Annotated in this window: 63 protein-coding genes, 1 pseudogene and 1 riboswitch (2 of these 65 only partly in view); of the genes and pseudogenes, 57 read left to right on the top strand and 7 right to left on the bottom strand. The window is 33.2% G+C overall.

The genetic code is table 11. The features are described 5' to 3' along the window. The 3 genes in view from V6C74_RS03730 to V6C74_RS03740 are tightly spaced (at most 12 nt apart) and all read left to right on the top strand, a layout consistent with a single transcriptional unit that may run on beyond the window. Positions 1-756, top strand: partial view of a pyrimidine-nucleoside phosphorylase gene (locus tag V6C74_RS03730; protein WP_049388847.1) — the 3' portion only. 546 nt of this gene lie to the left of the window's left edge; only the last 756 of its 1,302 coding nucleotides appear in the window; its start codon lies off the left edge, out of view; its stop codon occupies positions 754-756. A gap of 12 nt (positions 757-768) precedes the next feature. Then, positions 769-1,959: a phosphopentomutase gene (gene deoB / locus V6C74_RS03735; RefSeq protein WP_002453732.1), complete on the top strand. Its 1,191-nt coding sequence runs from the start codon at positions 769-771 to the stop codon at positions 1,957-1,959. Further along, entirely contained in the window at positions 1,956-2,306 is a 351-nt protein-coding gene (locus tag V6C74_RS03740) for a membrane protein (protein WP_016898657.1), read from the top strand. The genes deoB and V6C74_RS03740 overlap by 4 nt, the downstream gene beginning before the upstream one ends. A 209-nt stretch (positions 2,307-2,515) precedes the next feature. Here the strand turns inward: V6C74_RS03740 and V6C74_RS03745 are convergent, their stop codons facing one another. Further along, positions 2,516-2,986, bottom strand: coding sequence for an S-ribosylhomocysteine lyase (locus V6C74_RS03745; protein ID WP_002453730.1), 471 nt, complete (start codon positions 2,984-2,986; stop codon positions 2,516-2,518). Positions 2,987-3,336: 350 nt separating this feature from the next. Here V6C74_RS03745 and V6C74_RS03750 point away from each other — a divergent pair, with 350 nt between their 5' ends. The 3 genes from V6C74_RS03750 to V6C74_RS03760 all read left to right on the top strand — a co-directional run bounded on the left by V6C74_RS03750 (position 3,337) and on the right by V6C74_RS03760 (position 6,556). Next, entirely contained in the window at positions 3,337-4,521 is a 1,185-nt protein-coding gene (locus V6C74_RS03750) for a M20 family metallopeptidase (RefSeq protein ID WP_016898658.1), read from the top strand. Beyond that, positions 4,521-5,711 carry a hypothetical protein gene (locus V6C74_RS03755; RefSeq protein ID WP_002453728.1) on the top strand — a complete coding sequence of 397 codons (1,191 nt, stop codon included), beginning with the start codon at positions 4,521-4,523 and terminating at the stop codon, positions 5,709-5,711. The genes V6C74_RS03750 and V6C74_RS03755 overlap by 1 nt, the downstream gene beginning before the upstream one ends. 179 nt (positions 5,712-5,890) lie before the next feature. Next, complete coding sequence (locus tag V6C74_RS03760) at positions 5,891-6,556, top strand: DUF2750 domain-containing protein (protein WP_002453727.1); 666 nt, start codon at positions 5,891-5,893, stop codon at positions 6,554-6,556. 85 nt (positions 6,557-6,641) lie between these two features. Here the strand turns inward: V6C74_RS03760 and coaW are convergent, their stop codons facing one another. Then, entirely contained in the window at positions 6,642-7,439 is a 798-nt protein-coding gene (gene coaW / locus V6C74_RS03765) for a type II pantothenate kinase (RefSeq protein WP_002453726.1), read from the bottom strand. Between the two features lie 224 nt (positions 7,440-7,663). Between coaW and V6C74_RS03770 the strand changes: the two genes are divergently transcribed. From V6C74_RS03770 to V6C74_RS03780, 3 genes are all read left to right on the top strand, one after another. Further along, entirely contained in the window at positions 7,664-8,524 is an 861-nt protein-coding gene (locus V6C74_RS03770) for a GNAT family N-acetyltransferase (RefSeq protein ID WP_002453725.1), read from the top strand. A gap of 148 nt (positions 8,525-8,672) precedes the next feature. Continuing rightward, positions 8,673-9,209, top strand: a complete 537-nt coding sequence (gene rpoE, locus V6C74_RS03775) for a DNA-directed RNA polymerase subunit delta (RefSeq protein ID WP_016898659.1) — start codon at positions 8,673-8,675, stop codon at positions 9,207-9,209. Positions 9,210-9,505: 296 nt separating this feature from the next. Beyond that, positions 9,506-11,113, top strand: coding sequence for a CTP synthase (locus V6C74_RS03780; protein WP_002453723.1), 1,608 nt, complete (start codon positions 9,506-9,508; stop codon positions 11,111-11,113). A gap of 344 nt (positions 11,114-11,457) precedes the next feature. Here V6C74_RS03780 and V6C74_RS03785 read toward each other — a convergent pair whose 3' ends face one another. Further along, on the bottom strand, positions 11,458-11,979 hold the full coding sequence (locus V6C74_RS03785; protein ID WP_002453722.1) for a DUF2529 domain-containing protein: 522 nt from the start codon (positions 11,977-11,979) through the stop codon (positions 11,458-11,460). Between the two features lie 220 nt (positions 11,980-12,199). Between V6C74_RS03785 and fdaB the strand changes: the two genes are divergently transcribed. The 27 genes from fdaB to fabZ all read left to right on the top strand — a co-directional run bounded on the left by fdaB (position 12,200) and on the right by fabZ (position 36,215). Beyond that, the gene (gene fdaB, locus V6C74_RS03790) at positions 12,200-13,060 is read left to right on the top strand and encodes a class IIb fructose-bisphosphate aldolase FdaB (protein ID WP_002453721.1); all 861 of its coding nucleotides are present in this window, start codon (positions 12,200-12,202) and stop codon (positions 13,058-13,060) included. A gap of 546 nt (positions 13,061-13,606) precedes the next feature. Next, positions 13,607-14,866 carry a UDP-N-acetylglucosamine 1-carboxyvinyltransferase gene (locus V6C74_RS03795; RefSeq protein WP_002453720.1) on the top strand — a complete coding sequence of 420 codons (1,260 nt, stop codon included), beginning with the start codon at positions 13,607-13,609 and terminating at the stop codon, positions 14,864-14,866. An 88-nt stretch (positions 14,867-14,954) separates the two neighbouring features. Beyond that, on the top strand, positions 14,955-15,287 hold the full coding sequence (locus V6C74_RS03800) for a helix-turn-helix domain-containing protein (RefSeq protein WP_002435794.1): 333 nt from the start codon (positions 14,955-14,957) through the stop codon (positions 15,285-15,287). A gap of 191 nt (positions 15,288-15,478) precedes the next feature. Then, the gene (locus tag V6C74_RS03805; RefSeq protein ID WP_002453719.1) at positions 15,479-16,906 is read left to right on the top strand and encodes an aldehyde dehydrogenase family protein; all 1,428 of its coding nucleotides are present in this window, start codon (positions 15,479-15,481) and stop codon (positions 16,904-16,906) included. Between the two features lie 302 nt (positions 16,907-17,208). Beyond that, positions 17,209-18,525, top strand: a complete 1,317-nt coding sequence (gene rho / locus V6C74_RS03810; RefSeq protein WP_002435787.1) for a transcription termination factor Rho — start codon at positions 17,209-17,211, stop codon at positions 18,523-18,525. 118 nt (positions 18,526-18,643) lie between these two features. Further along, complete coding sequence (locus tag V6C74_RS03815) at positions 18,644-18,901, top strand: type B 50S ribosomal protein L31 (protein WP_002435494.1); 258 nt, start codon at positions 18,644-18,646, stop codon at positions 18,899-18,901. 219 nt (positions 18,902-19,120) lie between these two features. Next, positions 19,121-19,720 (top strand): thymidine kinase, encoded by a 600-nt coding sequence (locus V6C74_RS03820; protein WP_002435782.1) that lies wholly within the window; start codon positions 19,121-19,123, stop codon positions 19,718-19,720. Further along, the gene (prfA, locus tag V6C74_RS03825; protein ID WP_002453718.1) at positions 19,720-20,796 is read left to right on the top strand and encodes a peptide chain release factor 1; all 1,077 of its coding nucleotides are present in this window, start codon (positions 19,720-19,722) and stop codon (positions 20,794-20,796) included. The genes V6C74_RS03820 and prfA overlap by 1 nt, the downstream gene beginning before the upstream one ends. Beyond that, a complete protein-coding gene (gene prmC / locus V6C74_RS03830) occupies positions 20,783-21,619 on the top strand; it encodes a peptide chain release factor N(5)-glutamine methyltransferase (protein WP_002453717.1) in 837 nt (278 codons plus the stop codon). The genes prfA and prmC overlap by 14 nt, the downstream gene beginning before the upstream one ends. A 176-nt stretch (positions 21,620-21,795) precedes the next feature. After that, positions 21,796-22,839 carry an L-threonylcarbamoyladenylate synthase gene (locus V6C74_RS03835; protein WP_002453716.1) on the top strand — a complete coding sequence of 348 codons (1,044 nt, stop codon included), beginning with the start codon at positions 21,796-21,798 and terminating at the stop codon, positions 22,837-22,839. Next, positions 22,836-23,252, top strand: a complete 417-nt coding sequence (locus tag V6C74_RS03840) for a low molecular weight protein arginine phosphatase (RefSeq protein WP_002453715.1) — start codon at positions 22,836-22,838, stop codon at positions 23,250-23,252. The genes V6C74_RS03835 and V6C74_RS03840 overlap by 4 nt, the downstream gene beginning before the upstream one ends. A 111-nt stretch (positions 23,253-23,363) precedes the next feature. After that, positions 23,364-23,888: a TIGR01440 family protein gene (locus V6C74_RS03845; RefSeq protein ID WP_002453714.1), complete on the top strand. Its 525-nt coding sequence runs from the start codon at positions 23,364-23,366 to the stop codon at positions 23,886-23,888. A 25-nt stretch (positions 23,889-23,913) separates the two neighbouring features. Then, positions 23,914-25,152, top strand: coding sequence for a serine hydroxymethyltransferase (gene glyA, locus V6C74_RS03850; protein WP_029625760.1), 1,239 nt, complete (start codon positions 23,914-23,916; stop codon positions 25,150-25,152). Between the two features lie 28 nt (positions 25,153-25,180). Then, positions 25,181-25,810 carry a uracil phosphoribosyltransferase gene (upp, locus tag V6C74_RS03855; RefSeq protein ID WP_002435776.1) on the top strand — a complete coding sequence of 210 codons (630 nt, stop codon included), beginning with the start codon at positions 25,181-25,183 and terminating at the stop codon, positions 25,808-25,810. 23 nt (positions 25,811-25,833) lie between these two features. After that, positions 25,834-26,967, top strand: coding sequence for a non-hydrolyzing UDP-N-acetylglucosamine 2-epimerase (wecB, locus tag V6C74_RS03860; protein ID WP_016898664.1), 1,134 nt, complete (start codon positions 25,834-25,836; stop codon positions 26,965-26,967). A 165-nt stretch (positions 26,968-27,132) separates the two neighbouring features. After that, on the top strand, positions 27,133-27,483 hold the full coding sequence (locus V6C74_RS03865; RefSeq protein WP_002453711.1) for an ATP synthase subunit I: 351 nt from the start codon (positions 27,133-27,135) through the stop codon (positions 27,481-27,483). Positions 27,484-27,509: 26 nt separating this feature from the next. Next, entirely contained in the window at positions 27,510-28,238 is a 729-nt protein-coding gene (gene atpB, locus V6C74_RS03870; RefSeq protein WP_002453710.1) for a F0F1 ATP synthase subunit A, read from the top strand. Positions 28,239-28,282: 44 nt separating this feature from the next. Further along, entirely contained in the window at positions 28,283-28,495 is a 213-nt protein-coding gene (gene atpE, locus V6C74_RS03875; RefSeq protein WP_001048816.1) for a F0F1 ATP synthase subunit C, read from the top strand. A gap of 94 nt (positions 28,496-28,589) precedes the next feature. After that, a complete protein-coding gene (locus tag V6C74_RS03880) occupies positions 28,590-29,105 on the top strand; it encodes a F0F1 ATP synthase subunit B (RefSeq protein ID WP_002453709.1) in 516 nt (171 codons plus the stop codon). Continuing rightward, positions 29,105-29,644, top strand: a complete 540-nt coding sequence (locus tag V6C74_RS03885) for a F0F1 ATP synthase subunit delta (protein ID WP_002453708.1) — start codon at positions 29,105-29,107, stop codon at positions 29,642-29,644. Before V6C74_RS03880 ends, V6C74_RS03885 begins: the two co-directional genes overlap by 1 nt. A 22-nt stretch (positions 29,645-29,666) precedes the next feature. After that, positions 29,667-31,178, top strand: coding sequence for a F0F1 ATP synthase subunit alpha (gene atpA, locus V6C74_RS03890; protein WP_002453707.1), 1,512 nt, complete (start codon positions 29,667-29,669; stop codon positions 31,176-31,178). 81 nt (positions 31,179-31,259) lie between these two features. Further along, positions 31,260-32,126, top strand: coding sequence for an ATP synthase F1 subunit gamma (gene atpG / locus V6C74_RS03895; protein ID WP_002435866.1), 867 nt, complete (start codon positions 31,260-31,262; stop codon positions 32,124-32,126). Positions 32,127-32,147: 21 nt separating this feature from the next. Continuing rightward, positions 32,148-33,560: a F0F1 ATP synthase subunit beta gene (gene atpD, locus V6C74_RS03900; RefSeq protein ID WP_002435865.1), complete on the top strand. Its 1,413-nt coding sequence runs from the start codon at positions 32,148-32,150 to the stop codon at positions 33,558-33,560. Positions 33,561-33,579: 19 nt separating this feature from the next. Beyond that, positions 33,580-33,984 (top strand): F0F1 ATP synthase subunit epsilon, encoded by a 405-nt coding sequence (locus tag V6C74_RS03905; RefSeq protein WP_002453706.1) that lies wholly within the window; start codon positions 33,580-33,582, stop codon positions 33,982-33,984. Positions 33,985-34,124: 140 nt separating this feature from the next. Continuing rightward, positions 34,125-34,358 carry a DUF1146 family protein gene (locus V6C74_RS03910; RefSeq protein ID WP_002453705.1) on the top strand — a complete coding sequence of 78 codons (234 nt, stop codon included), beginning with the start codon at positions 34,125-34,127 and terminating at the stop codon, positions 34,356-34,358. 109 nt (positions 34,359-34,467) lie between these two features. Further along, a complete protein-coding gene (gene murA / locus V6C74_RS03915; RefSeq protein ID WP_002453704.1) occupies positions 34,468-35,733 on the top strand; it encodes a UDP-N-acetylglucosamine 1-carboxyvinyltransferase in 1,266 nt (421 codons plus the stop codon). A 44-nt stretch (positions 35,734-35,777) separates the two neighbouring features. Then, positions 35,778-36,215, top strand: coding sequence for a 3-hydroxyacyl-ACP dehydratase FabZ (fabZ, locus tag V6C74_RS03920; protein ID WP_002435844.1), 438 nt, complete (start codon positions 35,778-35,780; stop codon positions 36,213-36,215). Positions 36,216-36,295: 80 nt separating this feature from the next. Here the strand turns inward: fabZ and V6C74_RS03925 are convergent, their stop codons facing one another. Further along, complete coding sequence (locus V6C74_RS03925) at positions 36,296-36,739, bottom strand: YwpF-like family protein (RefSeq protein WP_002453703.1); 444 nt, start codon at positions 36,737-36,739, stop codon at positions 36,296-36,298. A gap of 190 nt (positions 36,740-36,929) precedes the next feature. On the opposite strand from V6C74_RS03925, the gene V6C74_RS03930 reads away from it, so the two are divergent. From V6C74_RS03930 to yidC, 7 genes are all read left to right on the top strand, one after another. Then, positions 36,930-37,325, top strand: coding sequence for a single-stranded DNA-binding protein (locus V6C74_RS03930; protein WP_016898665.1), 396 nt, complete (start codon positions 36,930-36,932; stop codon positions 37,323-37,325). A gap of 394 nt (positions 37,326-37,719) precedes the next feature. Beyond that, positions 37,720-38,445, top strand: a complete 726-nt coding sequence (locus tag V6C74_RS03935; RefSeq protein WP_002453702.1) for a transglycosylase family protein — start codon at positions 37,720-37,722, stop codon at positions 38,443-38,445. Between the two features lie 119 nt (positions 38,446-38,564). Beyond that, a riboswitch (TPP riboswitch) is annotated at positions 38,565-38,663 on the top strand. A 77-nt stretch (positions 38,664-38,740) separates the two neighbouring features. Continuing rightward, positions 38,741-39,436 carry a thiaminase II gene (gene tenA / locus V6C74_RS03940; RefSeq protein WP_002453701.1) on the top strand — a complete coding sequence of 232 codons (696 nt, stop codon included), beginning with the start codon at positions 38,741-38,743 and terminating at the stop codon, positions 39,434-39,436. Then, complete coding sequence (gene thiD / locus V6C74_RS03945) at positions 39,423-40,244, top strand: bifunctional hydroxymethylpyrimidine kinase/phosphomethylpyrimidine kinase (protein ID WP_016898666.1); 822 nt, start codon at positions 39,423-39,425, stop codon at positions 40,242-40,244. Before tenA ends, thiD begins: the two co-directional genes overlap by 14 nt. Next, positions 40,237-41,025 carry a hydroxyethylthiazole kinase gene (thiM, locus tag V6C74_RS03950; RefSeq protein ID WP_002435520.1) on the top strand — a complete coding sequence of 263 codons (789 nt, stop codon included), beginning with the start codon at positions 40,237-40,239 and terminating at the stop codon, positions 41,023-41,025. Before thiD ends, thiM begins: the two co-directional genes overlap by 8 nt. A gap of 6 nt (positions 41,026-41,031) precedes the next feature. Continuing rightward, positions 41,032-41,670 carry a thiamine phosphate synthase gene (gene thiE, locus V6C74_RS03955; RefSeq protein WP_002453698.1) on the top strand — a complete coding sequence of 213 codons (639 nt, stop codon included), beginning with the start codon at positions 41,032-41,034 and terminating at the stop codon, positions 41,668-41,670. A gap of 88 nt (positions 41,671-41,758) precedes the next feature. Then, on the top strand, positions 41,759-42,631 hold the full coding sequence (gene yidC / locus V6C74_RS03960; protein WP_002453697.1) for a membrane protein insertase YidC: 873 nt from the start codon (positions 41,759-41,761) through the stop codon (positions 42,629-42,631). A 58-nt stretch (positions 42,632-42,689) separates the two neighbouring features. Here yidC and V6C74_RS03965 read toward each other — a convergent pair whose 3' ends face one another. Together V6C74_RS03965 and cls are read right to left on the bottom strand one after the other, a co-directional pair. Further along, complete coding sequence (locus V6C74_RS03965) at positions 42,690-43,352, bottom strand: HD domain-containing protein (protein ID WP_002453696.1); 663 nt, start codon at positions 43,350-43,352, stop codon at positions 42,690-42,692. A gap of 54 nt (positions 43,353-43,406) precedes the next feature. Next, positions 43,407-44,891, bottom strand: coding sequence for a cardiolipin synthase (gene cls / locus V6C74_RS03970; protein ID WP_002453695.1), 1,485 nt, complete (start codon positions 44,889-44,891; stop codon positions 43,407-43,409). A gap of 185 nt (positions 44,892-45,076) precedes the next feature. On the opposite strand from cls, the gene csoR reads away from it, so the two are divergent. The 3 genes from csoR (at position 45,077) to V6C74_RS03985 (ending at position 45,865) form a co-directional block, all read left to right on the top strand. Beyond that, complete coding sequence (csoR, locus tag V6C74_RS03975; protein WP_002435858.1) at positions 45,077-45,370, top strand: copper-sensing transcriptional repressor CsoR; 294 nt, start codon at positions 45,077-45,079, stop codon at positions 45,368-45,370. A 14-nt stretch (positions 45,371-45,384) separates the two neighbouring features. Then, complete coding sequence (locus tag V6C74_RS03980) at positions 45,385-45,591, top strand: hypothetical protein (RefSeq protein ID WP_002453694.1); 207 nt, start codon at positions 45,385-45,387, stop codon at positions 45,589-45,591. A 136-nt stretch (positions 45,592-45,727) separates the two neighbouring features. Further along, positions 45,728-45,865: an Lmo0850 family protein gene (locus V6C74_RS03985; RefSeq protein ID WP_002435861.1), complete on the top strand. Its 138-nt coding sequence runs from the start codon at positions 45,728-45,730 to the stop codon at positions 45,863-45,865. A 56-nt stretch (positions 45,866-45,921) separates the two neighbouring features. Here V6C74_RS03985 and V6C74_RS03990 read toward each other — a convergent pair whose 3' ends face one another. Next, positions 45,922-47,133 carry an FtsW/RodA/SpoVE family cell cycle protein gene (locus V6C74_RS03990; RefSeq protein ID WP_002453693.1) on the bottom strand — a complete coding sequence of 404 codons (1,212 nt, stop codon included), beginning with the start codon at positions 47,131-47,133 and terminating at the stop codon, positions 45,922-45,924. Positions 47,134-47,537: 404 nt separating this feature from the next. Between V6C74_RS03990 and V6C74_RS03995 the strand changes: the two genes are divergently transcribed. The 11 genes and pseudogenes from V6C74_RS03995 to V6C74_RS04045 all read left to right on the top strand — a co-directional run. After that, positions 47,538-48,608: a D-alanine--D-alanine ligase gene (locus tag V6C74_RS03995; RefSeq protein WP_002435813.1), complete on the top strand. Its 1,071-nt coding sequence runs from the start codon at positions 47,538-47,540 to the stop codon at positions 48,606-48,608. Positions 48,609-48,623: 15 nt separating this feature from the next. Next, the gene (gene murF, locus V6C74_RS04000) at positions 48,624-49,979 is read left to right on the top strand and encodes a UDP-N-acetylmuramoyl-tripeptide--D-alanyl-D-alanine ligase (protein WP_016898669.1); all 1,356 of its coding nucleotides are present in this window, start codon (positions 48,624-48,626) and stop codon (positions 49,977-49,979) included. 303 nt (positions 49,980-50,282) lie between these two features. Further along, positions 50,283-51,818, top strand: a complete 1,536-nt coding sequence (locus V6C74_RS04005) for a DEAD/DEAH box helicase (protein WP_002435499.1) — start codon at positions 50,283-50,285, stop codon at positions 51,816-51,818. Between the two features lie 121 nt (positions 51,819-51,939). Then, a complete protein-coding gene (locus V6C74_RS04010; RefSeq protein ID WP_002453690.1) occupies positions 51,940-52,419 on the top strand; it encodes a PH domain-containing protein in 480 nt (159 codons plus the stop codon). Next, positions 52,412-53,911, top strand: coding sequence for a PH domain-containing protein (locus V6C74_RS04015; protein WP_002453689.1), 1,500 nt, complete (start codon positions 52,412-52,414; stop codon positions 53,909-53,911). The genes V6C74_RS04010 and V6C74_RS04015 overlap by 8 nt, the downstream gene beginning before the upstream one ends. Then, entirely contained in the window at positions 53,904-54,404 is a 501-nt protein-coding gene (locus tag V6C74_RS04020) for a PH domain-containing protein (protein ID WP_002453688.1), read from the top strand. The genes V6C74_RS04015 and V6C74_RS04020 overlap by 8 nt, the downstream gene beginning before the upstream one ends. Positions 54,405-54,452: 48 nt before the next feature. After that, complete coding sequence (acpS, locus tag V6C74_RS04025; RefSeq protein WP_002453687.1) at positions 54,453-54,809, top strand: holo-ACP synthase; 357 nt, start codon at positions 54,453-54,455, stop codon at positions 54,807-54,809. Between the two features lie 66 nt (positions 54,810-54,875). Continuing rightward, a complete protein-coding gene (gene alr, locus V6C74_RS04030; RefSeq protein WP_002453686.1) occupies positions 54,876-56,024 on the top strand; it encodes an alanine racemase in 1,149 nt (382 codons plus the stop codon). An 88-nt stretch (positions 56,025-56,112) separates the two neighbouring features. Continuing rightward, entirely contained in the window at positions 56,113-56,283 is a 171-nt protein-coding gene (gene mazE / locus V6C74_RS04035) for a type II toxin-antitoxin system antitoxin MazE (protein ID WP_002435513.1), read from the top strand. Then, positions 56,280-56,636: a type II toxin-antitoxin system PemK/MazF family toxin gene (locus V6C74_RS04040; protein ID WP_002435799.1), complete on the top strand. Its 357-nt coding sequence runs from the start codon at positions 56,280-56,282 to the stop codon at positions 56,634-56,636. Before mazE ends, V6C74_RS04040 begins: the two co-directional genes overlap by 4 nt. A 378-nt stretch (positions 56,637-57,014) precedes the next feature. Next, positions 57,015-57,671 (top strand): annotated as a pseudogene (locus V6C74_RS04045) (SpoIIE family protein phosphatase) (it continues 345 nt past the right edge of the window).

Here is a 57,671-nt window from a genome sequence, read left to right on the forward strand (position 1 = left end):
TCAATTATGAGTAAAAAAATCGCAGCTGGTGCAGATGCAATTGTTCTTGATGTTAAAACCGGGAGCGGTGCTTTCATGAAAACGTTAGAGGAAGCAGAAGCATTAGCACATGCAATGGTAAGTATAGGTAATAATGTAGGTAGAAATACTATGGCGATTATTTCTGATATGAGCCAACCATTGGGTCGTGCAATTGGTAATGCTTTAGAATTAAAAGAAGCGATTGAGACACTAAAAGGCCAAGGGCCAAAAGATTTAACGGAACTTGTATTAACATTAGGCTCACAAATGGTAGTGTTAGCTCAAAAAGCGCAATCATTAGAAGAAGCACGTCAAATGCTTGAGGAAGCTATTCAATCAGGTAAAGCTTTAGAGAAATTTAAAACCTTTATTAGTCACCAAGGTGGTGATTCGTCTATTGTTGATGACCCAGATAAGTTGCCTCATGCGAAGTATCAAATTCATTTTCAAGCGAAAAAGGATGGCGTGATTACCAAGATGGTTGCAAATGAAATCGGTGTTGCTTCAATGATGCTTGGTGCAGGACGTCAAACGAAAGAAGATAAAATTGATTTAGGTGTAGGGATTGTTCTAAATAAAAAAGTTGGGGATTCTGTCAAACAAGGAGACAATATTCTCACTATTCATAGCAATAAAGAAAATGTTAATGAAATATTAGACAAATTAGACGAGAGTATTACAATTGAAGAAAAAGGTGAAACACCAACCTTAATTCACAAAATTATAACCGAGTAGGAGATGTAAAGAATGACTACAGCGTTTAATCGAATCCATCTTATCGTTATGGACTCAGTAGGTATTGGTGAGGGTCCAGATGCGGCTGCATTTAAAGATGAGGGTTCTCATACACTCAAACACACTTTAGAAGGATTTAATCAAGAACTTCCAAATTTACAACGACTTGGATTAGGAAATATTGATTCTTTACCAGTAGTTTCTAAGGTTGAAAAACCAGGTGCATTTTATACAAAATTGAGCGAAGCTTCAGTTGGTAAAGATACAATGACTGGGCATTGGGAAATTATGGGTTTAAATATTATGCAACCATTTAAAGTATATCCTAATGGTTTCCCAGATGAACTTGTTAAGGAAATTGAAGAGATGACAGGACGTAAAGTTGTTGCGAATCGTCCCGCTTCAGGTACTCAAATCATCGATGAGTGGGGCGAACATCAAATGAAGACAGGCGACTTAATTGTTTACACAAGTGCTGACCCTGTACTTCAAATTGCTGCTCATGAAGATATCATTCCACTTGATGAATTATATGATATATGTGAAAAAGTTCGTGAATTAACTAAAGACCCTAAGTATTTAATTGGACGTATTATTGCAAGACCATATGTAGGTGAACCTGGCAACTTTACACGTACATCAAATCGCCATGATTATGCATTGAAACCTTTTGGTAAAACAGTGATGAATACGTTACAAGATAATGATTACGATGTCATTGCTATTGGTAAAATTAATGATATTTATGATGGTGAAGGTGTGACAGAAGCCATTCGTACCAAAAATAATATGGATGGTATGGACAAACTCATTGAAGTAGTACAAAAAGACTTTAAAGGGATTAGTTTCTTAAATTTAGTAGACTTTGATGCGCTTTATGGTCACCGACGAGATAAAGAAGGCTATGCTCAAGCTATTAAAGACTTTGATAATCGTTTACCGGAATTAATTGAACACTTACAAGAAGACGATTTAGTGATTATTACAGCTGATCACGGAAATGACCCAATAGCCGATGGTACGGATCATACACGCGAATATATACCAGTATTAATGTTTAGTCCTAAAATTAATCAGTATCATGAACTATCTCAAGACACGACATTTAGTTCAATCGGTGCTACAATTGCAGATAACTTCAACGTAGAATTACCAGAATACGGTAAAAGTTATTTAAAAGAAATGGGAGTTGAACACAAATGAAATTCTTAAGATTTCTATTAGGAATCGCATTTGGAACAGCTGGCGTATTACATTTTACGAATGAACGTCAATTTAGAAATATTGTTCCAGATTATTTACCTTTACAAAAAACAGCTGTATTAGTTACAGGTGTTTTCGAAATCTTCTTTGGAATCATGCTATTAATTCAAAGACCAGCAAGTTGGTTGAAGAAAGGAATTAATTTATTCCTATTAGCAGTATTCCCAGCAAATATTTATATGGCACGTAAACAATTACCATTGGGAGACAAAGAAGTTCCAAAATGGGCACTTTATTTAAGATTGCCATTACAATTTGTTTTAATGGGACTAGTTAAGAAACTATAATATAATTTTTGAACTACAACTGCTATTGAGTGGTTGTAGGTTTTATTTTTAAAATGGGAAAATCCTTACATCATTTCATAATGAAAAAGATAAAAGGGAGTTTATGTTAATGATAGTTATTACAGGGGCAATAAGTACATAAAAGAAAGACTCTAGATCATCTTGTGAAAAGCAAGTGAATCTAGAGTCTTATTTAATCTTAAATTAATTTATTCTCCCGCATCGTAAATATCATTCCATTGATTACGTTTATCTAGGAAAGATTGAGCGATTTCTTTTGCACCTTCTAATGAATGACTTGCTGCCCATCCACATTGAACCTCGTTACATGCCGGTACTTCAGTAGCGTTTAATACATCGTTTAAAGTCTTTTCAACAATATTTAAAACATCATCATAATCGTCATGATTAATGAATGATACATAGAAACCAGTCTGGCAACCCATTGGGCTTAAATCAACAACTTTATCAGTGTGATTTCTAATATTTTCAGCCATTAAGTGTTCTAAAGAGTGTAAGCCTGGCATTTCCATATGTTCTTTATTAGGTTGCTTGAAACGAATATCATATTTGTGAATAATATCTCCATTTAAACCTTCCATCGTTCCAGCTAAACGAATAAATGGTGCAACAACTTTAGTATGATCTAAATTGAAACTTTCAACGTTCATTTTAGGCATTATTGTATCCTCCTTATTGCAGTTAAGTGATTTATTGTGTATTTCAATAATATGATTGTAACAATCCTCGATGTGAATGACAATTTTTGAAAATGAGTAGCAAAACAATTAGCGTTTAAATTGTAAGAAAATTGTGTATATATGATAAAAAGTAATGACAACAATTATTAAATCCGATAGAATAAGTAATAATTCTATTGAGGGAAGTTAAAAACTAGAAAATGATAGGAAAAAGTTAATTAGCTCCACACATTTTTAGGAGTAATTATAAGTGATACTCGTCAATTAACAAGTATTAAATACGTATAAATTGAATTAAGCTAGTAAGGTTTCAAAGGGAGTTAGGTACAATGAGTGCAAAACAAGAGATATTAGATTTTATTGAAAATAAAAAATATGATTATGTTGAAATCAGTCATCGTATACATGAGCGCCCTGAACTAGGAAATGAAGAAATATTTGCTTCAAGAACGCTAATCGATATTTTAAAATTGCATGGTTTTGAAATAGAAACAGATATTGCTGGGCATGCTACAGGTTTTATTGCATCATACGAGTCAGATAAACCTGGTCCTACAATTGGTTTCTTAGCAGAATATGATGCGCTACCTGGGCTGGGACACGCATGTGGTCATAATATTATTGGAACGGCAAGTGTTTTAGGGGGTACAGCTTTAAAACAAGTCATAGACAAAATAGGTGGCAAAGTTATTGTGCTAGGATGTCCAGCTGAAGAAGGTGGAGAAAATGGTTCGGCTAAAGCTTCGTATGTTAAAGCTGGCATTATTGAAGATTTAGATGTTGCACTTATGGTTCACCCTGGTAATGAAACATATCGTACGATTAACACTCTAGCAGTGGATGTATTAGATATTAAATTTTATGGTCGCAGTGTGCATTCTTCTGAAAATGCAGATGAAGCACTTAATGCCCTTGATGCTATGATTTCTTATTTCAATGGTGTCGCGCAGTTAAGACAACATATTAAAAAAGGGCAACGTGTACATGGCGTTATATTAGATGGTGGTAAAGCTGCCAATATTATTCCAGATTATACACATGCTCGTTTCTATACTAGGGCAACATCTCGCAAAGAACTAGACGTGTTAACAGAGAAAGTAAACCAAATTGCACGTGGTGCAGCCATTCAAACAGGATGCGATTATGAATTTGGACCTATTCAGAATGGTGTAAATGAATTTATTAAATCACCTAAATTAGATGATTTATTTGAAAAATATGCTGAAGAAATGGGAGAGGAAGTCATTGATGATGACTTTGGTTATGGTTCAACAGATACGGGTAATGTGAGCCACATCGTTCCAACAATTCATCCTCATATTAAAATTGGTTCACGTAATCTTGTAGGGCATACACATCGTTTCAGAGAAGCGGCTGCAAGTATTCATGGTGATCAAGCTTTAATAAGAGGAGCTAAAATATTAGCCTTAATGGGCTTAGAATTAATTGAAAATGAGGAGTTATTCAATGAAATTATTGAAGAACATACTCATATAAAGGGGCATGTTAAATAATGAATGAAAAAGTAAATGGTCCAATGTTGACGTTAAGTGATTTATACAATGATGATGTAGTTTATACATCAAGACCTTCATATATTTCTAACCCATGGTTAAAACCTGATGAACATCAATCCAATTTTTTAACTGGTAGAGAATTACTTATTGGTAATCGCTTTCCAGTTATTGTGCATGAAGCAAGTGTTACTGAAAAATTAGCATATTTGTTTGACTTAGTAGGAAAGCAAATTCCTACACACATCTATAAGTTTAATAATAAAGAGACATATGAGGAATTATTACAAACTTTAGCGCATAAAGATGGTAAGAAAATTTATTTTCAATATATACATGATGAAGATATTTTAGAAAAAGAATATTACGCACTTAATAAGGATACATTTGTTGCTTTAAATAATAAATCGAGGATACCTGAGTGGACGAACAACAAATATTTACCTGATAGAGAAATTGTACCTATAGAGGAATTTGAAACACGAATTCAGTCTTGGGCTTATCCATTTGTAATTAAACCCGGAGATGATTTACCTACAGCAGGTGGCTACGGTGTAATGATTTGTTACAATAACAAAGATTTAGAACAAGCCAAACAGCGTATTAAAGAAGCTACGGAAGCTACAGATTATTTAATTATTGAACAAAAAATTGAAGCTGTGAGTAACTACTGTGTGCAATACGCTTATGCTCCGGATTTAGGAATTAAATATTTAGGTACAGCGCAACAGCTAACGAATGAATACGGTTTTTACAATGGAAATGAAAATGTAAATGATGTACCTCAGCATGTTATTGATGCTGGCAAGGAAATTATGGAAATAGGTGTAAGTAAAGGGTTCTTTGGCGTTGCTGGATTTGATTTATTAGTTGATAAAAATAATGATGTCTTTGCAATTGATTTGAATTTTAGACAAAACGGTTCAACAAGTATGTTATTACTCGCAAAGGATTTAGCAAAAGGATACCATAAATTTTATAGTTATTTCTCTAACGGTGATAATACACATTTTTATAATACAATTGTTAAATATATTAAAAAGGGTGTTCTTTATCCACTTTCATATTATGATGGTGATTGGTATGGAAAGGATAAAGTGAATTCGCGATTCGGATGTATATGGCATGGATCAAGCAAAGAAGAAATTATCCAGTATGAAAATGAGTTTATAAGAGAATTAGATTTATAAGTAATATTCAATGAACATTAATAAATAGTAAGTAAACTTATTATTTTCGAAACTTTCAGAAATGAAAAGAAATATAATGAAATTATATTATTAATTGTACACGATTGACTATCGGTTCTTAGTCATTTAACATTTAAGTTAACACACTATACGAATAACTAATGAATTGAGGGTTTGACATGTCGTACAAATATGAAGCATTTTTCAAGGATATTTTGATAAACGAATATATTTATTTTGCTTCAAAAAACAAGAAGTTAGTAAGGTTAAATCAAAAAGAGCAATCTTATATTGCTATGTGGACAGATGAAGCTATGGCAGAATCGTATTTATCTCAACATTCAGTAGATTATGATAAGGTTGTTCGAGCTGATATTGACAGATTCGTCACATATGAATTGGATGATTTATTTGATGAAGGCGATGAAATCTTAGTTAACGTTAACAATGAGGAAGATGGACAGTTAGTGGATGTTATTCAAATGACAGATGAGTTGATGTCAGAACTTGATGACATTAGAATCAAAGAATTTGTTAAAGATGTAGCTAAATACGATGAAGTTTATGGTTTAACTAATAAAGATGAGAAAAACTTTGTCATGATTAGTGATGATGATCACCACAAACCTCATATTATGCCTGTTTGGAGTATTAAAAACCGTGCAATTAAGGTACGAGATGAAGATTTTGAGGAATGTGAAATTATCGAAATTGAAGGTAAAGTTTTCGGAGAGTGGTTAGATAAGTTACGTGATGATGATGAGGCGGTAGCTATCGATTTAAAACCTGGAGTTGTAGGTACAGTCGTTTCAGCACAAAAGTTATCTAACGAAATTACTTTTTAGCATATTAAAATTGACAACGGTAGTGAATGGGAAATTTAATTTATAATAAATGATTTCCTTTAATTCACTACCGTAGTTTTATTATTTATAAATATAAAGCGCCCAATGCACCTGAAAACGCACCATTTTCAATATAATAGGGTCTAAAACCTCTTAATACTGTATAATCTTCAATTACTTCACGTAGTAAATGATTATTATTAAATGATGAACCTATATATACTACATTTTCAGTTTGGTATTCACGTGCTAGTGTGATAGCCATTGTTGTAATGACTTCACCAACTACACCGATGACAGAAGAAAGCTTATCTGCAGGTGAGAAGTTGTTATCAAGGTGATGTAAAACGTTCCCAAAATTAGCAGCAGTCAAATCACCTGAAATGGGTGGTTCGCTATCTTTGTAAATATGTTTGACTTTCAAATCAATAGAATCACGATCACCTTTTTGCGCTAAATTAGTAAGCTCTGTATAGTTAGTAATATTAGATAACAAATAACCTAATCCTTGTATCATACCACCACCAGTGCCTACACCACCCACACGTTGTTGATCCTGTCCATCAAAATAGTGCAATGAAGTCCCTGTACCTACATTAGCAAATATGTAAGTATCAATATGATGTCCTTGTTCTTCTAGCAATATACTCAAGCCTCTAGAAGAAGCATCAAACTCAACATAGCTTTGCGCTGATATATTAATATGATCAGCAATGACACCAGCATTACCACCAGTTAAATTTAGTGATTCAATATTTTCATTATTAAGCCAGTCTATGACTTTATCTATATTAGTTGTAAGTTCTGTCCGATAAAAACGTTCATTACCTTGCTCTTGAACTATCTTTATTAATGTACCTCCGGCATCAATACCTACCTTCATCTGACTCTCACTCCACATCAAAAATATGTCACTCACTATAGTATAATAAAATCTCTGAAAAACAAGTATTATTTAAATAAATTCATATTTACGGTTGTTTAATTTCTTAATAGGGTAATGCTATTGTGAGATAAATTTTCAAAAAAGAAATTTAAGCTAAATAGTAATCAATATTTATTTCATATATAATAGAGGTTGTAATTAACGAATAGGGGATTTAAGAAATGTTTATCAAAAAGGAATTTGAAGATATTACAGTCCAAGTGTTTGAAGAAAAGTATCGTGAAGCAGTAAATGAATTTAAATTGAGTGAGAGACAGCAGATTTATTCTTCATTACCTAAATCAGTTTTGGATGATGCGTTAAATGATGAGAATAGAGTAGCCAATATTGCAATGAATCAAGAAGGGCAAGTAGTGGGATTCTTCGTCTTACATCAATATTATCAACATGAAGGATACGATACACCAGAAAATGTCGTTTATGTTCGATCTCTATCAGTAAATGAAAAATATCAAGGTCATGGATACGGAACTAAGATGATGATGTTCTTACCTCAATATGTACAGGAATTATTCCCAGATTTTAATCATTTGTATCTTGTAGTTGATGCTGAGAATAAAGGAGCGTGGAATGTATATGAACGCGCTGGCTTTATGCATACTGCGACTAAAGAGGAAGGCCCTATTGGTAAAGAACGACTTTATTATTTGGACTTAGACTCTAAGCATGTTTCTTCACTTCGCTTGGTTGAAAGCGAAACTTCAAATGAGGCAAATATTCATGTGATTAATTTACTTAAAGATAATGATAAAGTTGGATTTATTGCTATTGAACAGATTGAAGATAGAATGAGAATTTCAGCAATTGAAGTCAATAAAGCGCACCGTAACGAAGGTATAGCGGAAAGTGCTTTAAGACAATTAGCAACGTATATTCGTAAAAACTTTGATGGTATAAAGGTTCTAGCTATAACGTTATATGGAGAGAATAATGAATTAAAACCGTTGTGTGATAATAGTAATTTTGTAGTGATTGAAGAAGCTGAAGACTATGTTTTATTTGAAAAGTATATCAACTACTAGTTCTATGAACTGAGAGTTAACAATAATTAAACTAGAAGTAGTGATTGCGAAATCAGTAGTTGTCATTTATAATTTATTTTTGTTACTATTAGTTAATGAAAATTTGACGTTTAGATAAGAGAAAAATCCTTTGAAAGGAAGTATTTTAATGAAAATTCAAGATTACACAAAAGAAATGGTTGATGAGAAGTCATTTATCGATATGGCTTACACTTTATTAAATGATAAACAAACAACAATGAATTTATATGATATTATCGACGAGTTCAAATCTCTAGGTGGTTATGAATACGATGATATCGAGAATCGTGTTGTTCAATTCTATACTGACCTTAATACAGATGGTCGTTTCTTAAATGTGGGAGAAAATCAATGGGGTCTTCGTGATTGGTACTCTGTTGATGATATTGAAGAAAAAATTGCTCCTACAATCCAAAAATTTGATATTCTTGATGACGAAGATGAAGAAGATAAAAACCTCAAATTATTAGGTGAAGATGACATCGATGATGACGATGATATTCCTGCTGAGACAGATGATCAAGAAACCCTAAATGACCCTGAAGATGAAGAAGTAGAAGAAGAAATTAATGATTCAGATATCGTGATTGAAGAAGATGAAGATGACGATATTGCTGAAGAGGAAGAAGAAGAATTTGAAGATGAGGAAGACTTCAACGACTAATTCTTATTTTCTGAACATTAAAGTGGGACTTTTATTTTTAATTAAAAGATGATAGAATTTTATTCGGGCTCCTTTAATTAGGACACGTGTATTAAATAGATACGCTCCCCCTTACAATTGTTGTGAGAGGGAGCGTTTTTTTATTTTTCAAATGACTAAATAATTTAAAGTGAACAGAATTGTAGAGTAATTTAAAATCTATTAACATGCTATACCATGGTCGTTATGTTACTCACAATTTTAATTAATATAATAACAACGAGGTAGCAACCCTAAATTATACAGGAGGTCAGACAATGACAAAATTTATTTTTGTAACAGGCGGAGTAGTGTCATCGTTAGGAAAAGGAATCACAGCCGCTTCTCTAGGAAGATTACTTAAAGATAGAGGTCTTAAAGTTACAATTCAAAAATTTGATCCATATTTAAACGTGGATCCAGGTACAATGAGTCCATATCAACATGGTGAGGTATTTGTTACTGATGATGGTGCAGAAACAGACTTAGATTTAGGTCACTATGAGCGTTTTATCGATATTAACCTAAATAAATATTCTAATGTGACTGCTGGTAAAGTATATTCTCATGTATTAAAGAAAGAACGTCGTGGTGATTACTTGGGTGGTACAGTACAAGTTATTCCACATATTACAAATGAAATTAAAGAGAGATTATTATTAGCTGGAGAAAGTACAAACGCTGATGTTGTTATTACTGAAATCGGTGGTACGACAGGTGATATCGAATCACTTCCATTCTTAGAGGCTATTCGTCAAATAAGAAGTGATTTAGGCCGCGATAATGTAATGTATGTACATTGTACTTTATTACCTTACATTAAAGCAGCAGGTGAAATGAAGACGAAACCCACTCAACACAGTGTAAAAGAATTACGTGGATTAGGAATTCAACCTGATTTAATTGTGGTTAGAACAGAATATGAAATGACTCAAGATTTAAAAGATAAAATTGCATTATTCTGTGATATCAATAAAGAAAGCGTAATCGAATGTCGTGATGCTGAATCTCTTTACGAAATTCCACTTCAATTAAGTAACCAAGATATGGACGATATCGTCATTAAACGTCTTCAATTAAATGCTAAATACGAAACGCAACTTGATGAATGGGAACACTTATTAGATACGGTTAACAATCTTGATGGCAAGATTACAATAGGATTAGTAGGTAAGTATGTTAGCTTACAAGACGCATATTTATCAGTTGTTGAATCCTTAAAACACGCTGGCTATCCATTCAAAAAAGATATTGTTGTTAAATGGATAGATTCAAGCGAAGTGACTGATAGTAACGTTGAAAGTTATTTATCTGACGTTGATGGTATTTTAGTGCCAGGTGGGTTCGGTTTCCGTGCAAGTGAAGGTAAAATTTCAGCTATTAAGTACGCACGCGAAAATAACATTCCTTTCTTTGGAATTTGTTTAGGTATGCAACTCGCTACTGTTGAATATGCACGTAACGTTTTAGGTTTAGAGGGTGCACATTCAGCTGAATTATATCCAAGCACGCCATACCCAATTATTGATTTACTACCTGAACAGAAAGATATTGAAGATTTAGGTGGTACACTTCGACTTGGTTTATATCCTTGTCATATTAAAGAAGGTACCCTTGCAGAATCTATTTATTCTAAAAATGACATCGAAGAACGTCATCGTCATCGTTATGAATTTAACAATGAATTTAGAGAGCAATTAGAAGATAATGGAATGGTATTCTCAGGTACAAGCCCTGATGGACGTTTAGTAGAGATTGTTGAAATTCCGGAAAATGACTTCTTCATTGCATGTCAATTCCACCCTGAATTCTTATCAAGACCAAACCGTCCTCAACCAATCTTTAGATCATTTATTGAGGCTTCACTTAAATATCAACAACAATAATCGTTAATTGATTATATTTAAAATTTAGATAAATAAGTATTAAAACCAAAGCAGTAAGAAGATTGATAACAATCTTTTTACTGTTTTTTTATCTGTATATTGTGTTGTATGCTTTCACATTCTTAAGAGGCTACCTTTACAAATAAACAGACTATATAAATAAAGTACTTTTAAAATATAAAAAAAGAGATTGCTAATTTTTTGTATAGCAATCTCAATTATTTTTTAAGTGTATCTTGAGTTAATGTTTAAAATAATGAAGTGTATAAATTTATGAAAATTTAATATGAATAGAGATAAGTTTGATACCTGTTATATAGTTTGCGCAAATGTAGAAACTTAAGTTATAGATTTAAATCTCGTGTCATCTCTATCATTTGAGTGTAAATTTCATAATATACATAATTAAATGTCATCGCATGAGGTTGAACAATCTTATCATAATCTTCAGTATAAACAATGGGTCTAGGTGTTGAAAGGTTAACGTAATGCATTAAGTGTTGTGGAAAATCATCACGTTTTGGATTGTTACAAACTAATACAAAATCGACATCTAATTCAATTAAACGTTGAACGTCTTGCTCTACATCCTCATTGTAAAAAGGTGAGAATAAAAACACTCTGTCTGTAGAATCAATTTCACTCATAGATTTTAAGTCATCTAGTGAACGGCTTGATTCGAGCTTTTCTTTACTATTCAAGACAAAAGCTTCATAAAATTTTAAATCTTCATATCCTTTAACATAAACATAACCCTCACCGCCAATAGCTTGTATTAAACATTGTGCTGCCATTTGTATATCTAATGCTTGCTTTTCAAGCCTATTAAAGATACCAGTCAATTGTGTATTTAGAATTTTTGACATGATTTTCCTCCATTCTTTTCAATAAAACATTTTAAATAATACACTAGAGTAATGCAATATTTGAAAAATTGATAAAATGAATGCGGTTGCAACAGTTTAAAATCTAAGGATTGTGAAAATTATTAATATTATATAAAGTATTCGAATGCATTAACTATGTATTTTTGATATAATGATTTTTGAAAAATACGTGCACTTATGCACTCAAGGAGGAACTTTCATGCCTTTAGTTTCAATGAAAGAAATGTTAATTGATGCGAAAGAAAACGGTTATGCAGTTGGTCAATACAACTTAAATAACCTTGAGTTTACACAAGCTATTTTAGAAGCTTCACAAGAAGAGAATGCACCAGTTATTTTAGGTGTATCTGAAGGTGCTGCTCGTTATATGAGTGGTTTCTACACTGTAGTAAAAATGGTTGAAGGTTTAATTCACGATTTAAACATTACAATTCCAGTTGCAATTCACTTAGACCATGGTTCAAGCTTCGAAAAATGTAAAGAAGCGATTGATGCTGGATTCACTTCAGTAATGATTGACGCTTCACATAGTCCATTCGAAGAAAATATTGAAATTACTTCTAAAGTAGTTGAATATGCACATGAAAGAGGCGTTTCTGTAGAAGCTGAATTAGGTACGGTAGGCGGACAAGAAGACGACGTAGTAGCTGACGGCGTTATCTACGCTGATCCTAAAGAATGCCAAGAATTAGTTGAAAAGACTGGCATCGATACTTTAGCACCTGCATTAGGTTCAGTTCATGGTCCTTACAAAGGTGAACCAAAATTAGGATTTAAAGAAATGGAAGAAATTGGCGCTTCTACTGGATTACCATTAGTATTACATGGTGGAACTGGTATCCCAACTAAAGACATTCAAAAAGCAATTCCTTATGGTACTGCTAAAATCAATGTAAATACTAAAAACCAAATTGCTTCAGCTAAAGCTGTTCGTGATGTATTAAATAACGATAAAGATGTTTACGATCCTCGTAAATATTTAGGACCAGCTCGTGAAGCAATTAAAGAAACAGTAAAAGGTAAAATTAGAGAATTCGGAACTTCTAACCGAGCTAAATAATTTGATAAATCATTATCATAGACCATTGAACAAAGGTTTCAATGGTCTTTTTTATGGAATATTTTAGAAGATGAAAACTGATAGAATTCCCTTTTAATCAAGGTTTTAAAATGCATAACGACGGGAGTTTGCATTAGTAAATGAGCTAGGCATGCATGAAATGACAATGAGTGAAAGGGTTTGTCTACAGTCTGAGCCCATTGAACAAAGGTTTCAATAGTCTTATTTATGCTATACTTGAATCAGAATGAAATTCATTTAAATGAATTTCCTCAAATTAATCAGATGTTACATAAAAATAAAAGATATATAAATCATAAATAAACAAAAATTTAACGATTAAGAAGTTGTATATGAGGTAATAGTCTTATATTAATTATTAGAGTATTATTATTTAGCGAGAAACTTTGACACTATTTATGTGTAAAGCTGCTAAAATAACTTAACATTGATTAGATTTGAACTATTTTACAAACAAAGTAAAATTATTTTATAATGCTAATAATGTGAAATTTTAAAACGAAGGAAACAAAGGAGATAAATCATATGGTTCAAGAGGTAATAAAAATAAGAGGTGGACAAACACTAAAAGGAGAAGTAGAAATTAGTGGAGCGAAAAATAGTGCAGTAGCTATTATCCCCGCAACTTTATTAGCTCAAGGACATGTAAAGTTGGAAGGTCTTCCCCAAATCTCTGATGTAAAAACTTTAGTAAGTTTGTTAGAAGATTTAAATATTAAAACGACTTTAAAAGGAAAAGAATTGGATGTAGATACAACTGAAATTGAAAATGCGCCGTTACCTAATAATAAGGTTGAATCATTGCGTGCATCTTATTATATGATGGGAGCGATGCTAGGACGTTTTAAAAAATGTGTCATTGGGCTACCAGGTGGATGTCCATTAGGACCACGTCCTATTGATCAACATATAAAAGGTTTCAAAGCATTAGGGGCAGAAATTGATGAATCAAGCGATACTTCTATGAAAATTGAAGCTAAAGAATTAAAAGGTGCAAATATCTTTTTAGATATGGTTAGTGTTGGTGCTACAATAAATATTATGCTTGCTGCTGTACATGCTAAAGGTCAGACTGTCATTGAAAATGCAGCTAAAGAACCTGAAGTTGTAGATGTCGCTAACTTTTTAATGAGTATGGGAGCTAATATTAAAGGCGCAGGAACAACTACCATCAAAATTAATGGCGTGGAAGAGTTGCACGGTTCAGAATATCAAATTATTCCTGATAGAATTGAAGCTGGTTCTTATATGTGTATGGCTGCTGCTATGGGTGAAGAAGTTGTATTAAATAATATTGTACCTAAACATGTAGAAGCGTTAACTGTTAAATTGAGAGAGCTTGGTGTTGATATCCAAATAGATGATGAGAAAGCAATTATTCGTAAACAATCACCATATAAAAATGTTGATATCAAAACTTTAGTTTATCCTGGCTTTGCTACGGATCTTCAACAACCTATTACACCATTATTATTTATGACTAATGGGCCATCATTTGTTACAGATACAATTTATCCAGCTAGATTTAAACACGTTGATGAACTACAACGTATGGGCGCAAATATTTATGCTGATGAAGGTACAGCAACTATTAAACCTTCGCGTCTTGAAGGAACGGAAGTATATGCAAGTGATTTACGTGCCGGTGCATGTTTAATTACTGCGGGATTAATCGCTGAAGGTGTAACAACAATATTCAATGTAAAACATATATACAGAGGTTATACAAATATTGTTGAACATTTAAAATCACTCGGAGCAGATATTTGGACTGAAGAAATTTAAGGTTTGTGGTATAATATTTATATTAATAATTGGAAGACAATAGAGAAATGCCTACAATTATAAGCATATTAAATGTGAGGTGAGGCAAATGGAAATCTGTCCATATCTTGAAGAAACCTTCAAAATTGTTGGTCGTAGTTGGAATGGGCTAATTATTAATTATTTATCAAGATGTGAAAGTCAATCAGCTCACTTTTCCGATATGAAAAGAGATCTAAAGACGATCACTCCTAGAGCTTTAAGCTTAAAATTAACCGACCTAGGAGAATGGAAACTAGTAGAGAAGCAAATTATTTCATCTAGCCCATTAGAAATTGTTTATCAATTGACTGATAAAGGACAAGCTTTAGCCGAAGCATTAAAGCCTATGGAAGCTTGGGCACAAAAATACGTTGAGTTAGAAGCAAATTCTTCAAAATAAATAAGACATGATGAACTGTTTATAAAATAAAAAACTTTATAAGCAGTTTTTTATGTTGATGCAAAATGATGCTTTATAATTTCCAATATAAAATGAATTGAGCGTAATTCATTTTAGTGTTTCATATGTTTAAAGTAACGCTTTAAAGGATAGAATACACATATAACTTTTCTAAGGAGTGAAGATTTAATATGAGAAATTTCACTAAACAATATATTAATGGCGAATGGGTTGATAGTGCGAGTGGCGAAACAATTGACGTAATCAATCCTGCAACTGAAGAAGTGATGGGATCTGTAGCTAACGGGAATGAAGAAGATGTTAACAAAGCTGTTGAAGCGGCTGACAAAGTTTATTTAGAATTTCGTCATAGTTCAGTTGAAGAACGTAGAGACTTGTTAGATAAAATTGTAAAAGAATATGAAAATAGAAAAGACGATATTATCCAAGCGATTACAGATGAATTAGGTTCTCCATTATCTGTTTCTGAAAATGTTCACTATCAAATGGGACTAAATCACTTTACGGCAGCAAGAGATGCTTTAGATAATTTTGAATTTGAAGAGCAACGTGGAGATGATTTAGTAGTTAAAGAAGCTATTGGTGTCTCAGGATTAGTTACACCTTGGAATTTCCCTACTAATCAAACATCATTAAAATTAGCTGCTGCATTTGCTGCAGGTAGTCCAGTAGTTCTTAAACCTTCTGAAGAAACACCATTTGCAGCTATTATCTTAGCAGAAATCTTTGATAAAGTTGGCGTACCTAAAGGTGTATTCAATTTAGTTAATGGCGATGGTGAAGGTGTAGGAAATCCATTAAGTGAACACCCTAAAGTGAGAATGATGTCATTTACTGGTTCTGGCCCAACAGGATCTAAAATCATGGAAAAAGCTGCAAAAGACTTCAAAAAAGTGTCTCTAGAACTAGGAGGAAAATCTCCTTATATCGTTCTTGACGATGCTGATATCAAGGAAGCAGCTAAAGCTACAACTGGCAAAGTTGTTAATAACACTGGCCAAGTATGTACTGCAGGTACACGTGTACTTATACCTGAAAGCATTAAAGAAGATTTCTTAACAGCAGTTAAAGAAGAATTTAGCCAAGTTAAAGTAGGAGATCCTCGTGAAGATGGTACACAGGTCGGACCAATTATCAGCAAAAAACAATTCGATCAAGTTCAAGACTATATTGATAAAGGCGTAAATGAAGGTGCTGAATTATTCTACGGTGGCCCTGGTAAACCAGAAGGCCTTGATAAAGGTTATTTCGCACGTCCAACTATTTTCATCAATGTGGATAACCATATGACAATTGCTCAAGAAGAAATCTTCGGTCCAGTTATGTCAGTGATCACTTATAATGATTTAGATGAAGCAATTGAAATTGCTAATGATACTAAATATGGTCTTGCTGGCTACGTTATTGGTAAAGATCAAGAGACTTTACGTAAAGTAGCACGTTCAGTTGAGGCAGGAACTATTGAAATCAATGAAGCTGGCAGAAAACCTGACTTACCATTCGGAGGTTATAAACAATCAGGTTTAGGTCGTGAATGGGGCGACTATGGTATAGAAGAATTCTTAGAAGTTAAATCAATTGCTGGTTATTTTAAATAATTGAACAAATTAATTAAAACTTGCAATTAAACGATGCACGGAACTATATTAGTTCCGTGTTTTGTTTTTATTGTTATATTTTCTAAATTCATTTTGTAATTAAATTGAAAATTTGCTATAGTTATTCTAGTAATTAGAAGGTCATGACACATTTGAATATAAAATAAAGACGATAAGGCTTACTGAAATTCTTAAATTTTACTCGCACATCTTAAAATTTAAAAATTTCATTTAACGTCTAAATTTAATATTTATATGTCAAAGTCTCGCAATATAAAAAATAATGAAATGGGTGCAAGTCTATGCCTGAAAGAGAACGAACATCTCCTCAGTATGAATCTTTCCACGAATTATACAAAAACAACACTACTAAAGAGCTCACTCAAAAAGCCAAATCTTTAAAATTAACAAATTATAGTAAATTAAATAAGAAAGAGTTAGTTTTAGCTATCATGGAAGCTCAAATGGAGAAAGATGGCAATTACTACATGGAAGGTATCCTTGATGATATCCAACAGGATGGGTATGGTTTCCTTAGAACCGTTAACTATTCTAAAGGTGAAAAGGATATATATATTTCTGCAAGTCAAATCCGACGTTTTGAGATCAAACGTGGAGACAAAGTAACTGGTAAAGTACGTAAACCGAAAGATAATGAAAAATATTATGGGTTACTTCAAGTCGATTTTGTGAATGATCAAAATGCAGAAGAAGTTAAAAAACGCCCTCATTTCCAAGCGTTAACGCCACTCTATCCGGAAGAAAGAATTTTATTAGAAACGCTTCCGACTAATTATTCAACTCGAATTATGGATTTAGTGACGCCGATTGGTTTAGGGCAACGTGGTTTAATTGTAGCGCCACCTAAAGCAGGTAAAACAAGTTTATTAAAAGAGATTGCTAATGCGATTGCTACAAATAAACCTGAAGCTCAACTTTTTATTTTACTAGTAGGTGAACGACCTGAAGAGGTAACTGATATTGAACGTTCAGTTGAATCTGCGGAAGTAGTGCACTCCACTTTTGATGAGCCGCCAGAACATCATGTCAAAGTAGCAGAATTATTATTAGAACGTGCTAAAAGATTAGTTGAAATAGGTGAAGATGTTATCATCTTAATGGATTCTATTACACGTTTAGCACGTGCTTATAACCTTGTAATCCCACCGAGTGGACGTACGCTATCTGGTGGTTTAGACCCTGCTTCACTGCATAAACCTAAAGCATTTTTCGGTGCAGCAAGGAACATTGAAGCAGGTGGTAGTTTAACCATATTAGCTACTGCACTTGTTGAAACTGGTTCAAGAATGGATGATATGATTTACGAGGAATTTAAAGGTACAGGTAACATGGAATTACATCTTGATCGTAAATTATCAGAACGCCGTATCTTCCCAGCAATTGACATTGGTCGTAGTTCAACACGTAAAGAAGAATTACTTATCTCGAAAGCTGAACTTGACTCATTATGGCAATTACGTAACTTGTTCACAGACTCTACAGACTTTACTGAACGTTTTATTCGCAAGTTAAAACGCTCTAAAAATAATAAAGACTTCTTTTCACAATTACAAAAGTCAGCAGAAGAAAGTACAAAGACAGGTAAACCAATTATCTAAGTTATCTTTGATAAAGGGTTGCGTTTTGATTTGATAACTATTATAATTACACAGTATTGGGTAAAAAACTCACAAATAACTCTGTTCCAGATGGTTCAGGGCAAAGGAGCTGAAAGAAATGAAACAAGGAATTCATCCTGAATACCACAAAGTTATCTTTTTAGATACTACTACAAACTTTAAATTCTTAAGTGGTTCTACTAAAACATCTTCAGAAACTATGGAATGGGAAGATGGAAATGAATACCCAGTTATTCGTTTAGACGTATCATCTGATTCACATCCATTCTATACTGGCCGTCAAAAATTCGCCGCTGCGGATGGTCGTGTGGAACGCTTCAACAAAAAGTTTGGTTTCAAATCAAACAACAACTAAATTTGAATTTCAACTGTCTACGTATCCATATAGGGAATGTAGACAGTTTTTTTATTTTTTAACCCTTTATTATGTGAGTAGATTTTGTTTTTACTCAATTTGTTTGTAAAATGAGAGTATCGTCGTTTAATTTAGAATAATACTTTGAAAATGCATTTAACTACTCATAAAATATGATATAATTAAGCGATTATGTTTTGAAAAAAGGTGGAACTCTCAATGTATGAAACGTACCATTCCGGATGGATTGAAACAATTACTGGAAGTATGTTTAGTGGTAAATCAGAAGAGTTGATTCGTCGTTTAAGACGAGGGATTTACGCGAAACAGAAAGTCATTGTTTTTAAGCCAGCTATTGATGATCGTTACCATAAAGAAAAGGTCGTCTCACACGATGGTAATGAAATTGAAGCGATAAATATTTCTACGTCAAGAGAAATTTTAAACCAAGATTTAGACGATGTAGACGTTATCGGAATAGATGAAGTGCAGTTTTTTGATGGTGAAATAGTAAATATTGTAGAACAACTGGCTAAAAATGGTCACAGAGTTGTTGTTGCAGGTTTAGATATGGATTTTAGGGGAGAACCTTTTGAACCTATGCCAAAATTATTAGCTGTTAGTGAACAAGTGACTAAATTACAGGCAGTTTGTGCTGTTTGTGGGTCACCTTCTAGCCGTACACAAAGATTAATCAATGGAGAACCAGCTAAAATAGATGACCCAATTATATTAGTTGGTGCGAATGAAAGTTACGAACCACGTTGTAGAGCACATCATATTGTGGCTCCAAGTGAAAATGAGAAGGAGGAAATGTAGTGTTTGATCAATTAGATATAGTAGAGGAACGATATGAACAATTAAATGAGATGTTAAGTGACCCTGATGTCGTGAATGATTCAGATAAACTTAGAAAATATTCAAAAGAACAAGCTGATTTACAAAAAACTGTTGAAGTTTATCGTAGTTATAAATCTAAAAAAGAAGAACTTGAAGATATTGAAGAAATGTTAAAAGAAACTTCAGATAAAGAAGAAGTGGATATGCTTAAAGAAGAGAGTGCGTCTTTAAAAGCTGAATTACCTGAAATGGAAGAAGAACTTAAAATCTTATTAATTCCTAAAGACCCAAATGATGAAAAAGACGTTATCGTTGAAATCCGAGCAGCTGCAGGTGGTGACGAAGCGGCCATATTTGCTGGGGACTTGATGAGAATGTATTCTAAATATGCCGAAGCATATGGTTTTAAAACTGAAATTGTTGAAGCTTCTGAAAGTGACCATGGTGGTTATAAGGAAATTAGTTTTTCAGTATCAGGTAGTGGAGCCTATAGTAAATTAAAATTTGAAAACGGTGCTCACCGAGTTCAACGTGTACCAGAAACTGAATCAGGTGGTCGTATACATACTTCTACGGCAACAGTAGCTGTATTGCCAGAAGTAGAAGATGTTGAGATTGAAATTCGTAACGAAGATCTAAAAATTGACACGTATCGTTCAAGTGGTGCGGGTGGTCAGCACGTTAACACAACTGACTCAGCAGTACGTATTACCCACTTACCTACTGGTGTTATTGCAACGTCATCAGAAAAATCACAAATTCAAAACCGTGAGAAAGCGATGAAAGTCTTAAAAGCACGTTTATACGATATGAAGTTACAAGAAGAACAACAAAAATATGCGTCACAAAGAAAATCTGCTGTAGGTACAGGTGACCGTTCAGAACGTGTCAGAACATATAACTATCCACAAAGTCGTGTGACTGATCATAGAATTGGCTTAACGCTACAGAAACTTGGTCAGATTATGGAAGGTAATTTAGATGAAATCATAGACGCACTTACTCTATCTGAACAAACTGAGAAATTGAAAGAACTTAATAATGGTGAACTATAAAGATAAACTTCAAGAGGCTATTCAATTAACATTAGATAAAGGGTATGAGCAGACTAGGGCAGAATGGCTACTGTTGGACCTTTTTAAATGGTCACGAACAGACTATCTTATCCATCGTGAAGAACAGATGTCACAAGCTGATTTAGCAAAATTTGACCTAGCTCTACATAGAATGTTGAGCGGTGAACCTATTCAATATATCGTAGGCTTTCAATCTTTTTACGGCTATACCTTCGAGGTAGATAATAATTGTCTAATCCCTCGTCCTGAAACTGAAGAAGTGATGCTTCATTTTCTAAATCAATGTCATCATCAAGATACAGTTGCCGATATTGGTACAGGAAGCGGTGCGATTGCTATTACACTTAAGTTGCTTAAGCCAGATTTAAACGTTCTCGCTACAGATTTATATGAAGATACACTGAATGTTGCACGCAATAATGCAACATTACATCAGCAAGAAATTCAATTTCTTCAAGGAGACGCATTGAAACCTCTAATTGATAATAATATTAAAGTTGACGGATTAATTTCTAATCCACCTTATATTGATGAATGTGAAGCAAGAGATATGGATGATACTGTACTTAAATATGAGCCTCACCATGCTCTGTTTGCTGAAAATGAAGGCTACGCCATTTATGAGGGTATTTTAAAAGATTTACCACAAGTAATGAAAGAGCAAGGGCATGTCGTGTTTGAAATTGGATATAATCAAGGCAACCAACTAAAAGCATTAATTAATTCTATGTATCCTGACAAGTTAGTTAAAGTTATTAGAGATATTAATGGTAATGAACGCATCGTGTCATTCAAATGGTAAAGAATTCATGAGATTATAATGCGTTTTTTTGTGAAATTAAATGTATCTTTAAATGCGGATAAAGTTTTAAACAAAATTAAAAATGAATGGGTGGAACTTCAACTTCAACAATAATGAACTGAATTGAGTTCCACTCTTTTTAAATTCATAATATAGATAAGAAAGAGGTGAAAATGGTGAATACTCAAATATGGGATCTTAGAAAATATGAAGAGGATGTAGTTAAATATCCTAAGTTAAACGAGATTAAAGAGACATTATTGAATGGTGGATTAGTAGCGATTCCAACAGAGACAGTTTATGGGCTTGGTGCGAACGCAAGAAATGAACATGCGGTAAGAAAAATATATGAAGCTAAAGGACGTCCTTCTGATAATCCTTTAATCGTTCATATACATCAAAGGGAGCAACTTGAAGAGTTTGTAGATGGAATTGATGAACGTGTTTCAAAATTAATGGATGCCTTTTGGCCTGGACCAATTTCATTTATTTTACCTCTTAAAACAGGTTATTTATGTGAAAAAGTTACAGGCGGATTAAACTCTATTGCAGTTCGTATGCCAAGTCATAAAATAGGGCGGGCGTTACTTCAATATATTGACGAACCTATAGCTGCACCAAGTGCCAATTTAAGTGGTAGACCTTCACCTACAAAGTTTGATCATGTTTTTCAGGATTTAAACGGAAAAGTGGACGGAATTGTTAATGGAGATCAAAGTGAAGAAGGTCTTGAGAGTACAGTGTTAGATTGTACTCAATATCCTTTTAGAATAGCACGCCCAGGTTCTATAACCACTTCAATGATAGAACAAGTTTTACCGGGGAGTATTCAAAAGGCTAATTATTTTGAAAAGGACAAACCTATTGCTCCTGGGATGAAATATAAACATTATTCGCCAGATACGCCACTAACAATTGTTGAAAATTTAACTCACAAAATTGATAATAATGAAAAATGGAATGATGTAGTATTTATTTTTCCTATTAGTATGAAATATTTATTGCCTGAGAATGCTCAATTTATTCCACTATGTGATGATGAGCAAGATATTAAAGGGGCAAACCATAATTTATATAGTGTATTGCACTCTATAGATAGCTCTAATGATATTAAACACGCTTATATTTATAGTTTTGAAAAAAAGGATCAGTCTGAAGCGATTATGAATAGAATGTTGAAAGCAGCAGGTAATGAAGTGATAGAAGGTGACGAATTATGAAATTAATATTTGTTTGTACAGGTAATACGTGTAGAAGTCCGTTAGCTGAAAGTATTGCTAAGAAATTGATGCCAAACGATGACATTCAATCACGTGGTTTATTTGCTATGGAAGGACAAAAAATCTCTAAAGAATCATTACAATTGATTCATAGTCATCATCTACCTAAGCCTTCAAATGCTCAACAATTTACTTTGGAAGATTTAGAAGCAGATTTAATTCTCACAATGTCTCCTTCACATAAAGATTTAATTAAGTCTCAATACGGTCAATATTCAAATGTGTACACGATAAATGAGTATGCAGGTATTGAGGGGCATATAGAAGACCCATTTGGATGTTCTTTTGAAGTATATGAAAAAACTTTTCAAAATATCTACGATTTATTGAAAAAAATTGAAATGAATCGATAACAGAGTAAATTATATATAATTAGTATATGTTAAGCTTTAAATAAGTTATAATAAAGGGGTATAGCAAGTTTGCTATGTTCCTTTTTATTATATTCAAGGGGGTGGGTTTCATTGCGTGATTTACAAAAGCTACTTATTGAATTAAAAGATATGTCATTCTTTAAGAAAGGCGAATTGTGTATTGTCGGTTGTTCAACATCTGAGGTCATTGGCGAACGAATTGGTTCAGTTGGATCATTAGAGATAGCTAAAGAGATTTTTGATGCTTTGAAACAAATTGAAGAGGATACAGGTGTGTCATTTGTCTTTCAAGGATGTGAACATATTAATAGAGCAATCACGATTGAAAGAGCAGATTTTAACTCACTGTCTATGGAAGAGGTAAATGTAGTTCCAGATGTACATGCAGGTGGTAGTTTATCAACGTATGCCTACCAACATATGGATGATCCAATGGTTGTAGAACATATCAGTGTACCTAAAGGTATTGACATTGGCCAAACATTAATTGGTATGCATATCAAGCATGTATGTGTTCCAGTCAGAACAAGCGTTAAACAAGTTGGAGAAGCTATCGTTACCATAGCGACATCACGACCTAAGAAAATTGGTGGCGAACGTGCTAAATATCAATAATTTAATGAAAGAAGGGGAATTATTTATGTCTTACATTGAAAAACAGGATAAAGTGATTTTTGAAGCAATTCAAAAGGAGTATGACCGTCAAAATAGTAATATCGAATTAATTGCATCTGAGAATTTTGTGTCTGAAGCTGTTATGGAAGCTCAAGGTTCAGTATTGACTAATAAGTATGCCGAAGGTTATCCAGGCCGTCGTTATTATGGTGGTTGTGAATATGTTGATGTTTCTGAAACAGTAGCAATTGATCGTGCTAAAGCACTTTTTGGCGCTGAACATGTTAATGTACAACCTCACTCTGGTTCACAAGCCAACATGGCTGTTTATTTAGTTGCTCTTGAGATGGGAGATACTGTTCTAGGTATGAACTTAAGTCATGGGGGACATTTAACTCATGGATCTCCAGTTAATTTTAGTGGTAAGTTTTATAATTTCGTTGAATACGGAGTTGATAAAGAAACGGAATTAATTAACTATGATGAAGTACGTAAACTTGCACTAGAACATAAACCTAAATTAATTGTAGCGGGTGCCTCTGCTTATTCTAGAACTATTGATTTTAAAAAGTTCAAAGAAATTGCAGATGAAGTAGGTGCTAAATTAATGGTGGATATGGCTCACATTGCTGGATTAGTTGCAGCTGGTTTACATCCAAATCCTGTTGAATATGCTGATTTTGTCACTACTACTACACATAAAACTTTACGTGGCCCTCGTGGAGGCATGATTTTATGTAAAGAAGAATATAAAAAAGAAATTGATAAGACAATTTTCCCTGGAATTCAAGGTGGCCCACTAGAACACGTAATTGCAGCGAAAGCAGTAGCATTTGGAGAAGCATTACACAGTGACTTCAAATCATATCAACAACAAGTGATTAAAAATGCTCAAGTTTTAGCTCAAACATTAATTGATGAAGGATTCAGAGTGGTTTCAGGTGGTACTGATAATCATTTAGTTGCAGTTGATGTTAAAGGTTCTATTGAGATTACTGGTAAAGTCGCTGAAGAGACTCTTGATAAAGTAGGTATTACTTGTAATAAAAACACAATTCCTTTCGATCAAGAAAAACCATTCGTTACAAGTGGAATTAGATTAGGCACACCAGCTGCAACTACACGTGGATTCGATGAATCAGCATTCGAGGAAGTGGCAAAAATTATTAGCTTAGCTTTAAAACATACTGACGATGAAGCTAAACTTAATGAAGCTAAAGAAAGAGTGCACGCCTTTACTTCAAAATATCCATTATATGAATAATAGAGAAAAACATTGGAGGAAATTATAAATGAGTAAAGTACATGTTTTCGATCATCCTTTAATACAGCATAAACTAAGTTATATTAGAGATGCTCATACCGGTACAAAAGAGTTTAGAGAACTAGTTGATGAAGTAGGTATGTTAATGGCTTATGAGGTGACTAGAGATTTAGAATTACAAGATGTTGAAATTCAAACACCTGTAACTAAAATGACAGCTAAACGACTAGCGGGTAAAAAATTAGCTATAGTGCCAATTTTAAGGGCAGGATTAGGAATGACTGATGGTGTTTTAAGTTTAGTTCCTTCAGCAAGAGTAGGCCATATTGGCTTATATAGAGATCCAGAAACACTTAAAGCAGTAGAGTACTTTGCTAAACTACCTCAAGATATCGATGAAAGACAAATTATCGTTGTAGACCCTATGTTAGCGACTGGTGCTTCAGCAATAGAAGCCATTTCATCACTGAAAAATCGTGGTGCGAAAAATATTCGTTTTATGTGCTTAATTGCTGCGCCAGAAGGTGTGGAAAAGATGCAAGAAGCTCACCCAGACGTAGATATTTATATCGCGACACTTGATGAAAAATTAAATGACAAAGCTTACATCACACCTGGATTAGGGGATGCTGGTGACAGATTATTTGGCACTAAATAATAGATTCGGAGATAGATAGTTTGATGAAAAAAATTATGACCATCTTCGGGACAAGACCTGAAGCTATTAAAATGGCACCACTCGTAAAAGCATTAGAAAAAGATGCTGAATTAGAACCCGTCGTTGTTGTTACAGCTCAACACAGGGAAATGCTTGATTCAGTATTAAATACATTTGATATAACACCTTGTCATGATTTGAATATTATGAAATCTGGGCAGACTTTGCCTGATATTACATCAAAATCGATGGTTCTTTTAGAAGAAGTAATTAAAAAAGAATCACCAGATATGGTACTAGTACATGGTGATACAGTTACTACGTTTTCTGGGTCACTAGCAGCTTTTTATAATCAATTACCTATTGGTCATGTTGAAGCTGGGTTAAGAAGTTATGATAAGTATTCTCCTTTTCCTGAGGAGATGAATAGACAAATGGTTGGGGTAATGGCAGACTTGCATTTTGCCCCAACTTTTAATGCAGCTAAGAATTTGCTTGATGAAGGCAAATCATCTAACAATGTGGTAATAACTGGTAATACAGCGATTGATGCTATGAACTATACAATTAATGATAATTATACTTCTCAAATCATCGATAAACATCGTAACAAGAAATTTATTTTATTAACTGCTCATAGAAGGGAAAATATAGGTCAACCTATGATTAACGTGTTTAAGGCAGTTAGAAAATTAATTGATCAGTATGAAGATTTAGCATTAGTATATCCAGTTCACATGAATCCGAGAGTTAGAGAACTCGCTGAAGCGTATTTAGGTCACCATGATCGTATAGAGTTAATTGAACCTTTAGATGTGATAGACTTTCATAATTTTGCTAAGCACGCTTACCTAATTATGACTGATTCTGGAGGAATACAAGAAGAAGCTCCATCTCTACATAAACCTGTACTCGTATTGAGAGATAGTACAGAGAGACCTGAAGGGGTAGAAGCAGGTACTTTAAGGGTTATTGGTACTAATGAGGACTCTGTTTATGAGGAAACTAAGCGTCTTTTAGACGATAAACAGCTTTATAAACATATGAGTGAAACAAACAATCCCTATGGAGATGGGAATGCAAGTAATAGGATAGTAAATCATATTAAATATTATTTTGGATTAATTAGTGATAAACCCAATCATTTTGAAAAATAAAAAGTTTGTTACGTTACTTTTTTGTGAATATTTTGTGACAAAAATGCCGTAAATTTTAACAAGACTTTGAATAGAATTGACACCATACAATAGGCTATATTATCATTTAGATTGTATGAGTGGAACGGTTTACATGATTGGTATAAGACACTCGGAGGCATATAGATGAGTCGTTTCTACATCATTTTTAAACAATATATCCAATATTATCTTTATCTCTTAATAGTATTAGGAATATTGTATCTAATTATACCCCGACCTTTTATTTTAGGATTAATGATAGGAACATGTGGTTCTTTGGTTAATACATACATCTTTGAAAGTTATTTAGCAAAGGCACAACAACAAGATGCTATACATATTTCAACGGGCAATATATGGAGATATCTTGTAGCAATCATTGCGTGTTTGTTATGGTTTTTCTTCAAAGACCACATCAATATCATAGGTGTATTAATTGGTTTAATGATTTCTTATATTGTAATCATATTGCGCCCTCTACTTAAAAGGGAGTAAAAATTAAATAAGAAAGAGGTGAGTTTATGGATCACAAATCCCCACTCGTCAGTTGGAACGTGTTTGGATTCGATATTGTCTTTAACATGGCAAGTGTTATGATGGTGCTCATTACGGCGATTTTAGTTTTTATCATAGCTTTAATATGCACGCGTAATCTTAAAAAACGACCAACTGGAAAGCAAAACTTCATTGAATGGGTATTTGATTTTGTAAGAGGCATCATAGAGAGTAACATGGCTTGGAAAAAAGGTGGAAACTTTCACTTCTTAGCAGTGACATTAATTTTGTTCATCTTTGTAGCCAATATGCTTGGTTTACCGTTTGCTATTGTTACTAAAGATCACTATCTATGGTGGAAATCACCGACAGCTGACGCAACGGTAACTCTTACGTTATCTACAACTATGATTCTACTAACGCATTATTACGGTATTAAAATGCGTGGGCCTAAAGCATATGCAGCCGGATACTTTAAACCTTTCTGGCCACTTGCAATCATTAATGTATTTGAGGAGTTTACATCTACATTAACTTTAGGTTTACGACTATACGGTAATATCTTTGCTGGTGAATTATTACTTGGTTTACTAGCAAGTTTACTTTTCCAACAACCAGCATGGGGTTGGATTATAAGTATTCCAGGATTAATCGTTTGGCAAGCGTTCTCAATATTCGTTGGTTCAATCCAAGCGTATATCTTCATCATGCTTTCAATGGTTTATATGTCACATAAAGTGGCAGATGGACACTAAATTAATTTAATAATTATATACAATTCTTAGGAGGAAAATTTATTATGAATTTAATCGCAGCGGCAATCGCAATTGGTTTATCAGCATTAGGTGCAGGTATCGGTAACGGTCTTATCGTATCTAGAACAGTTGAAGGTGTAGCACGTCAACCAGAAGCACGTGGTCAATTAATGGGTATTATGTTCATTGGTGTTGGTTTAGTTGAGGCTTTACCTATCATTGGTGTTGTAATTGCGTTCATGACATTTGCTGGATAAGACATATTAAGGCGAGGCCTGTACAAGGCTATCGCCGTTCGTTTTGTTTTTTATAGCTTAGTGATTATATCTACGAAAGGAGTGTCATGAGCCCGTGACTGCAACAGCTAATATGTTCGTTTTAGGTGCAGGAGTCGAATGGGGAACAACAATTGTTACACTTGCCACATTCGTAATTCTTCTTGCGCTATTGAAGAAATTTGCTTGGGGTCCATTAAAAGAAGTAATGGACAAACGTGAGCGAGACATCAATAAATATATTGATGATGCTGAACAAGCTAAAATTAACGCTCAAAAACTTGAAGAAGAAAACAGAAAGACACTTAAAGAAACTCAAGATGAAGTTCAAAGAATCTTAGACGATGCTAAGATTCAAGCACGTAAGCAACATGAAGAAATTATTCATGAAGCTAATGTAAGAGCTAACGGCATGATTGAGACTGCTCAAAGTGAAATTAACAGTGAAAAAGAACGTGCACTTGCTGATATTAATAATCAAGTATCTGAACTATCAGTATTAATCGCATCTAAAGTTCTTAGAAAAGAAATTTCAGAGCAAGATCAAAAAGATTTAGTTGAAAAGTATTTAAAAGAGGCAGGGGATAAATAATGGTAAAGGTAGCAAATAAATATGCCAAAGCATTATTTGATGTCTCTAATGATACAAATCAATTAGATGTAGTTTATGAAGATTTAGAAACAATCAGCCATTCATCTTTCGACTATATTAAAAGTTTAAAAGCAATTGATAGTAATCCTTCATTAACAGCAGATGAGCGTAAATCATTCGTTAATGAAGTATATAGTGGTGCAAATCAATACGTCGTTAATACGCTAAAAGTTTTAGCTGATAATCGTCATTTATCATTAATTGAAGATGTATTTAGAGCTTTTCAAAGTTTATATAATGCGCATCATAACCAAGACTTTGCAATTGTAGAATCTACTTATGAATTAAATGAAGATGAATTAGCAAGAATAGAACAATTGATTAAAGATCAAACACATTTATCTAGAGTAATTGTTAGCACTAAAATCAATCCAAATTTAATTGGTGGATTTAGAGTTAAGGTCGGCACAACTGTTATGGATGGTAGCGTTAAGAATGACCTTGTTCAATTACAAAGAAAATTTGAAAGAGCTAATTAATATTTAAAGAGGAGTGACATAGATGGCCATCAAAGCTGAAGAAATCAGTGCATTACTACGCTCACAGATTGAAAATTATGAGTCTGAAATGTCCGTAACTGATGTTGGTACTGTACTTCAAATTGGTGACGGTATCGCATTAATTCACGGATTAAACGACGTTATGGCTGGTGAGCTAGTAGAATTCCACAACGGCGTATTAGGTTTAGCACAAAACCTTGAAGAATCAAATGTTGGTGTGGTTATTTTAGGACCATACAACGATATTAGTGAAGGTGACGAAGTTAAACGTACAGGCCGTATTATGGAAGTACCAGTTGGAGACGAATTAATTGGAAGAGTCGTTAATCCACTTGGTCAACCTATTGATGGACAAGGTCCTATCAATGCAACTAAAACACGTCCAGTTGAGAAAAAAGCAACTGGTGTTATGGATCGTAAATCAGTTGATGAACCATTACAAACAGGTATCAAAGCAATTGACGCTTTAGTACCAATTGGTCGTGGTCAACGTGAGTTAATCATTGGTGACCGTCAAACTGGTAAAACAACTGTTGCTATCGATTCAATCTTGAACCAAAAAGATCAAGATACAATTTGTATTTACGTAGCTATTGGGCAAAAAGATTCAACAGTACGTGCAAATGTTGAGAAATTAAGACAAGCAGGCGCTTTAGATTACACAATCGTTGTTTCTGCTTCTGCAGCTGATCCAGCACCATTACTTTATATCGCACCATATTCAGGTGTAACTATGGGTGAAGAATTCATGTTTAATGGTAAACATGTTCTTATCGTATATGATGATTTAACTAAACAAGCAGCAGCTTATCGTGAATTATCATTATTATTACGTAGACCACCAGGTCGTGAAGCTTACCCAGGTGACGTTTTCTACTTACATAGTAGATTATTAGAAAGAGCAGCGAAGCTTAATGATGAATTGGGTGGCGGTTCAATCACTGCTTTACCTATTATTGAAACGCAAGCTGGTGACATTTCAGCTTATGTCCCAACAAACGTTATTTCAATTACTGATGGACAAATTTTCTTACAATCAGATTTATTCTTCTCTGGTGTAAGACCAGCTATTAATGCTGGACAATCAGTATCTCGTGTAGGTGGTTCTGCTCAAATTAAAGCTATGAAGAAAGAAGCCGGTACGCTACGTTTAGACTTAGCTTCTTATCGTGAGTTAGAATCATTCGCACAATTCGGTTCTGATTTAGATGAATTTACTGCTCAAAAATTAGAACGTGGTAAACGTACTGTTGAAGTATTAAAACAAGACCAAAACCACCCCCTACCAGTTGAATATCAAGTTTTAACAATTTATGCATTAACTAAAGGTTATTTAGATGATATTCCAGTAGAAGATATTACTCGATTTGAAGACGAATTAAACCACTGGGCAGATGCAAATGCAACTGACTTATTAAATGAAATCAGAGAAACTGGTGCATTACCAGATGCTGATAAATTTGATTCTGCTATTACAGAATTCAAAAAAGGTTTTAGTAAATCAGAACAATAATTCTTAATTGAAAAATTGTAACTGCAGATATGAGAGTACATTTTCAACGTTAATACTCTAATTAAAAAAGGTGGTGAGATAATGGGCTCTCTAAAAGAGATTGATAATCGAATAAAATCGACTAAAAAGATGAAGCAAATCACTAAGGCGATGAACATGGTTTCTAGTTCTAAATTGCGTAGAGCAGAAAAGAATACGAAGCAGTTCAGACCTTATATGGAAAAAATGCAAGATGCTATTACTGCAGTAGCAGGTGCTAATAGTTCTTCTAACCATCCTATGCTTAAAGCTAGAGATGTAAAACGTAGTGGTTATTTAATCATTACTAGTGATAAAGGACTTGCAGGTGCTTATAGTACAAATGTATTAAAACGTTTAGTGAATGATATTAAAGCGAAACATAATGACAGTAGTGAATACAGTATTATTGTTTTAGGTCAACAAGGTGTTGATTTCTTTAACAATAGAGGTTATGAAATCGAAAGTTCTTTAGTTGACCTTCCGGATCAACCTTCGTTTAAATCAGTTCAAGCGATTGCTAAGCACGCAATTGATTTATATAGCGAAGAAAATATTGATGAATTAACAATTTATTATAGTCACTATGTTAGTGTTCTTGAAAATAAACCAACAACTAAGCAAGTATTACCATTATCTCAAGAAGATTCTAGCCAAGGTCATGGTCAAATGTCATCTTACGAATTTGAACCTGATAAAGAATCTATTTTAAGTGTTATTCTACCGCAGTATGTCGAAAGCTTAATCTATGGAACTATTTTAGATGCTAAAGCAAGTGAACATGCTTCACGTATGACTGCAATGAAAAATGCTTCTGATAATGCGACTGAACTTATTGATGATTTATCATTAGAATATAATAGAGCGAGACAAGCAGCGATCACTCAACAAATCACTGAAATTGTTGGTGGTTCAGCAGCTCTTGAATAATATTAAAAGGAGGAAATCAACATGGGAATTGGCCGTGTAACTCAAGTTATGGGTCCAGTAATCGATGTTCGTTTTGAACATAATGAAGTTCCTGATATTAACAATGCCTTACACATCGAAGTTCCTAAAGAAGATAGCACACTTCATTTAACTTTAGAAGTTGCACTTCAATTAGGTGACGATGTAGTACGTACAATCGCAATGGACTCAACTGACGGCGTTCAAAGAGGTATGGAAGTTAAAGATACAGGTAAAGATATTAGCGTACCTGTTGGTGATGCAACTTTAGGAAGAGTATTTAACGTATTAGGAGAAACAATCGATTTAGATGAAAAGATTGATGATTCAGTACGTCGTGATCCTATTCATAGACAGGCACCTGGCTTCGATGAATTATCTACTAAAGTAGAAATCTTAGAAACAGGTATCAAAGTAGTAGACTTATTAGCACCTTACATTAAAGGTGGTAAAATTGGATTATTCGGTGGTGCCGGTGTTGGTAAGACAGTTTTAATCCAAGAACTTATCAATAATATCGCTCAAGAGCATGGTGGTATTTCAGTATTCGCCGGTGTTGGTGAACGTACACGTGAAGGTAACGACCTTTACTATGAAATGAGCGATAGTGGTGTAATTAAGAAAACAGCGATGGTATTCGGTCAGATGAACGAGCCACCTGGTGCTCGTATGCGTGTTGCATTATCAGGTTTAACAATGGCAGAATATTTCCGTGATGAAGAAGGCCAAGACGTATTATTATTCATTGATAATATCTTCAGATTCACACAAGCTGGTTCTGAAGTTTCAGCATTACTTGGACGTATGCCTTCAGCCGTTGGTTATCAACCAACACTTGCTACTGAAATGGGTCAATTACAAGAACGTATTAGTTCAACTAATAAAGGTTCTGTTACTTCAATTCAAGCTGTATTCGTTCCAGCCGATGACTATACAGACCCTGCGCCAGCAACTACATTCGCTCACTTAGATGCGACAACTAACTTAGAGCGTAAATTAACTGAAATGGGTATTTATCCTGCGGTTGATCCATTAGCTTCTACTTCTAGAGCGTTAGAACCATCAATCGTTGGTCAAGACCATTACGATGTAGCTCGTGAAGTTCAGTCTACTTTACAAAAATACAGAGAATTACAAGATATTATTGCAATTCTTGGTATGGATGAGTTATCAGATGAAGATAAACAAACTGTAGAACGTGCTCGTAGAATTCAATTCTTCTTATCACAAAACTTCCACGTAGCTGAGCAATTCACTGGTCAAAAAGGTTCTTATGTACCAGTTAAAACAACAGTATCAGATTTCAGAGATATCTTAGATGGTAAATACGATCATATTCCTGAAGATGCTTTCCGTTTAGTAGGTAGTATGCAAGACGTAATTGAAAAAGCCAAAGATATGGGTGTTGAAGTCTAATAATTAGGAGGTATGGATAATGAATACATTAAGCCTAAATATTGTCACTCCTAATGGTTCTGTCTACGAACGAGAAGATGTAGAACTAGCTGTATTACAAACAACAGCTGGTGAAATGGGTATCATGAGTGGACACATTCCAACAGTTGCCGCATTAAAGACTGGCTATGTTAAAGTTAACTTTCATAATGGTAACGAATATATAGCAGTTAGTGATGGTTTTGTTGAAGTTAGACAACATAAATTATCAATTATCGTCCAAACAGCAGAAACTGCTAGCGAAATCGATGTTGAGAGAGCTAAATTGGCTAAGTCGAGAGCAGAATCACATTTAGAAGAAGATGATGATAACAGTGACATTAATAGAGCCAAAAGAGCGTTAGAACGAGCTAATAACCGTTTACGTGTGGCTGAATTAAAATAACTAAAAAGGTTCGAGGCGTTATATACGCTTCGAACCTTTTTTTATTAAATATTTTAATTTCACAATCGGAATTATTAAAGTATCTTTATCAAGTTATTTCGTGTACAATGTTATACAGTAATCTTACGAAGGAGTAGAACATGGATTATCTTGGTCAATTTGCAATTGTACACCTTATCTTACATGTAATATGTATCTGTATAGCCTATTGGGCTCTAAACTCTGTTAGATTAGATCAATTTTTTAAAAAAGGTTATGCACTACAAGTGCAAATTTGTATGATATTTGTAGCTATTTTAATAGGTACATCGGTAAGTAATTTTATTGTCGATTTATTACAATATTCAACTCAAGTTAAGTATTTATTAAAGTAATTCAAAAACTGTTATTTATATCTAAAACTGGATATAATTATAAAATGAATATTAACTTATTAATCAGGGAAATGAATAAGTAATAGGAGTTATAAGTGGAGGATTTAAGATGGATAAAATAGTAATAAATGGTGGAAACCGATTAACAGGTGAAGTTAAAGTTGAAGGTGCAAAAAATGCTGTATTACCAGTATTAACAGCTTCTTTATTAGCTTCAGAGGGGCAAAGTAAACTTGTTAACGTTCCAGCTTTAAGTGATGTAGAGACGATAAATAATGTTTTATCAACACTTAATGCAGATGTTTCATATAATAAAGAAGAAAATGCAGTTAAAGTTGATGCTACTCAAAATTTGAATGAAGAGGCTCCATATGAATATGTGAGTAAAATGAGAGCGAGTATTTTAGTAATGGGGCCATTACTTGCTAGACTCGGACATGCAATTGTAGCGTTACCTGGTGGTTGTGCAATTGGTAGTAGACCGATTGAACAACATATCAAAGGATTTGAAGCACTAGGTGCCGAAATTCATTTAGAAAATGGTAATATTTATGCTAATGCTAAAAATGGATTAAAAGGTACTCAAATTCATTTAGATTTTCCAAGTGTAGGAGCAACACAAAACATTATCATGGCAGCTTCACTTGCATCAGGAAAATCAATTATTGAAAATGCTGCTAAAGAACCAGAAATTGTAGATTTAGCCAACTATATTAATGAAATGGGCGGTAAAATTACTGGTGCTGGAACAGATACAATCACTATACACGGTGTTGATAAATTACATGGTGTAGAACATTCAATCATTCCAGATAGAATTGAAGCGGGAACATTATTAATCGCCGGTGCAATCACACGTGGAGATATCCTTGTTCGAGGTGCCATCAAAGAGCATATGGCAAGCTTAGTATATAAACTTGAAGAGATGGGGGTTAATTTAGACTTCAAAGAAGACGGTATTCAAGTTTCTGCTGAAGGTGACTTAAAGCCTGTTGATGTAAAAACATTACCACATCCAGGTTTCCCAACTGATATGCAATCACAAATGATGGCTTTATTACTTACAGCAAATGGGCATAAAGTTATTACTGAAACGGTCTTTGAAAATAGATTTATGCATGTAGCCGAGTTCAGAAGAATGAATGCAAATATTAATGTTGAAGGTAGAAGTGCTAAAATTGAAGGAAAAAGTCAATTACAAGGCGCACAAGTTAAAGCTACAGATTTAAGAGCTGCAGCAGCATTGATCTTAGCAGGTTTAGTTGCGGAGGGTACTACTCAAGTTACTGAACTTAAACATTTAGATCGAGGCTATGTAAATTTACATGGAAAATTAAAAGACCTTGGTGCAGATATCAAACGTATTAATGATTAAATCATTTTTAAACATCAAAGTTTACATTTCGGAGGTTTAATGTAATGGAAACAATTTTTGACTATAATCAAATTAAACAAATTATCCCTCATAGACAACCGTTCTTATTAATTGATAGAGTTGTTGAATATGAAGAAGGAAAACGTTGCGTGGGTTTAAAGCAAGTTTCTGGTAATGAACCATTTTTCCAAGGGCATTTTCCTGAATACGCAGTAATGCCAGGTGTATTAATAACTGAAGCACTAGCTCAAACTGGAGCCGTAGCGATGTTAAACAATGAAGAGAATAAAGGTAAAATAGCTTTATTCGCTGGTATTGATAAATGTCGTTTCAAAAAACAAGTGACACCTGGTGATACGTTAATGTTAGAAGTAGAAATTACTAAAATTAAAGGTCCAATCGGTAAAGGTAGTGCGAAAGCTACAGTCGATGGTCAACTTGCTTGTAGCTGTGAACTAACATTTGCTATTCAAGATGCTTAAACTATTCCTTATTATAAAAGGAGTGTATCAAGAACTAATTGAGATGAATTAGTTCCTTTTACACTCCTTTTTTTATTTATTTAATTTCTTTCAAATTTTTCTTCTTTTAGTTTAGGTTTAGATTGCATCATTCGATTAAAGGTCTTCTTAAGCTCTTCACCAGTTAAACCATCATCTACCAATTCCTCTAGTAAGCTTTCGGCATAGACTTGTCTTAAAGTATAAATATGACATTCCAAAACAACAGACATTGATTTTTTAAAATTAGCGACATTTTTAACCGTAGCATCAAATAAAGCTGGATCATTTGCAGGTCTAGTGATGACTACTCTAATATCTAATAATTGTTTATCATCCATATATGTTTTAAATGTTTCATAGTGCTCATTTGAAATAATAATCTCAAGTAACCAGCCTGTTCCACTACCTTCTTTATTTATAATAACGCCATCTTCGATTTCATATTCTGAAACGCCACCATTCTCATTTACAATTTGAAACCGAACAGCCTTAAATGTTTTCATTATTTCACATCCCAATTGTTTTTTAAATATACAATAAATTAAATTATAAGCAGTTATGAACTTAATTAATGATTATTTTCTTTAAATATATCAAAAACATACTACAAATAGCTATCATTTTAAGGGTATTTGTAATTTTGACCAAATTATAACCCGTCAATTATTATGTATTACAAGAAGGAGGTGACACATGTTAAACAAAATAGTAATAGTAGGAAGGTTGACTAAAGATGCTCAAATTTATGAGAAGGAGGATAGTAAGGTCGCAACATTTTGTGTAGCAACTGAAAGAAATTACAAAGATGAAAATAATGAAATATCAAGTGATTATTTATTGTGTAAAGCTTTCGGCAAAACAGCAACCAATATCGAAAAATATACTAGTCAAGGTACATTAGTAGGTATAACAGGACAAATGCGTTCAAGAAAATATGAAAAAGAAGGACAAAAGCATTTTGTAACCGAACTATATGTAGAAACAATTAAATTTATGTCTCCAAAAACTAAACATAATGAAATCCTCTCTCAAAATCAATACGATGAAGACACTTATCATTCAGACGACATTGAAATTATTAATATTTAAAAATTAATTCTCTCCCTAAACTCCATCCTATTTTTAATAAAAATTAAATTATCCTTTTCTTTCAATTATACTCAAGCGACCTACTTTGATCGGCCAATATTAAAGTAAGGTCGCTTTTAATATTTAAGTCATCAATCATTCAATCAACTTATAATTATCTGACAGATTTCAATTATATTACAAACTTGTTTAAGAATCGATACAATCTCAAAACTGTCATGACAGTTTTGAGTAGAAATTTAATTCCAATTATAATTAATATTCATTGTAATTCGAGTGTAAAAAAGAGCTTGTTTTTTTTATTTCACTGTAACCTACACTGTTTATACAGATGTTAGAGTAGTACTTGTAAATTAGTTAAGAAAACAAATCACTTTTAGGAGGATTTTTAATAATGAAAAAGACAATTATTGCATCATCATTAGCAGTAGGATTAGGCGTTGTAGCAGGTAATGCTGGACACGACGCACACGCAAGTGAAGCAACAAACGTTGATAAAGCAGAATTAGCTCAAAAAGCTCAATCAAATGACCAATCATTAAACGAAAGCCCTATCCAAAAAGGTGCTTATAACGTAAACTTTGATTACAATGGTTTCAATTATCACTTTGAATCAAATGGTACTCACTGGAGCTGGAACTATGCACAAAATGGTCAAGCTACTCCACAACAAGATGTAAGCAACCAAACTTCAGCTGACCAAGTAAGTTCACAACAACAAACTAGCCAAGCTCAACAAGCTCAACCAGAACAAACTTCTGCTCCACAAACTGAGCAAACTCAACAACCACAAGCTAAAGCAACTACTTCTTACAGTGCACCAACTAACAACACTGCAAGTAGTCAAGCTTCATCAAACCAAGCTTCAAGTGGTTCATCAGTAAACTTAAATTCACACTTAAAACAAATTGCTCAACGTGAATCAGGTGGCGACATCCACGCTATCAACCCTTCAACTGGCGCAGCTGGTAAATTCCAATTCTTACAATCAACTTGGGATTCAGTAGCTCCAGAACAATATAAAGGTCAATCTCCAGCTAACGCTCCAGAAAGCGTACAAGACGCTGCAGCAGTTAAATTATACAACACTGCAGGCGCTAGCCAATGGGTAACTGCATAATTTAAATATATGATTATTAACCATCTTCTCAATATGAGAAGATGGTTTTTTTATTTAGAAGCACATTTAATTGATTTAGTGAGAGTCGTTTGATAATGTAATTATTGAATTAAATAAATATTAACTACTAGGGGAGCCACAAGGCTGAGATGATATGATTCAGACCCTTATAACCTGATTTGGTTAGTACCAACGTAGGAAAGTAGTCTTTATCAAATAAGCATCGCTATGCCCAGATTTAGCTACTTTTCATTGTTGGAAAGTAGTTTTTTTATTATCCAAGGAGGCTTATTTAATGAAATTTTCACAAGAATTAAGGGAAGAAGCTCAACCAATTATTGAAAGAATTTACAATGATAACTTTATTCAAGAATTATTAGCTGGGACTTTACCTAAACAAGCAGTACGTCAATATTTAAGAGCGGATGCATCATATTTAAAAGAATTTACAAACTTATATGCCTTACTTATTCCAAAGGTTCACACTATGCAAGATGTAAAATTCTTAGTCGAACAGATTGAATTCATGTTAGATGGTGAAGTAGAGGCACATGAAGTACTGGCTGATTATATCAATGAATCTTATGAAGAAATTGTTAAAGAAAAAGTTTGGCCACCAAGTGGAGATCACTATATTAAGCATATGTATTATAATGCTTATGCTCATGAAAATGCAGCATACACTATAGCTGCAATGGCACCTTGTCCTTACGTATATGCAGTTATAGCTAAGCGTGCGATTAAAGATCCTAAATTAAATAAAGATTCAATTACCGCAAAGTGGTTTGATTTTTATAGTACTGAAATGGATCCACTTGTTGATGTTTTCGATCAATTGATGGATCGTTTAACGGAAGAATGTACTGATAAAGAAAAGCAAGAAATCAAAGAAAACTTCTTGCAAAGTACAGTACATGAGCGCCATTTCTTTAATATGGCTTATATCGATGAAAAATGGGATTTTGGAGGAGAAAACCATGAACAAGCCTAAAATAGCATTAACGATAGCTGGAACAGATCCCACTGGTGGCGCAGGGGTAATGGCTGATTTAAAATCTTTCCATTCATGTGGCGTATACGGTATGGCAGCAATCACTAGCATTGTCGCTCAAAATACTCTAGGTGTTCAGAGCATTCATAATTTGGAAACAAGTTGGGTACAAGAGCAACTTGATAGTGTTTTTGATGATGAATTACCACATGCTATAAAAACAGGAATGATTGCAACTAAAGAAACAATGGAACTGATACAAAGTTATTTGAAAAAGTATTCAGATATTCCTTATGTTATTGATCCTGTTATGTTGGCGAAGAGTGGAGATTCACTCATGGACGATGATACTAAATCTCACTTACAAACTACCTTATTACCTTTAGCTGATGTTGTAACACCAAATATTCCTGAAGCAGAGGAAATTACTGGTTTAAAAATAGATAGTGAAGACAATATCCGCAAAGCAGGAGATATTTTTATCAATGAGATTGGTAGTAAAGGCGTTGTTATTAAAGGTGGTCATTCTGCTGATTTAAATAACGCTAAAGATTTCTTATTTACGAAGGACGATTTTTATACTTTTGAAAATAAACGCTTCGATACTAAACATACACACGGAACTGGTTGTACATTTTCAGCAGTAATCACTGCAGAACTAGCTAAAGGTCGTTCTATATATCAAGCAGTAGAAAAAGCTAAGTCGTTTATTTCAATGAGTATTGAACATACGCCTGAAATTGGTAAAGGAAGAGGTCCAGTGAATCACTTTGCATATTTAAAGAAGGTAGGTTTAGATGATGAATAATTTAGAAAGATTACGTTCAGAAAATCCACTTATTGTTTGCTATACCAATGACGTTGTTAAAAATTTTACAGCTAACGGGTTACTTAGTTTAGGAGCAAGTCCAGCAATGAGTGAAGCACCTGAAGAAGCAGAAGAATTTTACAAAGTGGCAAGTGCATTAGTGATTAATATAGGTACACTAACTCATGATAATGAAGAAGATATCATGAAAATAGGGAGAATCGCTAACGAACAAGGTACGCCAATTGTCTTCGACCCCGTGGCAGTAGGCGCGTCTTCTTACAGAAAACAATTTTGTAAGAGATTTTTAGAACAAATTGAAGTTTCTGTAATAAAGGGAAACGCATCAGAACTACTTACGCTTGTTGACTCTCAAACTACGATGAAAGGAACAGATAGTGATAGTTCACTTGATGCAGTTGAAATTGCTAGAAAGGCCCATAAAAATCTCGAAACAGCAATTGTCATTACAGGTAAGGAAGACGTTGTCGCACAAAATAATCAAATTGTTAAACTTGCTAATGGCTCACCTCTTCTAGCTAAAATTACCGGTGCAGGTTGCCTTTTAGGTGGAGTAGTGGCAAGCTTCTTATTTAGAAATACTCGACCAGAAATTGAACAGTTAATTGAAGCGGTTAGTGTGTACAATATTGCTGCAGAATTAGCTGAAAATAAAAACCATGTCCATGGCCCTGGATCATTTTTACCAGAATTGCTCGATCAAATGTATCAAATTGATGAGACAACATTTGAAAAATATGTACATAAAGTAGAGGTTTAATCTTATATGTTTAGCTCAGAGCAATTACAAGTATATTTTATTTGTGGAACTCAAGACATACCAGAAAATAGAACCATTGAACAAGTACTTGATGAGGCTTTGAAAGCCGGAATCACTATGTATCAATTTCGTGAAAAGGGCCCATCATCTTTAATAGGTGAAGAGAAGAAACAGTTAGCAATAAATTTAAAACGAAAATGCGAGAGATATCACGTACCATTCATTGTCAATGACGATATAGAGTTAGCAAAATATATTGATGCTGATGGTGTTCATGTTGGTCAGGATGATAAAGAAGTTAAAGATTTTGCTATGCAGTTTAGAAATAAAATTATAGGTTTGAGTGTGGGTAATTTAGATGAGTATCAACAATCGGATTTATCTCAAGTGGATTACATAGGTGTAGGGCCTATGTATACCACTACGTCAAAAGATGATGCTAACGCTCCTGTTGGTCCTCATATGATTACAAAATTGCGAGATTATGTTGGAGAATTACCTATTGTAGCAATAGGTGGTATTAATGAAACAAATATTGAACCAATTGCTGAAGCCGGTGCTGATGGCGTTTCAGTAATTTCTGCAATAACTAGAAGTAAGAATATTGACAAGACTGTTAAGCATTTTCGTAAATACTTTAATTAATCAATATATTTTTCCACTTTTTGTTTTCTACTATAGTATGAGTATGATAAAATGAATCCTATGTGAATATTACAATAGAGGTGGAAAAATGAAGAAAAAAGCGTTACTACCTTTGTTTTTAGGGATAATGGTTTTTCTAGCAGGGTGTGACTACTCTAAACCTGAAAAGCAGGACGGATTCTTCTTTAATACATTCGTTCAGCCAATGAAACATCTCTTACAATGGTTAGGAAATGATGTATTTAATAACGACTATGGACTAGCGATTATTATCTTAGTTCTTGTTATACGTTTAATCTTGTTACCATTCATGTTATCAAACTATAAAAATAGTCATATGATGCGTGAAAAAATGAAAGTAGCTAAGCCAGAAGTTGATGGTATTCAAGAAAAAGTTAAACGTGCTCGTACTCAAGAAGAGAAAATGGCGGCAAACCAAGAATTGATGGAAGTTTATAAAAAATATGATATGAATCCGATGAAGAGCATGCTCGGTTGTTTACCAATGCTTATTCAAATGCCAATTATCATGGGATTATATTTCGTATTAAAAGATAAACTTGTTAATGGACTTTCTGATCATCCACATTTCTTATGGTTTAATTTAACTAAACCAGATATTTGGATTACGATTATTGCCGGTGTTCTTTACTTTGTTCAAGCATATGTTTCAAGTAAAACGATGCCTCAAGAGCAACGCCAAATGGGATACATGATGATGATTGTTTCACCAATCATGATTATTTGGATTTCATTACAAGCGTCATCTGCACTTGGTTTATATTGGTCAGTCAGTGCCTTATTCTTAGTAATACAAACGCATTTTGCAAATTTGTATTACTCTAAACTTGCTAAAAAAGAAGTTCAACCTTTCATCGAACAATATGAAAAAGAACATAATCCGTCTTCTAATAAAAAAGGCAAAAATACGCAAGTTGTTTCTAAAAAGAATAAGAAATAGGTAATAAGAAAAGCCAGCAAATTAAATTATGATTTGCTGGCTTTTTCATGTGTCAAATTTACAAATTTGTGTTGTTATTGAAATTCCATTCGTGTAAAAATTGTTTTAAGAATTGAAGCATAAAATGATGACGTTCTTCAGCAAGCTTTCTTCCAGTTGAGGTATGCATCAAACTTTTAAGTTTTAATAATTTTTCGTAAAAGTGCTTAATTGCTGAAGGATCAAATGCTTCAATATTATCAGTATGTAGTGATTCGAATGGCACGTTAGATTCAGTCCACATTGGTTCGCCGAAATATCCAGCGAATTGAAAAGTTCGAGCAATTCCGATTGCGCCTAGCGCATCCAAACGATCAGCATCTCTTACGATTTGCCCTTCAATCGATAATGTGGCTTGATTGTTTTTACCACCACGGTAACTCATATTTTGTATAATATGCAAAACATGTTGAATATCATCTTGGGTTAAGTCAATCGTTTCTAGAAAAGTAGAAAGTTTATCATATGCTTGTTGTTCATTCGTTATTTTGCTATCCACTGTGTCATGTAATAAAGCGGCAAGTTCTATAATCGTTGTATGTACTAAACCCTCATTTAAAGCGATATACTTTGCTAATGTATGAACCCGTTCTACATGCGCGATATCGTGCCCAGTGTGATCATCTTTATGAACCATTTTCATATAGTTACATGCGTGTTTAATTTTTAATTCATTTTCCATAATAGTCTCCTTCACAAATAAAAGGTTTAGGAACAACCCAGACCTTTCAATTTATTATAGAATTGGTGACAATAATTGAGAAATACCTTCTTTAAATTTAATCCAAGTACTGCGTTGCTCGTATCTTTCTTCTGTAAGTCTAGATGACACTTTCATATCGTTAATAAATGCTTGCTTAAGGGAGCGTGCGACACTCTCATCATAAATAAAGGCATTTACTTCAAAATTCAATGTGAAACTACGATTATCCATATTAGCAGTACCTACACTTGCGAGTTCATCATCGATGACCAATACTTTAGAATGTAGGAAGCCATTCTCGTAATGATACACCTTTACGCCGGCCTCAAGTAAAGATGCGACATTTTTAAGTGTAGCCCAGTATACGAATGGATGGTCTGGCATACTTGGAATCATAATATTGACTGCCACACCACCAAGTGCAGCAATTTTAATTGAGTCTAAAAATGCTTGATCTGGTATAAAGTAGGGGGATTGAATATAAATTGATTCTTTAGCTGATGATATCATTTTTAAGTAACCGTATTTGATTTGTTCCCAATCTTCATCAGGTCCACTAGAAGCGATTTGAATGCCGATTGTTCCTCCAGAATTAACATCAGGGAAATATCGTTCTTGATAAGTTAAATTGTCTCGGGTAGATTGTGAATTCCAATCTAAAATAAATCGAAGTTGTAATGCATTTACAGCATCACCTACAATACGTAGATGCGTGTCACGCCAGTAACCAAACTTCTTAGATTTACCTAAATATTCATCACCTACATTGAAACCACCAACATAACCAATTTTACCGTCGATAATAACGATCTTTCTGTGGTTTCGGTTATTCATACGTAAATTAATTAATGGCAATTTTGATGGGAAGAATGATTCAGCATGCCCACCTTTATTTCTGAAATGTTTTAAATCCTTTTTACGTAAGTCCCTCGAACCCATATCGTCATATAGCATTTTCACTTCAATGCCTTCTTCGGCTTTCTTTTCAAGTTCACTAAGAATTTGTTTCCCAAGTCCATCACTATGAAAGATATAGTACTGAATATGTATGTAGTCTTGAGCATTACGGATATCATTAATTAAATCATCGAATTTTTGTTGACCATCAGTATAAATAGTTAAATCATTATCAGTCGTTAGAAAGGCAGCATTATTATAAAGTAACATTTGCACCATTTCTTTAAATTTAACTATTTGATGGTTACCTTTAGAGAAATCTTGTTTCTTGAGCGCTTCCAATTGCTCATCGACAATCATTTCTAAACCGACTTTATCTTCTTTATTTAATTTAAAGATTTGATCTCTTTGGATTTGACGACCTAACAATAGATATAAAATGAACCCAATTAAAGGTAGAAATACGAGCACAAGTAACCATGCCCATATAGAATTAGCTGTACGTCTCTCCATAAAGATAATTGTAAATGCAAAGATCAAGTTTAAAATGAAAGCGCCAATTAAGATAACATTAATGATTATATTTGAATGGTGAAGCGCCATAGTAAAGACTTCTAACATATGGTACCTCCTTTGTATTTCTCATAATTTCGTTGAAGATATTCAAAAAAGTTTTAACTATACAATTATAGCATGAAGAATGTTGAATATCATAGTCGGTTTTATTTTAAAAAGTGAATGAATCAATTGACTTAATAATTATTGAATAATACGATGATGAAGAATAAAGAAACGAGGTGACGCTTGTGACTGAAAATGAAACTGCACATCACTCAGAGCAAACGAAAGCAAATTTAAAGTCACGATTAAATCGTATCGAAGGTCAAGTACGCGCAATTAATCGAATGATTGAAGACGATGTGTATTGTGATGATGTTTTAACTCAAATAAGAGCGACACGCTCTGCTTTAAACAGTGTGGCTACTAAATTGTTAGATCATCATATGAAAAGTTGTATTATGAATAAAGTGAATAATGGTGCGCAAGAAGAAGCGATGGAAGAACTATTGGTTACTTTTCAAAAATTAATTAAAGATTAATGAGGTAGAATACAATGGAAAATGGAATTGTTTATGTTGCTAATATTGAGGCTATAGAGGAAGAAAACCAATTAAAGACACGTTTAGAAAATATGATTGGTGTCGAAAAAGTAGATATTGATAGTAAAGTAGGAGAAATAAAGATATTATTTGAAACGCCTGCGAATTTAAATAGTATTGAAAAAGAAGTATATGATTCTGGCTTTCGCGTGCGTTATTAGAGTAATGTTCAATTTACTTACATATAGCATATTTATAGATTTGTAAATAATTTTTTAAAATTTAACAATTGATGTAGTAAAGTAGTATAAATTGGGGTATGATAATTTTGAAGTCAATCCAAACGAGGTGATTATAGTGAAGAATCCAGATAAGATTCAAAACGTAGTCAAATTATTGTCATCATTAGGTGTGAATATTAAAAAAACTAAATCTCGTTTAGATATTATTAATACTTTACCTACATCTAATCAAGTAAGTCATGAGTTAAAATAATTTGCTTAAATGATCAAAAGCACTCACTATGTGTGAGTGCTTTTTTTGTTTGTAAATTATGCAGTTTTAGCAGTATCTAAAGTATCAGGTTCTTGATAACGCTTAGGTTCGTGATAATAAATAGATAGAATGACGCCTATGCCTGTCATTAAACTCCAAAGTGAGCTCCCACCATAACTAATAAATGGTAAAGGTATACCAGTAATTGGTAATAATTGAACCGTCATTCCAACATTTTGAAGTACATGGAAGACGATAAGAGAAACATACCCGATAATAAAGACTTTATTATATTGACTATTGATTTTACTTGCTAATCTAATTAAATGAAACACTAAAAATAAGAATATGAGAATTAGCACAACAGACCCAATGAAGCCCATCTCTTCGCCTACAACTGAGAAGATAAAATCTGTATGATTTTCAGGGATATAAACTTCACCGTGATTGTAACCTTTACCTATTAATTGACCAGATCCAATTGCTTTAAGTGATTCAGTTAAATGATATCCATCGCCACTACTATAAGTATAAGGATCCAACCAAGAATTAATTCGTCCCATTTGATACATCTTAATTCCTAATAGATTTTCAATTAATGTAGGTTTGAAAATGATAGCTAAAATAATACTAGCACCACCTACAATTGCTGCGATAAATATAGGTGCAAGGATTCTCCATGTAATACCACTAACCATCATAACACCGGCGATAACTGCACAAATAACAAGCGTAGTACCGAGGTCATTTTGTAATAAAATTAATAGCATAGGGAATATTGAGACACCTATAATTTTTAAAAATAGCATTAAATCTGAGTGAAACGATTTGTTGAAAGTAAATTGATTATGTCTAGAAACTGTTTTAGCTAGGGCTAAAATTAAAATAATCTTCATAAATTCTGAAGGTTGAATACTAATAGGTCCAAAGCTATACCAACTTTTCGCACCGTTGATCACAGGTGTGATGGCTGTTTCAGGTAAAATAAGCAATCCTATGAGTAAAATACAAAAAATGAAATATAAAATATATGTATTATGTTTAATTTTCTTAGGGGAAACTATCATAATCAGAAATGCCATAATAGCTCCGAGGATGTAATAAATAATTTGTCTGATACTGAAGTTCGCACTATATTGTCCGCCACCCATTGCAGAACTAATTAGTGTTACGCTTATGATTGCTAACACAGTAATTACCAGTACTAATATCCAGTCGACTTTACGAAACCAATGTTTGCTTGGTTGTTGACGAGATGAATAATTCATTTCCTACTCCTTTATAATCATGCGCGTATTAATATGATATATGAATGATTCATTTGTAGCATAAACCATTCATGAATCTATATAAAATCATAATTTAACGGTTAATAAATAGTCTACATTGATTTTACATGACTTTTTTTAAATTTGCTAGAATATCAAAGTGGCAAGTCGACAAATTATATAGAAATAAGCTTTCTTTTCCATTCAAAGGTAGAGGAATTAAAACAGTCACTAAAAATTAGATTTATTGATGGATTATCAAATGCAATTGATTTTAGAAATATGATAATATTAAGTTTCAGAGACCGTTATGTACATTGAGCTATACATAATAAATAAAATATCACAATTATTAAACAGATAAATGGCAAATAAGCCGAGTAATTGTAATGGAGGAAAACGAAATGACAAAAGAGAATATTTGTATCGTTTTTGGAGGAAAAAGTGCTGAACATGATGTTTCAATTTTAACAGCACAAAACGTATTAAACGCAATTAACAAAGATCAATATCAAATAGATATTATTTATATTACAAATGATGGTGAATGGAAGAAGAAAGAAAACATCACTGATGAAATTAAATCTACTGACGAATTAGTTTTAAATAATGTTGAAGCGGGAGAAATATCACAATTATTAAGTAAAGGTAGTACTGGACGTTCTTATGATGCAGTATTCCCACTTTTACATGGACCTAATGGTGAAGACGGTACGATTCAAGGATTATTCGAAGTATTAGATATTCCATATGTAGGTAATGGTGTGTTAGCAGCTTCAAGTTCTATGGACAAATTAGTTATGAAACAATTGTTTGAACATAGAGGATTACCTCAATTACCATACATTAGTTTCTTAAGAAGTGAATATGAAAAGTATGAGAACAACATTATTAAATTAGTTAATGATAAATTAACTTACCCAGTTTTTGTGAAACCTGCTAACTTAGGTTCAAGTGTTGGTATTAGTAAATGTAATAATGAAGAAGAACTTAAATCAGGTATTGAGGAAGCTTTCCAATTTGACCGTAAACTTGTAATTGAACAAGGAATTGAAGCGCGTGAAATTGAAGTGGCTGTATTAGGTAATGATTATCCTGAAACTACATGGCCAGGAGAAGTTGTTAAAGATGTGGCATTTTATGATTACAAATCTAAATATAAAGATGGTAAAGTTCAGCTTCAAATACCAGCCGATTTAGATCAAGACGTTCAAATGACATTACGTAATATGGCGTTAGAGGCTTTTAAAGCCACTGATTGTTCAGGTTTAGTACGTGCAGATTTCTTCGTTACAGAAGACAACCAAATCTATATTAATGAAACAAATGCTATGCCAGGATTTACTTCATTTAGTATGTATCCAAGCTTGTGGGAGAATATGGGATTATCATATCCAGATTTAATTGCAAAATTAATAAATCTCGCTAAAGAACGTCATGAAGATAAAAAGAAAAATAAATATAAAATTGATTAATAGAGGATTTTAAATATGATTAACGTTACATTAGAACAAATCAAACATTGGATACCTTGCGAAATTGATGAACAATATTTAAGCCATTCTATCAATGGTGTAACTATTGATTCTCGTAACATTGAAAAGGATATGCTTTTTATCCCATTCAAAGGTGAGAACGTAGATGGCCATCGATTTGTTGCACAAGCTTTAAAGGATGGTGCTGGTGCTTCATTTTCAGAAAAGGGAACTGAGTTAAACGAGGATATCGAAGGTCCAATCATTTGGGTTGAAGATACACTTAAAGCATTACAAGACTTAGCCAAAGCATATCTTAAATATGTGAACCCTAAAGTGATTGCAGTAACTGGATCAAACGGTAAAACGACTACAAAAGATATGATTGAGAGTGTCTTAACGACAGAATTTAAAGTAAAGAAAACACAAGGTAACTATAATAATGAGATTGGAATGCCTTTAACAATATTAGACTTAGATGAAGATACAGAAATTTCTATTCTTGAAATGGGCATGTCTGGCTTCCATGAGATAGAGTTATTATCTTCAATTGCTGAACCGGATATTGCAGTCATCACAAATATTGGTGAATCACATATGCAAGATTTAGGTTCAAGAGAGGGTATTGCTAAAGCCAAGTCTGAAATTACTATTGGTCTTAAAGAGAATGGGACATTCATATATGACGGTGATGAACCATTACTAAAATCGCATCTCGAACAATTAAATAAAGCAAGATTAATAAGTGTAGGTTTAGGTAATAGTAATACGCTCGTATGTCATGTTGATGATATAGAAACAGAAGGTATCGCTTTTACAATAAATGATAAAGAAAGCTTCACACTACCTATCCTAGGTACGCACAATATGAAAAATGCGACGATAGCCATTGCGATAGGACATGAACTTGGTTTGTCATATGAAACAATAAAAGACAATATTAATCATGTTAAGTTAACAGGTATGCGTATGGAGCGTCACCAAACTACTAATAACGTAACTGTCATTAATGATGCTTATAATGCAAGTCCGACAAGTATGAAAGCTGCCATCGATACGCTAAGTAGTATGGAAGGACGAAAAATCCTTATTCTAGCAGATGTTTTAGAGCTAGGTGAAAATAGTCAATCTATGCACGAAGAAGTCGGGGCTTATCTCAATAATAAAACAATTGAGGTATTATACACTTATGGTGATGAAGCACGATTTATTTTTAACACAGGTCAAAATGAAGTGACTACTGCACAACACTTTGATGATAAAAGTGAACTGATTAAAGAATTGAAGACTATTGTGAAAGAAAACGATAAAATATTGGTTAAAGGTTCACGAGGTATGAAACTTGAAGAAGTAGTCGAAGCATTAATTTAATAGTTTAAAGTAAATGAACATGCATATTTCAATATTCTCGATCTAAACGTTGATGAGTAAGTTGAAATGCATGTTTTTTTGCGTTGAAAATGATTTAAAGATTTTAACCGCTTACATCATGTGATGCGCTATCTTTTTTAAGAGTAATAAATTTAAAATTTAAGAGTAAAACAAAGAAAGTAAGTAACTGCTTTATTGCTATAATATTTTTAAGGTGGTACTATATAGAAGTTGATGAAACAAAAGTGAACATATATGCAAAAACGTATATTAAGAAATAAACACTTAAAAAGGAGAATTATTTTGCAAAATTTTAAAGAATTAGGGATCTCGGATAGAACGGTTCAAACGCTGGAATCTATGGGATTTAAAGAACCTACACCTATCCAAAAAGACAGTATCCCTTATGCGTTAGAAGGAGACGACATCCTTGGTCAAGCCCAAACAGGTACGGGTAAAACAGGGGCTTTTGGTATTCCTTTAATTGAAAAAGTTGTAGGCCAACAAGGCGTACAATCACTCATTTTAGCGCCAACAAGAGAACTTGCTATGCAAGTTGCGGAACAATTAAGAGAGTTCAGTAAAGGCCAAAATGTTCAAGTCGTTACGGTTTTCGGTGGAATGCCGATTGAACGACAAATAAAAGCACTTAAAAGAGGACCACAAATTGTAGTAGGAACTCCAGGACGTGTAATTGATCACCTAAATCGTCGTACTTTAAAAACTAATGGTATTCATACATTAATTTTAGATGAAGCTGACGAAATGATGAATATGGGATTTATCGACGATATGAGATTTATTATGGACAAAATTCCATCTGACCAGCGTCAAACAATGTTATTCTCAGCGACTATGCCTAAAGCAATTCAAGACTTAGTTCAACAATTTATGAAGACGCCTAAAATCATTAAAACAATGAATAATGAAATGTCAGATCCACAAATAGATGAATACTATACTATTGTTAAAGAATTAGAGAAATTTGATACATTTACAAATTTTCTTGATGTTCATCAACCAGATTTAGCGATTGTATTTGGACGTACGAAACGTCGTGTTGATGAATTAACTAGTGCGCTATTATCTAAAGGCTATAAAGCAGAAGGCTTGCATGGTGATATTACTCAAGCTAAACGTTTAGAAGTCTTGAAGAAATTCAAAAATGACCAAATTGACATTTTAGTTGCCACTGACGTAGCAGCTAGAGGTTTGGATATTTCAGGTGTAAGTCACGTTTATAACTTTGATATCCCTCAAGATACAGAAAGCTATACTCATCGTATAGGTCGAACAGGACGTGCAGGTAAAGAAGGTATCGCGGTAACATTTGTAAATCCAATTGAAATGGATTATATACGTCAAATTGAAGATGTCAATGGACGTCGAATGAACGCTTTAAGACCACCACATCGTAAAGAAGTACTTAAAGCTCGTGAAGACGATATTAAAGAAAAAGTTCAAAACTGGATGTCTAAAGACAGTGAACCTCGTTTACAACGCATTTCAAGTGAATTACTTGAAGAATATGACAGCACTGAGTTAGTTGCATCATTGCTACAAGAATTAGTAGAAGCAAACGATGAAGTTGAAGTACAGTTAACGTTCGAGAAACCATTAGCACGTAAGAATCGCAATAGTAGAGGTGGCGGTTCAAGAAGAGGTAACAATAACAAACGTGGCAATGGCAAATTTGATAATAAAAATAGACGTTCAAAAGGGTCTAAAGGTCATTCAAATAAAAAGAAAAATAATAAAAAATTCGAACGTCGTGATAAACAAAATAAAGGTTCAAACCAATCAATGAGAGGCCGTACATTTGCCGATCATCAAAAATAATCGATGATGTTATTAACCAGTTAAGTCTATTGACTTAGCTGGTTTTTTAGATTTAAAGCTTTATTTAGACCTATCACACTCTATGCTATAATGTGAGTAAATTAATTAAAGGAGCTTTAATATGAATCTTGATAGTACGTTTCATCGCAGTCCTAAAAATGCATTAAAGTACTATTACATCACTAGTTTTATTGGTTTAATTGTAGTACTAGTGATTTTGAGCATATTATATTATTGTTGGTCTACTTATAATTGGTGGAACTTTATTCTATACATACTTATTACAGTTGCGGTGATTTCAGTTATAAACTTTATTGTTGGGCCAGTTCTGAGATATAAATACCATTTTTATAAATTTGAAGGCGATTCAATTATTTTGAAGCAAGCTTTTTTCTTTAAAAAGGAAGAACTAAGTAAGATAGAGAGGTTGCAATATATTACAGTCAGTACAAATCCGCTAGCAAAAATATTTAAAATAAATACAATTGAATTGGTTACAGCAGGTCATGAAATTTCACTGCCGATGGTTTCAGAAAAAGAGGCAGACGTAATAGAGCATCAAGCATTAAATAGATTGAGAGGTGTAGATGACGATGTATAATCCACAAAAGCTACATCCGGTCTCATATGTAACGAGTCTAATTAATGTTATTAAAAATAATTTTATTGTAATTATTATTTTCCTGTTTAATATTAAAGATTTTAAATATGATGATTTCTATTCATACTTATGGCCAGGTATCATGACATTAATATTTTTAATAACTTTCTTTTATAATATTTTCAAAGTTTATAATACTAGATATTGGATTGAAAACAATCATTTCATTCTTACAACAGGTGTATTAAATAAAGAGCGAAAAGAACTCAATATTAGTAGAATTCAATCAGTTGATACCACTGAAGGTTTTGTGAATCAAATAGTAGGTGGCGTAGAACTTATTATTAAAACTCCAAGTGACGGTATTGAACTAAGTACAATATCAAAGAAGCAAAGTGTATCGATTGAAAGTGAGATTAAAAACATACAACAACAATTGAATGCAACGCATCAAGCTAAAGTGAATGTTGATTTTGAAAAGGATGAAGACGAGGATAATGAATCCTTGAAAAATGTACCTACTAAATCAATTTTTAAAATGTCATTTAAACAATTATTATTTATGGCAATGACTAGTGGTGCGATTGGTATTACATTAATAACATTGTCTCCAATTGTGGGAAGTTTCTCGGACATTATACCTTGGGAAAAATTAGGTGGGGAACTCTCATATGTCTTAAAATCTACTTTCTTCATAATTATTGCTATAGTGGTTGTCGTTTTAATAATGAGCTATATCATCGGTACGTGTCTCGCATTCATAAGATACTATGGATATAAAGTAACGCAACAAGGTCATCAACTTAAAATTCAATATGGCTTATTTACAAAAAAGAATGTCACTGTACCAACAAATCGACTTCAAGGTGTACTTGAACATCAATCATATCTAAGAAGATTATTTGGTTATACTTCTATTCATTTTTATATTACTAGTGACATTGTTACTTCTGCAGAGATGAGTGATGTTAATGGACGTATAATGATTTTACCTTTTATTAAACGGCAACAAGCTTATGAAGTGATTCAATCACTGGTACCAGAAATGCGTTTTAATACAGCCCATACTGGCATGCCACTAAGAGGTTTTCATCGACATTTTCTTATACCATCACTTATTCTTATTTTTGCTAGTTTTATTGGATGGTATTTCTGGTCTACGTGGTCGTTTGTTATTGCGGGGTTATTAATCATTTTACTAATAATAAGGGCCATATTATATGTGCGATATAGTGGTTATTACCTTGAAAATGAAGAAATTGTTATCCAAAAAGCATCATTACTTAATATGAAAAGATTCTACTTCAAACTCAATAAAGTCATAGGTATGGAAATTAAACAGCATCCTTTATTAGAAAGAAAGCATTTGGCCAATTTTAAATTTATAATCGCCAAAGGTTTTGAAAATAAAAAAATAGGTCTTAAATACACAGACGTTTCTAAAGTTAATGAATTTAAAGAGTGGTACATGAGAGGTGATACTCATGAGTAATTATAACTATATGAATAAAAAGGGTTTAAAAGCAATGCGAATGAATGCTTTGGTATGGATAACAATCTTTACTATTGCATTAATCGTATTTACCATCTTTAATGTGTTGAAATTTCATTGGATAGATAATCGTACACTCATCATTGCTGAAATAGTTGGAGTCGTTATTTTAGGAGTCTTTTTTATATTTGTAATGCCCATATTTCGATATAAAAATTTTAGATACGCAATTGAAGAAGATGAAGTACATGTTAGAAGAGGCATTATTTTCATAAAGACAAATATCATTCCCTACTTTAGAATTCAGAACATCGATATTAATGAGGGCTTTATAATGAGAAGATATCAACTAGCTACTCTCACGCTATCAACAGCTGGGGGTAATAGTGAAATTGAATTGATAGATAAAAATGAAGCTCAAAAATTAAAGTTATTAATTAAACAAAATAAAACTAGAGATGCGCATGATATGTTAAACGGTGATGATGCATAAGATACTATGAATAGAAACTATAATGAAAGTGATTAAAGAGGCGAAGTTATGATAAATGGAATAGGTATAGATTTGATAGAAATTGAGCGTATTAGAGAGGTGTTATATAAACAACCTAGATTAGTTGACCGAGTATTAACTAAAAATGAAAAGCTAAAGTTTGAAAAATTCACTCATGAAAAACGTAAGATTGAATTTTTAGCAGGTCGTTTTGCTGTTAAAGAAGCTTTTAGTAAAGCATTGGGTACAGGGTTAGGTCAGACGATATCTTTTAAAGATATCAATTGCTATAACGATGAATTAGGTAAGCCATGTATCGACTATGATGGATATAGAGTTCATGTAAGCATTACCCATACAGATAATTATGCAATGAGTCAAGTTACCTTAGAAAAATTAGAATAAAGGCGTTATATAATAAATGTATTAATACTTTAGTATTAAGCGAGTAGTTTCAAGGAGGACCTTTTCATGTCGGAAAAATTCTATAGATCAACCTATTTAAATGTTAATTTAGATGCAATATTAAACAATTATCAAATATTCAATCAGTTACATCATAACAAGACTGTTATATCAGTCATTAAAGCTAATAGTTATGGATTAGGTAGTGTAAAAGTAGCACATCACCTAATGGAACATGGGGCTTCGTTTTTCGCAGTTGCAACACTTGATGAAGCAATTGAATTAAGAATGCATGGAATTGATGCAAAAATACTAGTCTTAGGTGTCATTCCAACTAAAGACATAAGTAAAGCTATTCAACATCGTGTAGCTCTTACTGTACCTTCAAAAGCTTGGCTTAAAGAAGCTATTAGAAATATACCTGAAAAAAATGAGAAAAAACTTTGGTTACATGCCAAAATAGATTCTGGTATGGGTCGATTAGGTATGAAAGATGTTGAAGAGTATAAAGATGTTGTTGATATAATTAATAAAAAAGATGATCTTGTATTTGAAGGCGTGTTTACACATTTCGCTAGCGCAGATGAACCAGGGGATTCTATGAATGAACAGTATGAATTTTTTAAAGATATTGTTAATCAAGTAGAAAAACCAAATTACATTCATTCACAAAACTCTGCAGCTTCTTTATTAATGGATGGACAATTTTGTAATGCGATTAGATTAGGTATCTCATTATATGGGTATTATCCTTCACAATATGTTAGGGATAATGTCAAAGTACATCTTCGCCCAAGTGCTCAACTCGTTACTGAAATAGTACAAGTGAAATCTCTTAAAGTTGGCGAAACTGTGAGCTATGGACGTACTTTTACAGCTGATAAAGAAATGAAAATTGCTATACTACCAGTTGGATATGCTGATGGTTATTTAAGAGCTATGCAAGGTGCTTATGTGAATGTTAATGGCCATCAATGTGAAGTGGTAGGTCGGGTTTGTATGGATCAGACTATAGTGAGCGTGCCTGATGATGTGAAGATGGGAGACAAAGTGATATTGATGGATAATCATATAGATTCACCACAGTCCGTTGAGTCTCTAGCTGAAAAGCAACATACAATCAATTATGAAGTATTGTGTAACTTATCAAAACGTTTACCAAGAATCTATCACCATAATGAAGAACAAATGGTTACGAACGATTTGTTAAAATAGTATAGTCACTGCGTTAAAAATTTGTTATTATAAACATAAATTAAAGGTTAAATAACAACTTTTTTGGAATCAGATGGAGGTTCTTCATATGTTATCTTTTAATCAATCTAGGAGTCACAGTCTTGAACAATCATTAAAAGAAGGCTATGCACAAATGGCCGATTTAAACCTCTCCCTAGCAACGGAAGCTTTTCCCATCGAATGTGAAGCTTGCGATTGTAATGAAACATATCTTACTTCTAACTCTAAGAATGAATGATTAGAAGAGGCGATGTTTACTTAGCTGATTTATCACCAGTTCAAGGGTCTGAACAAGGGGGAGTAAGACCTGTTGTAATTATACAAAATGATACTGGTAATAAATATAGTCCAACTGTCATAGTTGCTGCTATTACAGGTAGGATTAATAAAGCGAAGATACCAACCCATGTAGAAATTGAAAAGAAAAAATATAAGTTAGATAAAGACTCTGTTATCTTACTTGAACAAATTAGAACACTAGATAAAAAACGTTTAAAAGAGAAGTTGACCTATTTGTCTGAAAGTAAGATGAAGGAAGTTGACAACGCCCTAGATATCAGTCTAGGATTACATAATTTTGACCATCAATGATTATAGCGTTTTATATGTAGTTAACATAAATAAAATAATGAATTTAAAGACAATAACTTTATAATAATTATAACTCTTAATTAACTAGGTAACTTAGACCGATTGCTTACATCAAGAATTTTTTGCAAATCAAGACTAGTGCTACCTCTCATTAGTTAAATAGCATATAATTATAGTTATTATGTAAATACATTTATTATAAAAGAATGTCTTGAGTTTTACGGCTTTAGGTATTCCAATCCTAAAGTCTTTTTTAGATATTAAGAAACTGTGGCTTTTTAGTTATTTGCTATTCATTTTATAGATAAAAAAGAATTCCAAAAAGTACCAGATTAAAAGCATATGGAATTGTGAATTGGAAGTAAGGAGGCACATCTTGTGGAAGAATTTAAGAAAGATTATATGGAACTTGTAAAAGAAAGTTTAACTACTGAAAACCGAACGCAACTTATAAAAAAGTGCGAAGAATTTACAAATTAAGTAATTAAAAAGGATTTACTGCCAGAAGATATTGTAGAAATTCATAAATCATATATTAACCAATTAGATTTAGAAGAAAAAGAAATACTCGGTACATTAGATGTCCTTCAAGAGGTAGTAAAAGGATTCGGTTATAGTTATAGAGATTATCAAAGATTAGTTAATAAATTACAAGTTCACGACAAAGAAATTGATTTGGCTTCTAGACTTCAGCAAACTATGCTTAAAACAGATATACCTCAATTCGATAGTATACAAATCGGTGTAATTTCCGTTGCGGCTCAAAAGGTAAGTGGCGATTATTTTAATTTAATTGATCATAAAGACGGAACTATGAGTTTCGCTGTTGCGGACGTTATCGGTAAAGGTATACCTGCTGCTTTAGCTATGAGTATGATTAAATTTGGAATGGATTCATATGGTCACTCTCAATTGCCTAGTGATGGTTTAAAGCGTCTTAACCGAGTTGTCGAAAAAAACGTCAACCAAAATATGTTTGTAACGATGTTTTATGGCTTGTATGAAGAAATGAATCATCTTTTATATTGTAGTTCT

It is taken from the genome of Staphylococcus capitis subsp. capitis (assembly GCF_040739495.1).
In the GTDB taxonomy this organism is placed as follows: domain Bacteria; phylum Bacillota; class Bacilli; order Staphylococcales; family Staphylococcaceae; genus Staphylococcus; species Staphylococcus capitis.

Coding starts and splice junctions, on each gene's coding strand:
- atpG (WP_002435866.1), top strand. CDS start 31,260: ATGGGCTCTCTAAAAGAGATTGATAATCGAATAAAATCGACTAAAAAG.
- V6C74_RS03910 (WP_002453705.1), top strand. CDS start 34,125: ATGGATTATCTTGGTCAATTTGCAATTGTACACCTTATCTTACATGTA.
- V6C74_RS03930 (WP_016898665.1), top strand. CDS start 36,930: ATGTTAAACAAAATAGTAATAGTAGGAAGGTTGACTAAAGATGCTCAA.
- fdaB (WP_002453721.1), top strand. CDS start 12,200: ATGCCTTTAGTTTCAATGAAAGAAATGTTAATTGATGCGAAAGAAAAC.
- V6C74_RS03800 (WP_002435794.1), top strand. CDS start 14,955: ATGGAAATCTGTCCATATCTTGAAGAAACCTTCAAAATTGTTGGTCGT.
- murF (WP_016898669.1), top strand. CDS start 48,624: ATGATTAACGTTACATTAGAACAAATCAAACATTGGATACCTTGCGAA.
- V6C74_RS04020 (WP_002453688.1), top strand. CDS start 53,904: ATGAGTAATTATAACTATATGAATAAAAAGGGTTTAAAAGCAATGCGA.
- atpB (WP_002453710.1), top strand. CDS start 27,510: ATGGATCACAAATCCCCACTCGTCAGTTGGAACGTGTTTGGATTCGAT.
- atpA (WP_002453707.1), top strand. CDS start 29,667: ATGGCCATCAAAGCTGAAGAAATCAGTGCATTACTACGCTCACAGATT.
- V6C74_RS03990 (WP_002453693.1), bottom strand. CDS start 47,133: ATGAATTATTCATCTCGTCAACAACCAAGCAAACATTGGTTTCGTAAA.
- V6C74_RS03840 (WP_002453715.1), top strand. CDS start 22,836: ATGAAATTAATATTTGTTTGTACAGGTAATACGTGTAGAAGTCCGTTA.
- V6C74_RS03770 (WP_002453725.1), top strand. CDS start 7,664: ATGTTTATCAAAAAGGAATTTGAAGATATTACAGTCCAAGTGTTTGAA.
- V6C74_RS03905 (WP_002453706.1), top strand. CDS start 33,580: ATGAATACATTAAGCCTAAATATTGTCACTCCTAATGGTTCTGTCTAC.
- prmC (WP_002453717.1), top strand. CDS start 20,783: ATGGTGAACTATAAAGATAAACTTCAAGAGGCTATTCAATTAACATTA.
- thiD (WP_016898666.1), top strand. CDS start 39,423: ATGAACAAGCCTAAAATAGCATTAACGATAGCTGGAACAGATCCCACT.
- fabZ (WP_002435844.1), top strand. CDS start 35,778: ATGGAAACAATTTTTGACTATAATCAAATTAAACAAATTATCCCTCAT.
- V6C74_RS03995 (WP_002435813.1), top strand. CDS start 47,538: ATGACAAAAGAGAATATTTGTATCGTTTTTGGAGGAAAAAGTGCTGAA.
- rpoE (WP_016898659.1), top strand. CDS start 8,673: ATGAAAATTCAAGATTACACAAAAGAAATGGTTGATGAGAAGTCATTT.
- V6C74_RS03935 (WP_002453702.1), top strand. CDS start 37,720: ATGAAAAAGACAATTATTGCATCATCATTAGCAGTAGGATTAGGCGTT.
- V6C74_RS03750 (WP_016898658.1), top strand. CDS start 3,337: ATGAGTGCAAAACAAGAGATATTAGATTTTATTGAAAATAAAAAATAT.
- atpD (WP_002435865.1), top strand. CDS start 32,148: ATGGGAATTGGCCGTGTAACTCAAGTTATGGGTCCAGTAATCGATGTT.
- coaW (WP_002453726.1), bottom strand. CDS start 7,439: ATGAAGGTAGGTATTGATGCCGGAGGTACATTAATAAAGATAGTTCAA.
- V6C74_RS03820 (WP_002435782.1), top strand. CDS start 19,121: ATGTATGAAACGTACCATTCCGGATGGATTGAAACAATTACTGGAAGT.
- tenA (WP_002453701.1), top strand. CDS start 38,741: ATGAAATTTTCACAAGAATTAAGGGAAGAAGCTCAACCAATTATTGAA.
- atpE (WP_001048816.1), top strand. CDS start 28,283: ATGAATTTAATCGCAGCGGCAATCGCAATTGGTTTATCAGCATTAGGT.
- V6C74_RS03785 (WP_002453722.1), bottom strand. CDS start 11,979: ATGTCAAAAATTCTAAATACACAATTGACTGGTATCTTTAATAGGCTT.
- V6C74_RS03965 (WP_002453696.1), bottom strand. CDS start 43,352: ATGGAAAATGAATTAAAAATTAAACACGCATGTAACTATATGAAAATG.
- V6C74_RS04015 (WP_002453689.1), top strand. CDS start 52,412: ATGTATAATCCACAAAAGCTACATCCGGTCTCATATGTAACGAGTCTA.
- V6C74_RS03815 (WP_002435494.1), top strand. CDS start 18,644: ATGAAACAAGGAATTCATCCTGAATACCACAAAGTTATCTTTTTAGAT.
- upp (WP_002435776.1), top strand. CDS start 25,181: ATGAGTAAAGTACATGTTTTCGATCATCCTTTAATACAGCATAAACTA.
- V6C74_RS03980 (WP_002453694.1), top strand. CDS start 45,385: ATGGAAAATGGAATTGTTTATGTTGCTAATATTGAGGCTATAGAGGAA.
- wecB (WP_016898664.1), top strand. CDS start 25,834: ATGAAAAAAATTATGACCATCTTCGGGACAAGACCTGAAGCTATTAAA.
- V6C74_RS03745 (WP_002453730.1), bottom strand. CDS start 2,986: ATGCCTAAAATGAACGTTGAAAGTTTCAATTTAGATCATACTAAAGTT.
- V6C74_RS03760 (WP_002453727.1), top strand. CDS start 5,891: ATGTCGTACAAATATGAAGCATTTTTCAAGGATATTTTGATAAACGAA.
- V6C74_RS03925 (WP_002453703.1), bottom strand. CDS start 36,739: ATGAAAACATTTAAGGCTGTTCGGTTTCAAATTGTAAATGAGAATGGT.
- V6C74_RS04040 (WP_002435799.1), top strand. CDS start 56,280: ATGATTAGAAGAGGCGATGTTTACTTAGCTGATTTATCACCAGTTCAA.
- V6C74_RS03795 (WP_002453720.1), top strand. CDS start 13,607: ATGGTTCAAGAGGTAATAAAAATAAGAGGTGGACAAACACTAAAAGGA.
- deoB (WP_002453732.1), top strand. CDS start 769: ATGACTACAGCGTTTAATCGAATCCATCTTATCGTTATGGACTCAGTA.
- V6C74_RS04010 (WP_002453690.1), top strand. CDS start 51,940: ATGAATCTTGATAGTACGTTTCATCGCAGTCCTAAAAATGCATTAAAG.
- thiE (WP_002453698.1), top strand. CDS start 41,032: ATGTTTAGCTCAGAGCAATTACAAGTATATTTTATTTGTGGAACTCAA.
- cls (WP_002453695.1), bottom strand. CDS start 44,891: ATGTTAGAAGTCTTTACTATGGCGCTTCACCATTCAAATATAATCATT.
- V6C74_RS03780 (WP_002453723.1), top strand. CDS start 9,506: ATGACAAAATTTATTTTTGTAACAGGCGGAGTAGTGTCATCGTTAGGA.
- acpS (WP_002453687.1), top strand. CDS start 54,453: ATGATAAATGGAATAGGTATAGATTTGATAGAAATTGAGCGTATTAGA.
- thiM (WP_002435520.1), top strand. CDS start 40,237: ATGAATAATTTAGAAAGATTACGTTCAGAAAATCCACTTATTGTTTGC.
- glyA (WP_029625760.1), top strand. CDS start 23,914: ATGTCTTACATTGAAAAACAGGATAAAGTGATTTTTGAAGCAATTCAA.
- V6C74_RS03805 (WP_002453719.1), top strand. CDS start 15,479: ATGAGAAATTTCACTAAACAATATATTAATGGCGAATGGGTTGATAGT.
- V6C74_RS03755 (WP_002453728.1), top strand. CDS start 4,521: ATGAATGAAAAAGTAAATGGTCCAATGTTGACGTTAAGTGATTTATAC.
- murA (WP_002453704.1), top strand. CDS start 34,468: ATGGATAAAATAGTAATAAATGGTGGAAACCGATTAACAGGTGAAGTT.
- rho (WP_002435787.1), top strand. CDS start 17,209: ATGCCTGAAAGAGAACGAACATCTCCTCAGTATGAATCTTTCCACGAA.
- mazE (WP_002435513.1), top strand. CDS start 56,113: ATGTTATCTTTTAATCAATCTAGGAGTCACAGTCTTGAACAATCATTA.
- V6C74_RS03865 (WP_002453711.1), top strand. CDS start 27,133: ATGAGTCGTTTCTACATCATTTTTAAACAATATATCCAATATTATCTT.
- alr (WP_002453686.1), top strand. CDS start 54,876: ATGTCGGAAAAATTCTATAGATCAACCTATTTAAATGTTAATTTAGAT.
- V6C74_RS03740 (WP_016898657.1), top strand. CDS start 1,956: ATGAAATTCTTAAGATTTCTATTAGGAATCGCATTTGGAACAGCTGGC.
- V6C74_RS03885 (WP_002453708.1), top strand. CDS start 29,105: ATGGTAAAGGTAGCAAATAAATATGCCAAAGCATTATTTGATGTCTCT.
- yidC (WP_002453697.1), top strand. CDS start 41,759: ATGAAGAAAAAAGCGTTACTACCTTTGTTTTTAGGGATAATGGTTTTT.